The sequence below is a fragment of the Streptomyces sp. HSW2009 genome, assembly GCF_040240285.1.
GTDB lineage: Bacteria > Actinomycetota > Actinomycetes > Streptomycetales > Streptomycetaceae > Streptomyces.
In genome coordinates, this window is sequence record NZ_JBEHZD010000001.1 from 1 (window position 1) to 57,671 (window position 57,671).

The following is a 57,671-nucleotide window of genomic DNA, read 5'->3' on the forward strand; positions in this document are numbered from 1 at the left end:
GCCGGGCCCGCAGTGGTCAGCCGCGTCCCCCGACGGCTCAGGCGCCCCCCAACGGCCCCTTCGCCCCCGACCGCTCCGGCGCCCCCCCCCGCGTCGTGACGCCCCGTACCCGCCACGACGCCGCACCGGCCGTGGCCCCAGGCCCGCCACCCGGCCCGTAGCCCTCTCAGCCCCCGGCCCCCTCCCGGCCGGATGTCCGCACATCCGCCCCGGTCGCGGACTCCGCGGGCCGTGGGGTGGGACGGGTGTGGGTCTGGGCGGCCAGCAGGGTCAGGGCGTGCGCGGACGCGGAGTCGGCCGCCGTGGTGAACAGGATGAGCGCCTGACCGGGGGAGCGCGGCACCTGGAGGGCGTGTTGGGTGGCGGTGAGGGTGCCCACGGTCGGGTGCCGCAGTGTGAACACCTCGCCCTCGCAGGGGCGCACCCGGTGGTCGGCCCAGAGCGTGGCGAACTCCGGGCTGCCGATGGTCAGTTCGCCGATCAGCGCGGTCAGCCTGGCGTCGGCCGGGTACTGGCCGGCGAGCAGCCGCAGGTTGCTGACCGTGGCGCGGGCCTTGCGCCGCCAGTCGACGTACAGGTCACGGCCGTGCGGATCGAGGAAGTGCAGCCTGGCCAGGTTCGGCCGCTCGGCCGGCCGGTCCGGGGCGGTCGGATCGAGGTGGCCGGCGACGAGGGCGTGGCCGAGCGCGTTCCAGGCCAGCACGTCGGCGCGGCGGCCCAGCACCAGGGCCGGTACCTCGCCCACCGCGTGCAGCACCTCCCGCGTCGCCGCCGGCACCTGCTCCACCTCGCTGTCCCGGCCGCCGCCCCGCCGCCGCCCCGGGCCGGTCAGCCGCGTCAGGTGCGCCCGCTCGAACTCGTCGAGCCCCAGCACCCGGGCCAGCGCGTCCAACACCTCGGGCGAGGCGTTGTGCGCCTGGCCCTGTTCGAGGCGCGTGTAGTACGACACGCCGATGCCGGCGAGCAGCGCCAGCTCCTCCCGCCGCAGCCCCGGCACCCGCCGGCGCCCCGCGTCGGGTAACCCGACGTCCTGCGGTCGTACGGCGGCCCGCCGCGCCCGCAGGAACTCCCCCAGCCTCCGGTCATCCATGGCCCAAGCCTGCCGCCGGGCCGGGCGCCGATCCAGACCCTGCCAGGGGTGGGCACGGGCGGGGCTGTTCGTCGCCGCCCACCCGGCCGAGCCTGGCGGGGAACCCGTCCCCACCCCGTTGGAGCAACCGTGCCCGACCACACCGCAGCCGCCGACCATCCCGCCGTCGCCCCCACCGCCGACCACGGCGCCGCCGCGGACACGCCCCGTACGGCGGACACGACGCGTACCGCGGACACCTCAAGGACCACCGACACCTCAAGGACCACCGACACCACCCGTACGGCCCAGGCGCCCCGCACCCCTGACGCATCCGCCGCCGCGGGCACCCCCCGTACCGCCCCGACCGGCGACGAGCTCCTCATCGGCGACGTCACGGTGACCCGGGTGACCGAGTACTACGGGTCGATCCGCATGCAGCCGCACGAGTTCTTCACGGTCGAGCCCGACGCCGACTGGGCGGGGCGGCACCCGTGGCTGGTGCCCGACTTCCTGGACGCCGCCACCGGGGAGTGCCGGTGTGCGGTGCAGACGTTCGTGGTGCGCAGCGAGGGGCGGACCATCCTGGTCGACACCGGTGTCGGCAACCACAAGGAGCGGCCCTACGCCCCGTTGTGGAGCCATCTGGAGACCGATTTCCTGGCCGATCTGGCGGCCGTCGGCGTGCGGCCGGAAGACGTCGATCTGGTGGTCAACACGCACCTGCACGTGGACCACGTCGGCTGGAACACCGAACTCCGCGCCGGCCAGTGGGTCCCCACCTTTCCGAACGCGACCTATCTCATCCCGCGCCGCGACTTCGAGTTCTGGGACCCCGCGCGCGGCCACCACTCGCGGCTCGGCCGCGGCAACCAGAACGTCTTCGAGGACAGCGTCGCCCCGGTGTACGCGGCGGGCCAGGTGCAGCTCTGGGACGAACGCCACACCATCGACGGCCACCTGCGCTTGGAACTGGCCGCGGGCCACACCCCCGGCTCCTCGGTGCTCAAGCTGGACTCCGGCGGGGACCGCGCGGTGTTCGTCGGGGACCTGCTGCACTCGCCGGCCCAGTTCGTGGAACCGCACGTCAATAGCTGCGCCTGCGAGGACCCGGGGCGGGCCAGGGCGGCCCGGAACTTGTCGTTGATGTCGGCGAGGATGCGGCGCACCGCGCTCTCGGACGGCGCGGTGACCGCCGCCTGCAACGCGTCCTCCGCCTCCTTGCGCAGCACCAGGCTGGGCGGCAGGAACGAGAGCTGCTCGCGGGCCATCTTCTCCTTGATCCACCACGACTCGTCGTAGGGCGCGTCGGGCCGCTCCAGCGGCTTGCCGAAGCCGGGCAGCCGGGCGAACTCGCCCCGCTCGGCGGCCTCCCGGATCTGCCGGTCGACGAAGCTTTCGAAACTGACACCGGGGGGCTTGCGCTCGGTCATGTGCGGCTCTCCCTTGACGCGTCGGTACGAGCGGACGGGCCGCGCGGCGCGGCCCCGGCCTACTCCCTGACCCACTTCCGCGGGTAGGAGACGCCGGCCGGCGGGCGGCGAGCGGCTCGGGCCCACCCGCGGACCCGCGGCCCGCTGGTCCTCACCCAGGGTCCCGACCGTCCGAGCCACGCTGCTGGTCACTGTCGGCGACGGCGTCAGCTCTCCCACCGCCGCCCACCTCACTTCCTACGTCCACCTCAATCCGGCCACAAGGTCCTCGGGCACCTCGACTCCACGGCGAACACGCTCCACGAGGCGGTAACCGGCATCAATCGGGCGATGCTTCTGTCTGCGCTCGCCGCCCTGCACGGCCCCGCCTCCCGCACCTACTGTGGCCGCCGAACCCGAGCCCTCGTGTGCGTCTGGAAGCCCTCCGAGGCTGCATGCCAGGACTGCAGGACTCCAGCCCGCCCCACGCAGCATCACTCCTAGGTCGATCTACTGCAAGGACCCCGCAGCCACAGAGGAATCATCAGGGTCTGTGAGGAACTTTGGCCCCCTCAACACCGCAATGGCCGGAACGCGCCTGGAGACCGCCGTTGATGAAAAATACTGGCCCGACACCAAAGAATCCGCCCCAGCAGCACTGCCACTTCCAGAGTCGGACGGGCCGGCGGCTCCTCTGCGAGAGGGTTGTACAGCCATGGCCGAGGCTTCCCGCACGCTCCTCAACCCCGCCGGACCTGCCCGTCCACGCCTTCCTGACGTTCCGATACTTCGCCTCCGCTCTCGGGCATCAGGCCGGCATCCTCCCTGGTCCGCCGGAGCGCTCTCGGCGGGCAGTTTTAGTTCCGCAAACCCCATGCGTGGGACGAGACAGCCCCCAGGCAAGCGCCGAAGTATTAGCAGACTTCTGCTCCGCGCGAAAGGGCCGTGCAGGCCAACGACGCCTAAGCGCCCGAAATGCCCATGACGCGCCCAAGCGTAAAGAAGCATTGACGACTGCGTGCGGTCTGCACCAGGATCCATACCGCACCGACAGTGAGGGGGTCGACGCAGAGAGCTATATTCCACTTTCCGGAACGTCCCCATCCGAAGCCGCGCAGCATCTCCGGAACGTGAGTCGCTAAGTTGCGCCATACAGGCCGCCCTGCCGCAGGTAGCCTCGCCTTCAACACCGACCGGAAGCCTCGGCGACCGCTCCGGCCGACGCGACAGCAGCAACTCCATCCGGATCCAGAGCTGTCACCCGCGACTCCCGACCGAGTGCCATACTCCTCGAACGTCCAAAATCGGCACAACGGTCACACCCGACCAGACCCCTCCAGCAAGATCCATCCATCGAACGCGAGCCCAGAAGGGGAAATCTACCTTTCACGGATCAGCGATTGTGTCGGTTTTCCATCTCGAAGGGCAGACTGAAACGACCAGGTGAATCTCAGATTTTCCTCAGAACCTAGATTCGGCGAATAGTGGCACCGAATAATAAGCGACTGGCGAGCAAGGGCGAAATTCGCCTGCACGATGGACATGAACTAAAGAGTAAGAACTTGCATTAGTTCAGCAGCGCGGACGCCCCTATCGTCAAGTCGGCGGCCCGCCGCACGATAGGAGTTCCACACGCATTTAGGGCCTTGGATTGTATGATTACAAGAAAACGGGGATGAACATGGAAGCACTGCAGCGATTACTCACAGAGCGGCGTGCTCTAATCGCTCCAGAAAAGCATGGACTAACACGCCCTAGAGGGAAAGGACGGCGGGCGCCCGGCCTCGCCCAGTATCAGATCGACCTTCTCCTTAACCGTAGCTTGGGAACTTATCAGCGCCTCGAGTCTGGGAAGTACAAGAATCCGTCGGTAGACTATCTGCGAGACATTTCTCTTATCCTCGAACTCTCCGAAATGGAATGGATAGCGCTGTGTCGCTATGCCGGAATTGGCGACCCACCTGGCCCACTTACACCCAAGTCGGGGGAAGCGGTATCTGAAATCTGGCACGAAGCAATCAATGGAATTACGCATCCGGCCTTTGTTGTTGATGCCTCATGGAAGGTGCTTGCCCGGAATCAACCCTTCTCTGAAATCTTCCCTTCCGACGAAGGGCCCAGCAATGCGCTCAGGTGGATGATTTTCGAAGGGCGTTCCCTCATGGCCGAATGGGATACGACTTGGGCTCCTCACGTCCTTCCCATCCTGCGAACTGATCTCGCCGCCCGCCCTGACGATTGCGTCCTTAAGGGGTTAGAGGAAGATGTGTTAGCGGATCCGAGAACTTCTCGACTCTATGGCGTGGCTGGTATCGCACCACGGATCGACGAGAGCGAGCGCCCCTTACAGCATGCTATGCATGGTCCTGGGTTGGTCAAGGTGTGCATGGCGCAGCCTACCGCTTCTCCCGGGACTCGCCTAATTTTCCTCATATTTAGGCCCGGTAACCAAAAATCTTCGCCGCTGAGATCTCGCATACTACGAGAATCAGAGGCATCACCGTTTGAGGTGGCATAGAAACAATTCCTTACTGGCCCGTGGAACACGAGTCCCGGATTGGCTAATGCGCACCGCCTCCGAGAAGACGGTGGCTCCCGATACGGAAAGTACCGCGCACTCTTCAGAGGCGACGGCAGAAATCGCGATAGATCTAGGTCTAGTCACGAAGGCATCGATGAAGAAAACAGATGAATCCATCATGGGAGCCGGGGGAAACTCTGCTACTTCTGCGGCAGAAGTCGAAACACAACGCCCGGCACGTCGGCGTGCCCTCTCTAGTTACCGGGAACTGAAGAGCGTCCCGGGTTTCACACGTATTGCGGTAACTGGGATGCTATCCAAAGTACCCCCCAGCATGATCACCTTAAGCCTGCTGCTGTTAGTAAGCCAGGATTACACGTACGGTTTCGCTGGGCTATCAGTAAGCAGCTCTACACTCGGACAAGGTGTCACGGCTCCATTCCGTGGCCGTCTCATCGACCGCCACTCTCCTCGACCTGTCCTATATATCTTCCTCGCCGCACACCTAACGGTCACCGGACTACTCCTTATAGCAGTCAGCAATCGAGAACCTGCAGCTGTGGTTCTGGCTTTGTCAGGCATATTGGGAGCCACCGTTCCACCTGTAGCCGTCATGATGCGCACCGTATGGCGCTCAGTGACTGATAGTGAAGCAATCGCTACTGCCATGGCGCTCGACTCTTCCATGATGGGGACGGCACTGATTATCGGTCCAGTGTTGGCCAGTTGGCTTAGCCTCTCTGTTTCACCTACCGCTCCGTTTGTTGTCACAACTATCTTTACCGCGTTGTCAATCTTGGTCTTACCTCGTGTGACGACCGCATCAAATCCATCGCCAGCTAAGCGCAACTGGTTGGGAGTATTATCCTCCCGCTCACTGCGACAGATCCTGCTCGCGGAAGGCCTCTTCGTCGCCTCAGTAACTGCGGTTGACGTGCTGCTTCCGCTATACGCCAAGGAGCACAACGCCACTGCATACACCGGCATATATCTAGGGGCTTTGTCCATCGGAAGTGTCGCGGGAAGCTTAGCGTTAGGGGCATTCCCTCGATGGATTTCCCGAGGCCCCAGAGCCTCAATTCTACTGTGCGTCTTTGCCACTGGCGTCGGCCTATTAGCTCTCACCACGAGATTCTCTGCCTGGGCAGTTTTGCTGGTCTGCCCCTTGGCGGGACTTGCCATCGGCGGCACATTCGGAACGCTCAGAACACTTAGCGGGGACCTTGCGCCTGCTGGCAGGGTCACCGAGACCATGTCCTGGCTCACCACACTCGATCTTGCCGGAGGGGCGACCGGAGCAGCCCTCTTCACCTATTTAGCAGCGGCGCACGGGAGTAGGACAACTCTGCTTTTGGTACCGGCTCTCCTTCTCTTGGCAGCCGGTATCGCTTGGACCGCGCGAAGACAGAAGGCTGAGAAATTAGACGAAGAGAATCGCCACAATACCCGGGTCTTGGGCGAAGCACAATGAGGTCACATAGACCAATGGTCCTCGTTTTTAACGGATCAGACTCACCTGATACTGCCGTCTGTCGACCGGCGGCACGGTTGGAATGGATGATCGGCGAGTCGGGGATCAATCGTCTGATCTCGGCGAGGTTGAGATGGATGGGCTGAGAGAATCCAATTCCCCTTCGTCCGCATCAAGCTCCCGGGCCCGCAAAACGATGAGGCAGGCGTGGGCTACCATGATCAGGGGCATGTGACGGCGCCAGCCCGGATAGCAGCGATCCTGATAGTAATCCAAGCTGCACTCCTGCTTCGCCACGCCAGCGTCTTGAAGGACTACTTCTTCCACGACGTCGCTTCACTTCGTGAGGCGGCGGTAGCCGATGAGGGTTGTAGTTATGCCGACGAAGGCGAGGAAGTACTCGGGGTTTGCGTTCGTAGCGGCGGTGAAGGCGTCGGCAGCCAGCGATCCAGGAAACGGTGCGTTCGACGACCCAGCGGTGACAACCAATTCGGGATGACGACTCGATGCCCTTGCGGGCGATGCGGTGACAGATGCCTCGCCCCCTGCGATCGGCTCAGGTGGTTGTAGTCGTAGCCCTTGTCTGTGTGTAGTTTGGCCGGTCGCCCGCGGCGGGACCGGATGCGCGGATACCGCACACAAGCGGCTCCAGGCCGTGACTGTCATGCACGTTGGCACCGCAGACCCCGAACGACAGCGGCAGTCCGTTCCGGTCGGTGATCAGGTAGATCACCGACCGGGCTTGCCACGGTTGGTCGGATTCGGTCCCGTCAGACTCCCCCTTTGCCGCCCGGATGCTGGCGGGGTCGATCGCGCACCGCGTCCAGTCACAGAACCCCGGGCGCCGAGCGCGTCTCATACGACGCGATGGAGCCGGGCCCAGACACGATCCCGGCTCCACTGGACGAACCGCCGGTAGACCGTCTGCCAGGCCGGGCCGAACACCGGCGGCAGCTGTCGCCATGTACAACCCGGTCGGACCACGAAGATGACCGCAGCCAAAGCCTCACGGTCACCAGCCCGACGGCGACCCCCACCCTGCGGACGCTTCACCACCGTGGGCGGCGCCACCAGCCGTCACAGCACCCACAACTCGTCCGGCACCAACCGCTCAACGAGATCCGTCATACACAGTCCGACGAACGATCGCCCCGTAAGAAACGACGTCTAAAGGTTCAACGGCGGAGGGCCAGACACGCGCATCCGGTACGCGTGCCCGGCCCTTTGGGAACGGCGCCGTAAGCGCGGCGCGTCAGCTGTTCTTTTGGGTAGCAGTCGGTCCTACTTCACTGACTGGGCAGCCTTCGCCCCCGGGTCCTCCCACCAGCGGTCGTTGCCGATGAGAGGCTTGTCGAGGTCCCGCTCTCCCGCCCAGGTCATGTTCAGAATGGTCCGAGCGGCGCCGTCCTCGGTGAGGGGCACGGTCCGGTGCAGCGTGGTATCGGTGCGCTGGAGATAAAGGTCTCCCGTAATGAGTCCGTGCGTGTCGATCTGACGCTCACACAGAGTTTCGTTGATGCGAGGGTCGCTTTTATCCCAGTGCGTGTGCGGCACCGTCTGGAGCATGCCGCCACAGGAGATAGGCGGCATGCGCAGAGCCCATATGAGGGCAAAACTGTAATCGCCCCAATGCCACCCGTGAGTGTCCGCCTTATGCTCTTGGTGGGTGATCAGGAAGCGTTCGTCCGCGGAGACCTGCGGAATGACCGGTTCACGGGCAATACGACTCAGAAAGCCAAGTAGCGATTCCGACGTGGCGATCACGCGGATGAGATCGCTCTTCTCGATTTCTTCGCTCTTGACCACGCTCATCTTGCGCGGAGTGTTACCCGTAGTACCCAGCAACAGGTCTCGACGCTCCTTGTAGTCCTCAATCAGTCGGTCGGCCTCCACCTGAACGGCAGTCATGATCTCTAGGGGGACGAGCCGGGCGTTCGCGCTGAACTTCACCACCCCCTTGCGGAAGAACCGGTCCGCTAACTGCTCGACACGCTCAGGAGTGTAGATCTTCGCGAGGAACTCGCTGATTGACTCGTCGATCTTGTGAACGTCCATGCTGAGCTCTTCTTTCTCTGCTGGTGAGATGGGATCGCATCTAGATGAGAGGGACCAGGAAGGATCCCCGGGAATAGGGCGAACGCCGCTAGTCGGTCGCCTGTTGTGGCATAATCACTAGATCGACCATAGCCCTGACCTCGGATAGCGCGCGCCCGAATCTTGGTCGGGGTTCGGGATTCCAGGCGCCCAATGAAATGGCCAGAGTGTCGCGGATGACTCGGCCCTTGCGGGGCCTGCGGGGCCAATATCCCCACACTGTTTAACATGACAGAATAGCCGGTCTTGACGACAGCTTTACGGACCTCACTGGGATCGCGCACTAGGCGGTAGGCCGGTATACGCAGCCCTTGCGATGCCTGCGTGGCCGCGCATGGAGCATTTGTCCCTGCCAGGCCCGAGCCAGTCCCATGTCCTTGGAAGCCGACCCAATTCGTGAGCAATCACCTGAGAATTGTCCATCGGGCTCCGGCGCAGGGACGACGAACATAATCCCGTTGTCCGTGCCGGTCAGAGCGATCGGGGCCTCGGCAGTGTAGTAGAGGGAGTCGTCGCCTTCGGCATGTTGGGACCAGGTTATTTCGAGGTTCGCTGGCGCGTTGGCTAACATGAGCTTGGCGCTCACCTCCCTGTCCCGCACCGCCTGTTTGTAGGTTGCTCCGACCGATGCGGGATTGACCAAAAGCACGGGCTGGTTTGCGCATGTTAAATTATTTTACTCCTCAGAGAGAGTACCGCCGGAGTAGGTCCGACTGAGCCTCATTGACCAGTGGTATTCAACAGGTCGGGATGGTGGCGGGCGATCAGGTCTGGGAACCCCCTAGTAAGCCCCTTCATCACGTTGTCGCCGTAGCACGCGAACAGCGGGTTGCCTGGGTCGACCACTACGCCATCCGCCTCGCTTACATAGCGACTCGGGAGCGGCCGCATCTCCCCTTCAAGGCGAGGGCTGTAGAAGAACGGCATGGAGTACCGGTCGACGCCTGGTGCGGGCCGCACGACCCGGTGGATGGTGGCCTTGAGATAGCCACGTGTGGCAACCTCAAGTAGTTCGCCGAGGTTCACCACGAACGCGTCCGCTACGACCGGAACGTCGACGAAGTTGTCGTCTTCGAAGGCGACTTGGAGCCCACCCACGCTGTCCTGAACAAGCAGCGTGAGCAGTCCGAGGTCCTTGTGGATACCTGCCCCTTGGCCCGGGGAGATAGTGTCGACGACCTCGGCGGCGGGCCCCGGATAGTGCAGCAGCTTGAAGTGCACCTGCGGATCGGGGGCCACCACCGTGTCCAGGAAGTCCGCTGGCGTCTCCAGTGATTCGAGGATTAGCCGGAGCAGTCGGTGGGAGAGATCAGCCAGTTGGTCCATCCAGGCCAGGACCGCCTGCCGCAGTTCGGGCAAACTCGCTGGCCACTGGTTGGGGCCGATTAACCAGCGGTATGTTGGCTCGCCCGCTGCCGGGCGAGCACCGGGTCGCTCGGGACCGATGTCGAGCTGCTGCCGCTGGTCGGGTTCACCACGTGTATGCTCCCGGCCAAGCCTGGAGTAGCCCCGGAAGTGTGGGGAGTTGAGTATGTCGAGCTCGTGGCGCTCTCGGTCTGGCAAGGCGAAGAATTGCCGGGATAGGTCCAGCAATTCAGCGGCGCCGACCACGCCATGCCCCACTAACTGGAAGAAACCGATTTCGTGGGCAGCCCGTCTCAGACGGTCCAGAAACTCGGCCCGGGCCTCAGGGCCTCGCTCAGCGGCTCGAAGGTCAATCACTGGAGGCATATCTGACATGAAGGTGCTCCACACTCTTGATGCGACGAGCTGACGTGGCACAGGCTGGCTGCCGGATGCCCCAGTCAGCGGACGAGGGAGAGGAGCTCTGACCGGGCGGAGCTGTCCTCGGCGAACACCCCGTGAAACGAGGTAGAGGTCATCAGACCCACAGTCTTGATCCCTCGCATAGTCATGCATAGATGCTCGCCCTGACCGATGACAGCAACGTCCGGAGCTTCGGTGATGCTCATAATGTCCTCTGAGATGCCCGACACTAGACGCTCCTGGACCTGCAGCCGATGGGCGTGCTGGTGGGCGATCCGGGCGAACTTCGACAGACCGAGCAGCTGCTTGGCGGATCGGTAGGCAATGGTCAGCGAGCAGTTGAAGGGCAGCAGGTGGTGCTCACACAGCGACCACACCTTGATGTCCGACACCACCACCAGCTGCCCCGAGGACGTCGTCTCGAAGAGAGTGCCAATGGTGCCAGGGTCGTAACTGGTGAACTCGCGCCACCACCGTGCGTAACGGGCCGGTGTATCCCTCAGGCCCTCGCGGTCCGGGTCTTCGCCGATCTCCGTCAGGAGCTTCCGAGCAATGTCCTCAAGCCGATCCGGTACGGTCGCATCGACGACACCTGCGTCAACGTTCAAGAATTGATCCTCGATCTTCCTGTCGAGCATTCCTCAGACACCTCTTTTCTGTCCCCAGACCAGGGTGTGCAGCCTGGTCGTGATGTTCCAGCCACGGTCAATAACTGCAGAAACCAGCTTTTGCATGTGGCCATCCACTTCTTCCCTGTTCCGCCCTTCTGGCATGACCCAGACCGAAGCGATAGAGAATGCCTCCACAAATTGGGCGACTTCGTCCAGGTCTGAGATCTCCCGGCACACGAACTTGAAGGTGCTGGAGGGCAGCACGGCCAAGGCCTGCAAGGCTTCAGGCACGACGCGCTGTTCGACAGAATCACCCGCGTGCGAAAGCTTCGGGGAGATGTTGAAACGTACCCCGCCCTCGATAAGGCGTGGTTCGGGAATCTTCGTGCCGTTAGTTTCTATCTCGATCTCAACACCGTGTTGTGTCAGTTTATCGACGAGAGGAACAAGTCGCTTCTGCTGATTGAGAGGCTCTCCACCAGAAATTATGACCAGACCCACATCATAGTCGAGAAGTCGTTCCGCGACCTCTCCGACAGACATCCTGTGCAATTCCTTCTTGGGGTCGTATTGGATCCCTGTGCTGCTTATTCCGGTCCAGTCCCAGGTATACGGCGTGTCGCACCACCGGCAAGAAAGATTGCAGCCACCCAGTCGGACAAAAGCACACCGACGTCCTATCGACCGCCCTTCACCTTGAAAAGCGCTAGGTGGGGCCGAAGATCTCGTTGACAATAAGCTCCGGTTCCACAAGGCATCACCTCCTTTAGTTGAATTCCCCCTCGGACGCCTTACCATAAAAGTCAGGGCCGGTACTCAGCCCATGTCTTCGGTGTCTCAGAGACACGCACTGCTGTTAGCTCCGGGTAGACCGTGTACCACTGCTCATAAATCCAGATGGCGAGGTTTTCGGCCGACGGATTCCTCTCCTTCACCACGTCGTTGAGATGCCGGTGATCGAGCCATTCGTCGATCCAACCCTTGAGGCCAGCCAGATCTCCGTAGTCACGCACAAATCCGGGGGCGGTGAGCTGGTCTCGCTGGGCGCTGAGTTCGACCTCCACTAGGTAGTTGTGGCCGTGCAGGCGGCCGCACTGGTGCCCTTCAGACAGTCCATGTAGCTGGTGGCTGGCTGAGAAGGCGAACTGCTTGGTGATACGGAGAGTCATCGTCTGTTTCCTTGATAGGTGGTCGGGTCGTCCACACCGGCCTCGGTGAAGGCCTCTTGGCGTTCCCAGCAGGCAGCGCAGCGACCGCAGTGGTCTTCCTCGCCACGCAGACATGTCCATGTCTGCGTCCACGGGACGCGGAGTTCTTCGCCGAGCAGCACGACGTCGCGCTTGCGCCTGCCTGCAAGCGGGGCGAGTAAGTCGAGGTCGGGATGCGCGTATCCCTTGGTCGCCAAGCGTTCCATGTCAATGAAGGAGTCGAGGAAGGCTGGGGTGCTATCGGGGACTGATGTGGCGTCGTCGGCCATGATGCCGATTGCCACCGCCTCGGCCTTCTCCACTACGGCGATTGCAAAAGCAACAGCGAGCAGTAGGGCGTTGCGGTTGGGGACAATGTTGGGGCTCTCGCCATATCCTTCCCAAGTCTGCTCTGGCACGTCGACTGCGGGGTCGGTGAGCGACGAGCCGCGAAACATGAGGCCGATGGCGCTCAAGTCCGCTATCTGGTGCACCGCGCCGATCCGCTTGGCAGCCGCCGCAGCAAATTCGTGCTCCTTGCGGTGGCGCTGACCGTAGTCGACAGACAGTAAGTGCACTTCATTGCCCTGCTCCTTGAGTTGATGAGCCATGGTTACGGAATCCATGCCACCGGATACGATGGCGATGACTCTCGACACTGTGCAATCCCTAGGTTTCGAAGGTGGACGCCGTCAGGACAGAGGAATGCCCTTGGCCGTCACTGCGGCGGCCGCCGCGTCGAGCGCGGCCGTGCAGCCTTTCTCGCTCTCCGATACGGCGATGAGGAGGGCATATCGTGAGCGGGCGTTGTCCACGGGCGGCAGCCAAAGCTCCGTACCCGGGTTCGCAAGCGGCAGTACCTCATAGATCGAGGCAGGCAGGGCCGCTGCGTCGATCTCGATGGACTCGAGCTTCAAGTCCCGCTCGGGATAGAGGAATCGGACGGCGGCCGTCATCGTGCCCGTAGGCTGCGGGATCTCCGACGCCACGCCAGCGGCTAGGTCCGCCGCCACCAGGCCGATCTGCAGGCCTGTGACGAGTTCGCCCAGGTAGGGGATCCGGCCGCCGCCGATCCGGGCGTTGATCTCCACGACTTTCGGTCCGCCCTCGGTCAGCCGGATCTCAGTGTGGGTCACGGTGTTGGTGAGCCCAACCGCGGTGTGGGCTTCCTGGAGGACCTGGAGTAGGTTCTCATCGTGCAACAGAGGGTCATTCGCCTGGACTACGTGGCCCACCTCCTCGAAGCCGGGGGCAAACCCGAGCTCTTTGTGCGCGATGAACAGGGCGGTGACCTGTCCATCACGGCAGAGCGCTTCCACGCTGATCTCCGGGCCGTCGAGGAACTCCTCCACCAGGATGGGCGCTTGGGAGCGTGGCACCTCGTCGAACCAGATCCGACCTGCCTCCCGATAGGCATCTTCCAAGTGCTGCGCGTCGGCCACGAAGGTCACCCCGCAACTGGCCGAGAGCGCACGAGGCTTGACTACTACGGGGTAGCCGATCTGCTTGGCGGCAGCGTAGGCCTGCGTGAGGTCGGCGACGGCGATGGACTGGGCCTGCGGGACTCCTGCGTCCTGGAGTGCCACGCGGCCGACGTACTTGTCTCGGCAGGCGTTCACCGCCTCGCGCGTACTGGTGCGCAACCCCAACGCGGTGGCCAATTCTGCCGCGGACTCGACCCGAGTCTCCTCATATGTCAGCACTCCCGCGAATGCTTCGTCACTGGTCCGGGCAGTCTCGACCATCGCCGGAGCGTCCAGTGTATCGACGATGGTGTATCCATCGATATACGGCTTCTCCCAGGTGGGTTTCTCGGGACAGAGGAGGTATATCCGATATCTGGTCACGATGGTCCGCAGCACGTATTCACGCAATGCCTGACCTCCACTACCTACCATGAGGAGGAGTGGCTTATCCGGCTGCGAATTAGTGATAGAGGTTTTATTCGTCGTCATGTGCGCTCGTTCCTTGGATGAGTCATGAGGAGAACACGAGGCGGTCCGGACTGGGGAGCTGGGGCGGAACAACACTTCTGATGTCAGCCAGGATTGATCGGCTCCACCTCGACAGCTAGACGGCCGACGGCCTCCCGCGCATGCCGCAATGCGCTGTCTGCGTCGTCACCAATGGCGAGCACTTCACCATGCCGATCGGCGGAGCTACGGACATCAGAAACCACATCGCCCACAGCAACAGAGAGCGAGGCGAATTGCACCCCTTCGGACGACTGGGCTTCCTCCTCGCCCGTGATGGCCGTCACATGCCCCTGCTTCGCCGTGAGAAACCAGATGGCCGCACCTCCGACCAGTGGCTCGTGTGCCACATCCGTGGGCTTGCCAGACAGCCAGGAGAAGGTCAATCCGTGTATGTCGTAACCCGCCGCGATCTTGACCAGTTCCACGATCGCGTCACCGCCGGGACGGGTGTGGGTCTCGACGAGGCGGGGTCCTCGTGATGTGAGGATCAGTTCGGTGTGGGCAGGCCCCTCCTCCACACCGAGGGCCGTCAGTACGATCTTTGTTTCGTTGGCGAGCAGGGCTTGTTCCGCGGCAGTAATCCGTGCTGGTACCACATGACCTATCTCGACACAGTGCTCATTTTTGAACTTCTCGGTGAAGGCGAGGATCTGGTGCTCACCGGCGGTGCTGTGCGTCTCAACGCTGAATTCTCTACCCTCCAAGAACTCCTCGGCCAGCCAAGGTGCCGTGCCCTCAGCCATGGCGTCCCCGGTCGGCTCCAACCCGACAGCACCCCCAGAGAGTTCGACTGTGTTGGAGATGATGCGAATGTCTCTACTCCCACTTCCCCGACTCGGTTTGAGGACGAGCGGGAATCCATTCGCCGTGGCGAATTCCTGGAGTTCTTCCTGGCGCCAGATTTCCGCGGATGCGACACGGCCCACTGGTGAATCACGTAAGACTTTTCGCATGAGGGCTTTATTGTTGGCCGCAGAGACCGCATGCAAGGGGTTTGATTTCAAACCGAGTTCGTCGTTTATGCGTGCGGCGACCTGAAGGTGCGCCTCGCCAGCCGTATACGCGAGGTCGAATGGAAGGATTGCATGCAGCTCGACGGCAAAACGAAGGGCAAGATCGGGCGAGAGCTCAGGGAATAAGAAAGCGGCGTTCACCAGCTCGTAATGTTGCCTGCTCATATCGGACTTTGAGCCCAGGTAGATGACCTGTAGTCCGGCATTTTTGGCCGCCGCCAGCGCCTCGACCCTCCTCCCTCCGACAAAGAGTACGCTCTCAACAATGGAAGTTCGCACCAGTAGGCCCTCCTTAAGGGGAAATGCCATCGGAAAAATCTGGCATCAGGCATCGTCGGTACAGGGGATAAGACTCCTGGGGCCATCCGATGTAGATCTGTTGTGCCACAACGCGTCAGGGACAGTTATCTCGACTGTCGCCCCCAGTCGGCGACTGCACGGCATGCTCATCTCCATCACTATTACTCAGGCCCAACCGCTTTATCCACTGCCCACTTTTCCACCTAAACAGCAGCAGGATTATTTGCCGCTCAATCGATACTGCAATGAGATACGGGGTCGGCCGGCGCTGATACCCGGCTCTGGTCCCGAATCCCGATCCGAGGGCGGAGACAGGTGTAGTCACTTCAGACTTCAGGCAAAATAAGTGGACGTGAAATAAAAGCAGAGAGGTCAATTACCTGTGTTGTTTTTGGGTGTAAAAGCCGCGTGTGGATAAATCGGTGCAGGGGGCCGCATGATGGCTGCCTCTGGGGCCTCAGATATAGCTATGGTCCACGACCGGCGTTCGGTCTCAGCCGTTCTGCAGGGGCACTCCTCAGCCGACCACTCGCCCCCCATCGATGTGCGTGTCACGTACCAGCCGTCGTTCGAGCTCAGCGCCTGGCCACGGTGGCGACGACGCCGCATTCCTTTTTCTGAACGTCGATCGAGGGTGGGAGCGGCCCGTCGAACTCGCACACGACTGCATACGAAAGGTGGAGGGACCAACATGCTCTCAGCTGAGAAGAACCGGATCTTGTCGGAAGTGGGATCCGGCACACCAATGGGTGAACTGCTGCGTCGATACTGGCATCCAATCGCTCCGGTTCTGGAACTGCGCCAGCGGAACGTAAAGCCCCTCAGACTGCTCGGCGAGGACCTCGTGCTGTTCCGCAAGTCCGACGGCAGCCACGGCCTGATCTCTCGGCACTGCCCTCACAGGGGCACCGATCTAAGCGCTGGGTGGGTTGATGGAGATACGATGCGGTGCCCCTATCACGGCTGGGCGTTCAGCTCGGATGGCCGGTGTGCCAGCCAACCGTTTGAAGAGATGGGCTCATCTGGTGGATTTCGGGACAAGGTCAGAGTCGCCGCACACTCCACCGCGACGCTCGGAGGACTGATCTGGGCCTATATGGGCCCAGAGCCGGCACCGCTACTCCCTGACTTCGAGCTCTTCAATTGGGGGCACGGATTCGTCGAGATCATCATGACCGAACTGCCATGTAACTGGTTTCAGTGCCATGAGAACAGTATGGATCCTGTCCACTTCGAATGGTTGCACCTGAACAGGAACGCGGTGCACAGCAGTCCGGGGGACCCGATATACGTACCGTCGCACCTGTCCATTGAGTTCCTGGAGTTTGAGCACGGGTTTATCAATGGAAGGGTTGTGCAGATCCCTGACATCCCGCCAAAGGGAACGTACGCGGGGACGAGCGACGTTAGCGAGGGCGGTATCCTATCTCTCTGGCCATACACGCTTGCTTCCGGAAACACCATCGAGTTCCGTGTCCCGGTGGACGAAAGACGTACCCTCAACATCACCTGGCAGTACTCGGTACTGCCCGATGACGTACCCCCTGGGAAGCAAGACCAGGAAAAGATTCCATTTTGGTACGGCCCACTCACCGACTCATCAACTGGCGAGATCCTTACCTCACATACCGGCAACCAGGACTTCTCCGCATGGATCGGCCAAGGAGTTGTCGCCGACCGAACGACAGAGAACTTGGGGCGGAGCGACAAGGGCATCACTCTGCTGCGGCGCCGATACTTCGAGGCAATGAGACAAGTTGCGAAGGGCGAGGACCCGCCGGGCACAGTGCGAGACCCGGAGGCCAACATGAATATCCAACTTCCGTTGAGAGGGAAGTCCACTTACACCGCAGGAATCCCACGCTGCCTTTTCGAAGAGAAGCTCGCTGCTCGCAAGGAAAGCGGACTGTTCGGGATAGGCGGCTTCTTGACGGTCCAGGCGGGACGTCCGAGCCATCTAGAGAAAGAGTATGACGAAATCGCCGGCATTGCGAAGAATGCCATGGCAACTACTGAGCAGACCAATGTCGAAGCCGGGAAAATCCTGTCGCAACAAGGCGACGCCTCGGGCTCACCGGAGTGAGGTGGGGCCCTTACGGCCTCAGCACTGACCCAGATCCAGGAAGGCAGTATGAACAGTAAGCGCAAGTTAGCTTCGGTCGTAATGGGGATTGCGGTCAATGCGGGGCTCGGGATCGGACCGGGCCTACGCGGAGGTGGGCTTCACTAGCAGCTTCGGCGATGGATACCGAACAAGGAATCGAGCCGCTGGAGTGACAAGAATCGCGACAACGTCGACATCGGTCAAGCTCCCCGGTTGCGAAGCAACCCAACGGAGGCGGGTGCGAACCGCTTCAAGCACGCGGCCCTTCAGATAGAGACGGAGCATCCGGTGCCTCCGGACCCGGCGGTCGCACGGGACAAGAACTACTTTGACACGTTCAGCTTCGGGAACCGCTGGGCAGGCAGGTACTACTTCAACTACTCCGTCCTAAACGGGACCAAACCGGCTACAAGCTGTATGTCAAAAGCGTGATCGTCAAGTACTGGCCTGCGCGGTAACCTGCCCGGTTAAAAATTGGGACGGGGGGCCCTGCCTTTGCTCGCCCCTGTTCCGCGCTGACTACCTGTATATGCTGTGCCGTTTTCACTTCACTGATCAATTCTCTTCCTAAGGGTTCCCCGTAAATGATCTCTGAGTCGCCTCGAGTGTGCCTAGCCGTCGTTCGGGGCGCGCGTCTGTCCGGCAAGGGCGAGGTTGTCCATCAAGGCGTGCCGAGCATGGTGCGGTGGACTCCGTCGCCTTTGAGGCGGCGGTCGCGGAGGATGTTCCGGGTCTTTATGTGTGCGAAGACGTGCTCGACGCGGGCACGGACCTGCTTGTGGGGTTGCTGTGCACTTCCTTCCACGCCGCGTTCGCGGTGGAGTCGATCCGCCACTGGTGGTGCAGCCAGGGACGTGTCGTCTACCCGCAGGCGACGCGCCTGTTCATCACCGCCGATGCGGAGCTCGAACGGCTACCGCTGCCGGGCCTGGAAGCTCGAACTCACCCGGCTCGCAGCCGAAATAGGACTGACGATCACCGTGTGCCACCTGCCGCCGGGTACATCGAAGTGGAACAAGATCGAGCACCGGCTCTTCTCACACATCACCATGAACTCGCGCGGGCGCCCGCGGACCAGCCATGAAGTCATTGTCCAGTCCATCACTGCGACCACCACCCGCACCGGACTGTGTGTCATGGCCGAGTTGGACACCAACGTCTACCCCACCGGAGTCCAGATCGGCGACGCGGAGATGGCATCCCTGCCACTGACCCGACACGCCTTCCACGGCGACTGGAACTATGCCCTGCCCCCCAGACCTGCCTAGCCACCCAGCACCCCGGGCTCCGCAGAATCCGGCCCCGCAGTGGGACCGCGCTCTCCTGTCCGGCCCCGCACTGACTGGCATGTCCCGGCAGCAACTGAGCGCTCTCACCGACACTTTGGCCCTCGACTGCGACGCCAAACGCGGGCCGCCCGCTCCGGCCCGCCTTCCCCGACCAGGTCCTGGCAGCCGTCCTTCACCTGCGGGTCGCCCTGACCGCGGAACCCCTCGCCGTGCTGTTCGACAGCAGTCGGACCCGCCATGCACCGCACCCTGCTGAAGATGCCGAAGATCAGGACACTACTCAAGGCGCACAGCAAGCCATCCCGCCGGCCGCCACTCCGCCCTCACAGCCCTCGAAGCTCGGGTTCGAGCCTTAAGCAGCGACTCCAGCAGCATGATCAAGACAGCGTGTTAATGATCTGCAAGCCCTTACCGTACGGGGGCGCCCACCCTGGAGTTCCCCGACGGATGCACCACCTTGCTCGGGCCCCATCCTGGCTGGAAAGGCGACCTTGTTGTCCCTGGTAACCCCTGTCCTCGCTCCTGCGTCCGGCTATGTGCAACTGGGCAGGCTGACCAGCGCGGAGAGGCGTCACAGCAATCAGTATCGCGTAGGGCCGAGTGGTTGCCGCAGCACGTACAGCGCGTTCGTTCGCTGACCGAGTGTGAATAGACCTCCTCCTAAGACCGTGTCGTACGTGGTGAGACGGACGAGTCACAGCAGCGGTGAGCCCGAGAAGGGCCAGGTAGTTGTGGGGAACGCCCTCATAGCGAGGGCCCAGACGTCGATAGCCGGACAGCCAGGACATCGTCCACTCGATTGGCCCAGCGATGGTAGCCCGATCGTTCGCTGGACTCAGAGCCTTTGCCTGCGATCCGCGCTCCAATGCGCTTGTCGCGTAACCATTTCCGCAGGTCGGCGCGGTCGTAGGCTTTGTCCGCATGTATGCCGCTGGAGCTTGACGAACCGGCCGCGATCAGGGCCGTGTCTCGTTTGGTGGTCCTCCACCATGGGCTTCAGCCCTTCCCTGTCGTGCCTGTGGCCGGCCGAGACACCGACGAGGAGGGACAGTCCGTTCGCGTCCGACAGGACGTGCATCTTGGAACCCGGCTTGCCTCGATCCACGGGGCTCAGACCTATATGTTCGCCCCCTTTCGCCCTGACATGGGCGGTGTCGAGGATGACGCGGGTGATGTCGATGAGGCCGGCATCGTCGAGCCGGTGCAGCAAAGCCGCGTGCAAGCGGCCCCAGCCCCCGGCTCTGGACCAGATCGGGATCCAGCGGTGAGCCGTCGACTTCGATATATAGAGGCTGGGGGTATGGGAGCGCTCGCGAAGGCGCTGGACCGGTTCCACCCCACGGAGTTGGCGAATGCCGGAGCCATGAACCGTCCGGTGACCAGGTGCAGTGACTCGGCATCGCGCAGTCATTGATGCGTGATGCACAGGTCGTTCCGCTGGACGAGGCGACGGCCGGCCTCGGCCCCGCGCAGTCAGGTATCTTCCGCGAATTGGTGGGCGAACCGTCAGAATCCGTCAGCTTTGTGGTGTCCAGCCATCGGGCGGAGGGCCCCGCCGACCTCTGTGAGAGCGTCATCGTTTTCGACCAAGGACAGGTGGCTCTTCCAGGGAAAGTAAAAGTTCCGGGCTTCTTCGCCCAGACTGCCTTTAGCACGTCGGTCGAGCAGCGTGCTGAGATTGCCTGCTGCGGCCCGGTTCGTGGAGAGGCCTGAGGTATGCATCCAAACGGGTCACCAGTTCGTCGGCGGTGAGCTCGGCGAAGGCCGCGTGCAGTACCTCGGTGAGCTGCGCGTCGTGCTGTCGGCGCAGCGGATTGTCCGCGACCCGCGGGGCGCGGACGAGGTCGGGCCGCCCGAGCACCCGCTCGCAGAGCTCCACCCAGTCGCGGTCGCTCTGCACGCACAGGAACACCTCGTGCCCGTCCCCGGCCAGATAGGGGCCGTACGGGGCGATCGATGGGTGCCTGGCGCCGCTGCGGGGCAGGGGCGCCGCGCCGTACAGGGCCTGGAGGAGCGGCTGCCCCATCCACTCGCCGAGCGCGTCGAGCATGGCGACGTCGAAGGCGCTGCCGCAGCCGGTGCGCTCGCGCTCGTACAGCGCCGTGAGCACCCCGGTGTACGCGTACATGCCGGCCGCGATGTCAGCGATGGAGATCCCGGCCCGGGTCGGCTGCTGCTCGGTGCCGGTCGTCGAGACGAGCCCGGTCTCGCACTGCACCAGTAGGTCGAACGCCTTGCGGTCGCGGTAGGGGCCGCTGTCCCCGTAGCCGGATATGCCGCACACGATCAGCCGCGGCCAGCGCTCGCGCAGCGCCGGTGCGCCCAGGCCCAGCCGTGCGGCGGCACCGGGCGCGAGGTTCTGTACGAACACGTCGGCGGCTGCCAGCAGCCGGTCGAGCAGCGCCCGGTCCGTGGCCTCCTTGAGGTCCAGGACCACGCTCTCCTTGCCCCGGTTGCACCAGACGAAGTACGCGGACAGCCCGTTGGCCGCCCGGTCGTAGTGGCGTGCGAAGTCCCCGCCGGGGCGCTCCACCTTGATGACCCGGGCCCCGAGATCGGCCAATTGGCGGGTGGCGTAGGGGGCGGCCACTGCCTGTTCGAGCGAGACTACGGTGACGCCTTCCAACGGCAACATGCGGTCAACTCCCTCATGCCTGGCGCCCGCGCTTCGCCGCCGGCGCCGGTGTGGTCGGTGTCGACATCGTGCAGCGCGGCGGGCGGCGTCGGAACCGTCGCCGCGGCTGCGCACCGCGGCACGGGCACGGCGGGAGGGCCCGGCCAGGCGGGCCGGAGCCCGCAGGGCCAGCGGCTCGAATGGAGGTGGTTGCATGCGCCGGATGCAGCCGATGCGCGGGTGGCTGCCGCGCACCGACCGCGCCCCGGGCCGGGCAGCCGACCCACTACGGAACCCCCTACAGGGCCCGTCGCAAGACCCACCGCAAGGCCCATCGCAGAACGCGCAACAGAGCCCGCAGCAGGACGCGCCGCGGAGCGCACGGCAGGCCCCGGAGCGGGCCGCTCCCGCCCGGTCACCGGGCCCGCTCCCGCATCCCCCGCAGCCGGAACGGCGCTGGCGCCGCGTACCCCGCCTGCTGTCCCGGGCCGGCCGGCGGCCCGCCCGCGCCGCGCGGCTTGGCCGGTGGTGGCTGGGGCGGTCACGGCTGGGCCGGTCGGTCCTCGCGCTGGGGGCGGGGGCGCTGCCCGCGCTGGCGTTCCCCACCCCGTCGCTGTGGTGGCTGGCCTACGGGGCGCTGGTGCCCTGGCTGCTGCTGATCCGTTCGGCGCCCAGCGGTCGCCGGGCGGCCTGCGAGGGGTGGCTCGGCGGCGTCGGGTTCCTGCTGGCGGTGCACCACTGGCTGCTGCCCGTCGTCCACGGGTTCATCGTGCTGGTGGCGCTGGGGCTCGGGATGCTGTGGGCACCGTGGGGGTGGCTGGTGCGCCGGCTCCTCGCGCCGGGCCCTGACGCGGGGCGGCGGGCCGCCGGCGCCCTGGTGCTGCTGCCCTGCGGCTGGCTGATGGTGGAGTCGGTCAGGTCCTGGCAGTACCTGGGCGGGCCGTGGGGGCTGCTCGGGTCGAGCCAGTGGCAGGTGCAGCCGGCGCTGCGGCTGGTGTCCATCGGCGGCGTCTGGCTGGCCAGCGCGCTGATCGTGACCGTGAACGTCGCGCTGGCCGCCGCGCTGGCCCTGCCCCGCGCCCGCGCGACGGCACTGACCGCACTGGTCGGCTGCGTGGCGGGGGTCGCCGGCGCGTGGTGCTGGGCGCCGGTGCCCGAGCGCGCGGGCACCGTACGCATCGCCGTCGTGCAGCCGGGCGTCGTCGAGGGCAGCGGCAACCGCTTCGACCGCGAGGAACAGCTCACCCGGGAGCTCGCCGGGCGGGGCGTGGGGCTGGTGGTGTGGGGTGAGTCGAGCGTCGGCGCCGACCTGACCGAGCGGCCGGATCTCAGGCGGCGGCTGACCGCACTCTCCCGCACGGTCGGCGCCCGGCTGCTGGTCAACGTGGACGCCAAGCGCCCGCGCCAGCCCGGGATCTACAAGAGCGCGGTCCTGGTCGGCCCGCACGGCCCGACCGGCGACCACTACGACAAGATGCGGCTGGTCCCCTTCGGCGAGTACGTGCCGGCCCGCTCGGTACTCGGTTGGGCCGCCTCGCTCGGCACCGCCGCCCACGAGGACCGTCGGCGCGGGGCCAAGTCGGTGGTGATGCGCGTGCCGGACGCGGACCGTGCGGGGCTGCCCACGCGCCGCCCGCGCGGTACGGGAACGGGCTCGCTGTCGGTCCCGACGGGCATCGGCGGGCTGCGGATCGGCCCGCTGGTGTGCTTCGAGTCCGCCTTCCCTGACATGAGCCGCCGGCTGGTCAGGGACGGCGCACAGGTGCTGATCGCACAGTCAGCCACCTCGTCGTTCCAGCACAGTTGGGCACCGGCCCAGCACGCCTCGCTGGCCGCACTGCGCGCCGCCGAGACCTGGCGCCCGACCGCGCACGCCTCGCTCACCGGGGTCAGCGCCGTGTTCGGCCCGCGCGGCACGTCCGTCGGACACCGGCTCGGCACCGACCGCAGCGCGGCTGCCGTGTACGACGTGCCGCTGGCCCGGGGCACCAGCCCGTACGTACGGTTCGGCGACTGGCCCCTGTACGCGGCGGCCCTCACCCTGCTCACCGCGGCGGTACTCGCCACCGGCCGCGCGCTACGCCGCCGCCACCGGCCCGCCCCGCCCACCGCACCGCTCCCCGAGCGCCAGCCCACCGCCGACCGGGCGAGCGACTGACCTGCCCGTTGTGGTCGGGCGCGGGCTCGGGTTCGGGTTCGGGCGCGGGCACGGCCCGGTGGCCGTCAGCTCGTCAGTGCCTCCGTGACGATGTGCTCGCACAGTTCGTGCGTACGCAGCGCGTCCTGCGCGTCGAGTACCTGCCCGGCCCGCACCGCGTCCAGGAAGGCCAGCGTGACCTGCTCGATGCCGCGCTGCTGGGCGACCGGCACCCAGTCGCCGCGGCGGCGCAGGCTCGGCTGCCCCTTGTGGTCGATGACCTCGGCGAGGTTGAGCACCTGGCGCTTGGTGCCCTGGCCGGAGACCTCAAGGACCTCCTCGGTGGAACCGCTCATCCGGTTCATCGTGCCGATCGCCGTGAACCCGTCCCCGGAGAGCTGGAGCACCACGTGGTGCATCAGCCCGTCACTGACCTTCGCCCGGACGTCGACGTGCTCGATCGGCCCCGGGGCCAGGAAGCGCAGGGTGTCGACCACGTGGATGAAGTCGTCCAGGACGAGCGTGCGCGGCTCGTCCGCGAGGCCGACCCGGTTCTTCTGCATGAGGATCAGATCGCGCGGGTGGTCCAGGCACTGGGCGTAACCGGGGGCGTAGCGCCGGTTGAACCCCACCATCAGACTCACGCCGCGCTGCTGGGCGAGGGAGACGATGCGCTGGCTGTCGGCGAGCTCGTAGGCGAGCGGCTTGTCGACGTACGTGGGCACTCCGGCCTCGATGAGGCGGGTGGCGATCTCGGCGTGGACCGCGGTGGGGGCGTGGACGAAGGCGGCGTCGAGCCCGGCCGCGAGCAGCGAGTCCAGATCCTGGTGGCGCTGTGCCGCGGGGATGCGCAGCGCGTCGCCGACGCTGTGCAAGGTGGCCGGGGTACGCGTGGACAGATGCGGCTCCACACCCGGTTGAGCGGCGATGACCGGTAGGTACGCCTTGCGTGCGATGTCTCCCAGGCCAATGCAGCCGACCTTCACAGACGTCCCTCCATCCGCACGCCAGCCGGCGCGCCTCGCAGTGCTCCCGCCGTCCGGAAGGTCCCGCTCCCGGCGCCGGTGCTGCCTCGTTGCCCTACCCTGCGCGGGCAGCATACGTGCCGCGCGTACGGCGCTGACCAGGGCCTGCCCCGCTCCGGCCGGCCCGGGCCCGAATCCCGTACGGTCTCCGCGGCGCCCCCTACACGCTGCACCGGGGCCTGGTCGGCAAACGGCGGATATTGCTTGGCCAGCGGCGGAGCGGCAGACCATCATGACCGCCATGACTACGCCCGAGAACACCCCGACCGCATCCGCTGCGATCCTCGCCGACCGCCAGGAGCCGCCTCTGATAGCGGAGGAGCGCCGCATGCTCGAAGCCTGGCTCGACTACCACCGCGAAACGCTGGCCCAGAAGTGCCAGGGGCTGACCGAGGCCCAGTTGCAGGAGGTTTCGACGCCGCCTTCGCCCCTTTCACTGCTCGGTCTCGTACGCCATATGGCCGATGTGGAGCGCAACTGGTTCCGTCGAGTGCTCAGCGGCGAGGACGCCCCGCCCCGCTACTGGTCCACCGAGCGCCCCGACGGTGACTTCGACCTGGTCGACGCCGACGCCGAGGCCGACTTCGCCGCGTGGCGGGAGGAGATCGCGCTCGCCCGTGAGGCGGCTGCCGGCCGCACGCTCGATGACACCGCTCCCCGCCGCGACGAGGTGTTCAGCCTGCGCTGGATCTACATCCACATGATCGAGGAGTACGCGCGGCACAACGGCCACGCCGACCTCATCCGCGAACGCATCGACGGCGCCACTGGCGAGTAGCGCCGGCCCTTGCCGCACGCCGCCCAGTGGCAGGCCCCCTTCTCACGGGCGGGCCGCCCTGGCGGCGGCGCACCGCGCGACACTCCCGACCGTGCACCATCTGCCGTCCCCCACAGGAGCTTGCCCCCACCTCGCGCCACGCCCGATACGCGCACAGCACACGGCTCCCCGAATGCCCCGCCCTACCCCCGTGGGCCCCACCGCCGGCCTCTCGCGCGCATCGCTCCCCCACCGTGCCCCCAACCAACGGCCGCTCCTGTCCACTGGCTTCTCCTGCCGTCTGGCTCTGTCCCGCCACCTAACCTGGTCTGGTCTGGTCTGGTCTGTGGTCTGACGCTGTTCTGCCGTCCAGGTTCTGCCGCCCGGACTTGGTCTGCGGTCTGATCCGGTCTGCGGTTCTGTTTGCGGTCTGATCCGGCTGATGCCTCGCTCACGACCAAGGGCGCTGGCGTGGCGGCGCGGCGTGCTCGCTCACTGCCCCGGAGAGCCGCAGCGCCATCCGCCCAATCGCCACCCGCACCCCCTCGCCGTACGAGTCGTCGCCCAAGGCGCCGGACGCCGCCGTGGCCAGGTCGAGCTGGGCCCGGGCCGCGTCGAGCCGGCCGAGCTTGAGGTAGTCGGCCGCCAGGTTGAGGTGCAGCGAGGGGTAGAACCCGCGCACTGCGGCAGCCCCCTGCCGCCCGTCCGCGCCGGGTTCACCCGCGTCACCCGGACGGCTCGTCGTGGGGCCCGTCGACCCGGTCGTGGGCGCCTGGCCGGCCCGGGTGTCGGCTGGTCCGTCCGGTCCCCGCGTCAGCTTGTCCGCCGCGGCCAGGGCCCGTAGGTCCCAGGCCAGTTCGTCGGCCGGGTCGTCCTGGGTGTCGGCCAGGTAGTGCGCGAGCGTGCAGTGGTGCAGCGAGTCGCCGTCCGGGCCCACCTCCTGCCACAGCGCGGCCAGCCGATTCCGCGCCTCCTCCCGATCACCGCCCCGGTGCAGCATCACCGCCTGGCCGATCCGGGTCAGCACGGCGTCCGGCGACGCCTCCTCCTGCCGCTTGGCCACCATGGCCGCCTCCCGTCTGTGGCATCCAGCGCCCCCTGGTCAGCCCGACGCTAACCGCCGCCATCCGGAATACGGCCGAGGCGCCAGCGGACGCCCCCGACCTGACCGGAGACGACCCGGCCGGCGTACCGACCGTGCCCCGCCCGACGCCCCACGGTCCTCCTGCTGCACCGCCCACCGCGGGGGGCGACTGTACGGCAGGCACGGCATGCGGGACACAGGGGCACGGCACCGCGCGGCGCGGGAGCGGGGCCGCGCTTCCCTGCCGCAGGCCGGGCCGCTGCATGTCCCTCCCCCGGGCCGGGCCCGCACCCACAGCGCCCGTACTCACAGGACCCGTACTCACAGGACCCGTACCAGGGCGGTCGGGGCGAGCCACCCGACGGCAATCCACTCGATGGCAGGCGCCCCCGCCCGTACCCGGCTGCTCCGGAACCCGTCCGGGGGAGGCGCCCACCCTCAGAGCACCGGCGGGCGCGCTCGGCGGCTACTCGGCGAGGTCGGGTATCCGCCAGTCGATCGGCTGGTGGCCCTGTGCGGCGATGGCCTCGTTGATCTGGGTGAACGGCTGGGAGCCGAAGAACTTCCGGGCCGACAGCGGCGAGGGGTGCGCGCCCTGCACCACGGTGTGCCGCTCGGTGTCGATCAGCGGCAGCTTCTTCTTCGCGTAGTTCCCCCAGAGCACGAAGACCACTGGCTCGGGGCGGGCGTCGACGGCGCGGATCACCGCGTCGGTGAAGGTCTCCCAGCCCTTGCCCTTGTGCGAGTTGGCCTCACCGGAGCGCACCGTCAGCACCGCGTTGAGCAGCAGCACGCCCTGCTCGGCCCACGGCATCAGATAGCCGTTGTCCGGGACGGGGTGCCCCAACTCCGCGTGCATCTCCTTGTAGATGTTGCGCAGCGAGGGCGGGGTCTTGACGCCCGGGCGCACCGAGAAGCACAGACCGTGCCCCTGGCCCTCACCGTGATACGGGTCCTGACCGAGGATCAGCACCTTGACCCGGTCGTACGGGGTGGCCTCCAGCGCCGCGAAGACCTCTTCGCGCGGCGGGAACACCGGGCCCCGAGCCCGCTCCTCTTCGACGAACTCGATGAGCCGCGAGAAGTACGGCTGGTGCAGTTCGTCGCCCAGGGCGCCCTGCCAGGACTCGGGCAGCATGTCGGTCACTTGGGTGTTCCTCCGGTCCGTTCGTGCTTGACGGATACGAACGTACCCCCGGCCACTGACAATGGCCGCCACGCGCCGCGTTTGCGCACGTCAGCGCGGTGGAATGGGCCTCCGGCAGCGCGTGTCCCGGCGCCGCGCGCCCCGCGGCCCGCGCCGCGGCCCACCGCAGGGGGCCGACGCACCACAACCGTGGTCGCCGGCCCCGCGCTCCGCCTCAGACGCCGGCGTTGAGGAACAGCCCGCCGTCCACCACCAGGTTCTGGCCGGTCACCCAGGCGGCGTCGGCCGAGAGCAGGAACGCCGCCGCGCCGCCGATGTCCTGCGGCACACCGAGTCGGCCGAGCGGATAGGCCGCCGCTGCCTCCTCCTCGCGCCCCTCGTACAGGGAGGCGGCGAACTTCGTCTTGACCACCGCGGGCGCGATCGAGTTCACCCGCACCAGGGGCGCCATCTCGTGCGCGAGCTGCACCGTCAGGTTGATCATCGCGGCCTTGCTGATGCCGTACGCACCGATGAACGGCGAGGGCGCCAGGCCGGCGATGGAGGCGATGTTGACGATGGCGCCGCCGTTCTCCTTCTGCCACGCGCGGTACGTGTGCTGGGCGAAGCCGAGGGCCGAGACGACGTTGGTCTCGAAGACCTTCCGGGCCACCCCGAGGTCGAGTTCGGCGATCGGGCCGAACACCGGGTTCGTACCGGCGTTGTTGACCAGGAAGTCCACCCGCCCGAAGACCTCCATCACGCGCTCCACCGCCAGCGCCTGGTGGGCCTCGTCGTGGGCCTTGCCCGCCACGCCGATCACCCGGTCAGCGCCGCCCGGGACCGTCGCGCCGAGCGCTTCGACGGCCGCGCCGAGCGCTTCCTCGCCCCGTCCGGTGACGCACACCCGGTGGCCGCGGGCGAGCAGGGCCTCGGCCACCCCGTACCCGATCCCCCTGCTGCCGCCCGTGATCAGGGCGACCTTGCCGCTGTCCGTTGTGCTCATGGGTTCTTCCTCCCTCACCCGTCGCGGGCGTTGGTGGGCGTTGCGGTCAGTTGAGCGGGCCGCCGGCGACGTACAGCACCTGGCCGGAGACGAAGCCGGCTTGGTCGCCGGTGAAGAAGGCGATGGCGTTGGCGATGTCGTCCGGTTCGCCGACCCGCTGTACCGGGATCTGGCTGGCGGCTGCGGCCTTGAAGTCCTCGAAGCCCATGCCCACCCGCTCGGCCGTGGCCGCGGTCATGTCGGTGGCGATGAAGCCCGGGGCCACGGCGTTGGCGGTGACGCCGAACTTGCCGAGTTCGATGGCGAGCGTCTTGGTGAACCCTTGGAGGCCGGCCTTGACCGCGGCGTAGTTGGCCTGCCCGCGGTTGCCGAGCGCGGAGCTGCTGGAAAGGTTGACGATCCGGCCGAACGCGGCGTCCACCATGTGCTTCTGACACGCGCGCGACATCAGGAACGCACCCCGCAGATGCACGTTCATGACCGTGTCCCAGTCGGATTCGGTCATCTTGAACAGCAGGTTGTCGCGGAGCACGCCCGCGTTGTTCACCAGGACCACCGGCGGGCCGAGCTCCGCCGCAACGCGCGCCACGGCGCTCTCCACCTCGGCCGCGTCGGAGACGTCGCAGCGGACGGCGAGCGCGGTGCCGCCCGCCGCCACGATCGTCTCAACGGTGGCCGCGCAGGCCGCCTCGTCCAGGTCGAGCACGGCGACGGCGCGGCCCTCGGCGGCCAACCGCACGGCCGTGGCCGCGCCGATGCCGCGGGCCGCGCCGGTCACGATGGCAACGCGCTGTTCGGTGGTGGACATCCGGTCTCCTCGCCTCGGGAGCGGCGCCCGCATCCGCATCGGTCCCGCCGACCCGAAGACTGAGCAACCGCTTAGTAGCTTCAGCAGACGAGACGCTAGAAGCCGGGCCACCCCCTGTCAACGGTGCCCGGCTCAGCGCACCAGCAGGTCAAGCAGGCGCTCCACCTCGGCCTCGGCGTCGGTGGTGAGCCCGGTGTGCACCGGCCCCGGCTGGACGACCGTACTGCGCGGCGCCACCAGCCAGCGGAAGCGCCGTCCGGCCGCGTCACCTGCGGCTTGCCCCGCCTCCACACCGCCGTGGCAGACGCCTTCGACGGCGCCGAGCGCGGCCCGTACGCCGGCCACGTCCGCCGTGGGGTCGAGGGCGCGCAGCCGGTCTTCGTCCAGATGCGTACGGGCCGCGACCAGCGACCGCGCGTGGCAGTACAGAACGATGCCCGCATTGATCGATTCGCCGCGCTCCATCCGGGGGACCACGCGCAGCAGGGCGTACTCGAAGACGTCACGTCCGTTGTGCAGACCGCTCACTGCGCCGCCTTCCCTTCGGTCCACACCCGGAGCCAGGCGGGTGCCTGGGAGGGTCGCTTCGTGGTGGGCGGGCCGAGCGTGATCCGCTCGTGGATGGTCGCCACCCGTTCGAGAAGGCACTCGACGTACGCGGCACGCAGCCGGTCGGGCCCATCGGCCCCCTCGAAGCCCGGCTCGTCCACCAGCCACTCGTCGGGCACGTCCGCGGCGACCTCGGTGAGCAATTCCCTGGTGACCTTGGGCGCGAGGGCCTTGGCCGCGGCCGGCACGTCCGGGTCGAACGGGGCGAGGACGTGATCGGACGCGTCGTAGGGCTTGGCTGCCGCCTTGGCCGCGGTCGGCCAGTTGTGGTGCCAGATCATCGTGGCGCCGTGGTCGATGAGCCACAGCTCGCCGTGCCACACCAGGAGATTGGGGTTGCGCCAGGAACGGTCCACGTTGTTGATCAGTGCGTCGAACCAGACCAGCCGCCCCGCGTCCACCGGCTCGACCGCGAAGGCGAGCGGGTCGAAGCCGATCGACCCCGGCAGGTAGTCCATGCCCAGGTTCAGCCCGCCGCTGGCCTTCAGCAGCTCCTGCACCTCCTGGTCGGGCTCGGCCAGCCCGATGACGGGGTCGAGCTGCATCCGCACCAGCTCCGGCACCCGCAGCCCAAGACGCCGCCCGAGCTGCCCGCAGATGACCTCCGCGATCAGCGTCTTGCGCCCCTGCCCGGCCCCGGTGAACTTCATGACGTACGTACCGAGGTCGTCGGCCTCGACGATCCCGGGGAGCGATCCGCCCTCACGCAGCGGCGTGACGTATCGGGTCGCTGTGACCTCTGTCAGCACTTTCCCAGGCCACCCATCTCTACAGCCTTACGGTCTATGACGACCTCTCCAAGACACCGAGGCGAAAACTACCGGTCAACGGCGCTGGAACGCATCCGGGGACCTCGACCGACGAATCGGCCTCCCCGCTCCCCCGGCAGACCGTCGAGGACACCGCGCCCCTCGCTGCCGGCCTCCGACACGAAGTGAGCATAGTAACCGAAAGTGACCGCCGGCGAGGAATGCCCGAGCCGCTGAGCGCCGCCCATGGGCGCACGCTTATCTGACCGCTGCCCCGTTGCCGATGCCAGTGCTGTGCCGCTCTTGGGCGGCAAGGAGCTGATCGGCGTGATCGACCGCCCACTGGCCGAGGGCGGCCAGCCGTCCGTCAGAGAGGCTGCCGCCCAACTCGGACAGCTCGTACGCCACGGAGCGGTCGCCGGGAGGCACCGCAGGAGTCTCCTGCCGCGGCCTTGCGGTGGTCCAGGACGTGGTACGCCGCGCCTCCCAGGGGCACGAGCAGCGCGATCGCGAGCACGGTCACGACCAGCCGACGCCGGTGGCGGACGCAGCGCGGGGCGGGAACAGGTCGGTCGGCGCTGTCGTGAACGTGCGGAGCACCGCCTCGGACCGTGGGAGTGGGCGGGGCGAGCGTCGGCTGGGCGGGGACCTGTTGCGGCGGCTCGCCACAGGCCGCGACCTCGCGGCTGACACCGTGCGGGAGCCAGCCGTCGGTGAACTCCAACGCCCTCCCCAGGGCGGGATGGGCGCGCACGGCGTCGATCAGCTCACTTGGAGCGCCCGTCCACAGGGGGTTCGGCCAGGCAGCATCACAGCGGCTCAGCCGGGTCCGGGGGAACCCGGGACAGGTCGGGCTCCTCGTGGACCACCCGGCAGAGCGCGGCGGATTGCGGTCCGTCGCCGAAGGGGAGCGCTCCTCCGGCCATGTAGGCGGCCGGCACGCCGAGGGCGAAGACATCCGTGGCCGGGGTCACCGTCCGGCCCGTCGCCTGCTCCGGCGCCATGGAGGCGGCGGAGCCGATCCACAGCCTGGCACCGGTCAGGCCGGTGGCGTCGGCCGCGCGGGCGATGCCGAAGTCGTTGCCGCGGAGGCCGTCCTCGGTGATCAGCACGTTCGCCGGCTTCGGGTCGCGGTGCACGACGCCCGCCCCGTGGATAGCCTGCGGCGCTTCCGTGGCACCCGCCACAAGCAGCAGCACCGTGCGCACCGGGAGCGGGCCGAGCCGGTCGACCACCTGCCGCAGGGACGGGCCGGCCACGTGGGCGGTGGCCAGCCACGGCGTGGGGGCGTCCACGCCCGAGTCCACCACCTGAGCGGTGAACAGGCCGTGGATGCTCCGGGCGCGGGCCACTTCGCCGGCGCAGCGCCGCCGGAACTCCGGGTCGGCCGCGAATCCCTCCCGCACCACCTGGAGCGCGCCGGGCCGGCCGCCTGGCGTGTGGGCCAGATACACGACGCCGCTCCCGCCGGCGCCGAGCCGGGCAGGCAGGCGGTAGCCGCCGATCTCGTGGAGATCGTGGGCCGACAGGGGTCTGTGGGCGGCCCACACCCCGAAAGGCTGAAGGGACACGGTGACTCTCTCGGCAAGGGGGGCGAACACGGGCGGTCGGTTGCCACACCGGCACGCGAGGGCGCAGCGACCGCTGAGCTGCCCCCGGAGGGCGATCACGTCGCTAACTAAAATTTCAGTTAGTGCGATCGTTTCACCGCGTCACCCCAGAACCCGCCCCGGAACCACGGATTCACCGTGGCTGAGCCACACCCCGCAGCCGCTTCACAGCGTCGAGTCCCGTCGATACGGTCCGATATTTTTGACTGAATTTTCAGTTTGTGTCAGAGTCGCTGGCAGCGCCCGGTTTCGTCCGCAGAAGCCTCATCGCGCTCGCGCTCGACATCCCCCACGGCTTCACCGCACTGGCGCCCATGGCACGTCACTCCCGCGCTGCGCTCACCGAGCGTCGAGCCGATGCGGACGACTACGTTGATCCCACCACGATGATCGGAGCTCACCGTGTCCCCCCTCCTCCCCTCACGCCGCTCAGCCCTCCGTACCCTCACCGGAATCGGCGCCGTCGTCCTGGGCGCCTCGGCCTGCGGCTCCGGCAACGAGCCAGGAACCACGAGCACCTCCGGGAGCGCGGACACAGAGGCGAAGGGCCTGCGCCTGGGCGCCGAGTGGGAGAGCCATGCACGCACCTTCATGTCGTGGCCCGCACTGGACTCGGTGTGGGGCGAGGACCTCCCCTACGTACGCGAGGACATCGCCCGAATCGCGCGCGCCATCGCCGAGTACGAGTACGTCGTGATGATGGCCCGGCCCGGACAGCGGAAGGCTGCCCAGAAGGCATGCGGGCGCGATGTCGAGGTCATCCCTCTGATGGTCGACGACCTGTGGGCCCGTGACACGGTGCCGGTGTTCGTGGAGGACGACGGCAGGACCACCGGCGTCGACTTCAACTTCAACGGGTGGGGCGACAAGCAGGAGCACACCAACGATGCCGAGGTGGGCGCCACCCTCCTGGCCGAGTACGACATCCCCCGTCGCAAGGCCCCGCTGGTCGCCGAGGGCGGCTCCTTCGAGACCGACGGCGAGGGCACCCTTCTCGTCACCGAGAGCTCGGTCGTCAACGACAACCGCAACCGCGGCAAGAGCCGGAATCAGATCGAGGCCGAGATCAAGCGGACCTTGGGCATCGAGAAGGTGATCTGGCTGGCGGGCGTGCGCGGTGAGGACATCACGGACGCGCACGTGGACAGCCTCGTACGGTTCACGGCGCCCGGCGTGGTGCTCCTGGACACGGCGCACCCGGACACGCCGGCCGACTCCTGGTCCCGCTCCTCCGACCAGGCGCGGGCCGTGCTCGGCAAGGCCACCGATGCCAAGGGCCGACCGTTCGAGGTCATCGATCTGCCGCAGCCCGACCTGTACGAGATCACCGGCGAGGGCGACGACTTCGTGTCGACGTACGCGAACTTCTACGTTGCCAACGACTCGGTGTTCATGCCCCAGTTCGGCGACCGGAAGGCCGACAAGCGGGCCCGTAGCATCCTGCGGGAGCACTTCCCCGAGCGCGACATCGTGCCGGTCAAGATCGACACCATCGCCTCCGGTGGCGGCGGCATCCACTGTGCTACGCACGACGAGCCCGGCAAGCCGGTCGACTGAGCCCCGGCCCACCCCACGAAGCACCAGTGGTCACGATGCGACGACTCCCCCGATCCCGCGACAGACTCCTGATCGCGGGGCTGGTCCTGCTCGCCGTCGCGGCGGCCGCGGCCGTCGGGATCTGGGTGCAGGTCGGTGAGCGTCAGGCTCTGGACACCCGCTACCGTGCGGGCGCCTCGGTCCCCGACCGAGTGGACATCGCGGCGTCCGTTCAACGTGTCGACGCCGCCGGCCGGGAGATGGTCCTGCGCGTCCTGGTCACCCCGCGCGGGGACCTGGCGGAGGCGGGCGGCATCTCCCCCGCGCGGACCCTCACCCTGCAGACCTCGCCCTCGGTCCGCGGCGATCTCACCTTCCCGGCCCACGGTCGGATCTCGACCGTGGACGTGCGCGTGGCCTTGACGGCTGGGTCGGTCACGGACTATCCGTTCGACGCCTACGACGCGGCGCTTGAGTTCGGTGTCGTCCAGGGCGGCGAGGCGGTGCCCGTCCGTATGACGCTGTCCAACAGTGACGCGCTGTTCGCCGCCGACATCGACGCGTACGAGGCGGACGGCGCCGCGGTGTTCGACGTCGGCCTCGCCCGCTCCACCAGCGCCCTGATCTTCGCGGTGTTCATGATGGCCGCCATGTGGGCGCTGGCCCTCGCCGTACTCATCGGCGCTTGGTTCCTGCTCAGCCGACGCAAGGGCCTGACCTGGCCCGCCCTCGGCTGGATGGCCGCCACGCTCTTCGCCCTCGCGGCCTTCCGCAACACCGCACCTGGCGCACCGCCGATCGGCTCGCTCCTGGACTACATGGCCTTCCTCTGGGCAGAGGCGCTCATCGCGTTCTGCATCATCACCGTGGCCGTGATGGGGATGCGGGCAGAGGCTCATCCGCCGGAGCCAAAGGACTGAATCGTGTACGCGTGTCTCACAGCCGATACCCGGGCACACGGCGTTCAGGCGCCTGGTTCCCGCGCCGTGACGCAGTGCGCGCCGCTGTTGCCGTTGCCGTTGCCGTTGCCGTAGAGCTTGTCGAGGTTGAGCTGACCGACGGGTCTGCCGTACGCAGCCGCGATCGCCGACCTGGCCGCCGCGTCCTTGGCGGTGTCGCCGAACGGGGCACTGATCACGGCAAGGCGGGTGCCGTCGTCGAACACCGCCTCGATCTGGATCTCCGTCACCACGTCGGTGACGCCGGAGAGCACATCGTCCGGGCGAGCACCCTGCGGCCATGTTTGAGGGCACCAGCCGGACGCAGGCCGTCACGCGCGGCCTCGCACACCGTGTCGGCGATCAGCGCGGTCGCCTCCGGCACAGAGTCGCAGCCCGCACGGTAGGCGGACCCGCGCGAGCCCGGCGGCCGTGGACGGCGACAGCCGGTCCCGCTCCGTCGGGGTCAGGTGCGTATCGCCCCCCTGACGCACGGGCCTGGTGACGCGCATCGCGCGCCATTCCTTCCCCGGAGTTCACGTTCTGGAGTGCCGGACGCGATGTGTGCCGCTCACTGCGACACTGGAGCGGCTACCGGTACGCGCAGTCAGCGGCCCAGTCGCTCGACCTCGGCATCGATGGCCTCGCTCATCAGGGTCCGCGCGTGGGCGATCTGAAGCATGCCGCTGAGCCAGCGCATGCTCAGGCCCTCCGTCAGGGCGGTGAGCCGCTCGGCTGCCGCCGCGAGGGCCGCCGCCGGGGCCATGGGCCGGACCCGGCCCAGCAGGGCCGCCACATCCTGGGTCCATACCAAGGTGGCCCTCGCGAGGTCTTCACGCAGGGCTTCCTCGAAGACGGCGCTGGCCCGCAACTCACCCCAGGCGCTGCTGTTCTCCCTGACCTCGGTCGTGTCCTGGAGCTCAAGGAGCAGAGTCTGTTCCAGTTCCTCGCGCGGGCTGAGCGGCTCGGCCTGCGGGACCTGAGTCGTGTAGCGCTCGGCGCGGTCGCTGATGAACTCCAGTGTCCTGCGCAGGATCCCGGTGCGGTCCTTGAAGTGGTAGTAGATCAGCGCGGTGGATACGCCCGCCTCCTCGGCCAGTTCCTCCACGCGCAGACCACGAACCCCGCGTCGGGCGATCACCCGGGCTGCGGCTTCAAGGATCTGAGTGCTACGAGACGCCATGATCCGAACCCTATCCGGCACCTTCCATCCGGGACATCACGACCTGCCAGCACCGCGTCATACTGACTGATGATTCAGCCAGTGTGCGAGCCTATGGGCCCTGCCCACTCACGCGGGGATCACGTGGCGACGGACCTCCGAAGGGCCATCGTGGAAGGCGTCGCCCGAGTCATTGCCTGGCGGGGTTCCAGGGGCCTCGCACGGAGGACCTGGCGGCCGAAGTCGAGGTCTCCACCGCACCGGTCTACCACCACTTCCAGGACCGGGCCGGCATCCTGCGCCACACGTGGGAGTTCACCGGCGAGCGAGCTGAACGGTGCACGCCCGCTGGGGAGCGCCTGGGGAGAACCGGCCGCACAGGACCGTACGGCCGTGAAAGGACCGGAACGACTCATCAGCGCAGGTCAACACACCGCCAGGAGACGAACTCGCTGATGAGCGCGGTGCGGTGGACGACTTCATGACGTACGTACCGAGGTCGTCGGCCTCGACGATCCCGGGGAGCGATCCGCCCTCACGCAGCGGCGTGACGTAACGGGTCGCTGTGACTTCTGTCAGCATTTCTCTAGGCTGTCCGCCCCTTCCCACCCTTCCGCCGCACCGCCCCCGGCCGATGGGTGGGGCTGATGTTCCGGTGGGCGGAGCCGATGTCCCGGGTCGTACGCGCCTCCCGGCGCCCAGGGGCCGCAGGGCCGCGGCCAGCACGCCGGGGGCCATCGAGACCCACGGGACCGACACGCGTCCCCAGAGCTTCGTCCGGGCGATGGACGGCGCGGCGTGACACCCGGTGCGGGCCGGCGCACGACGCGCCCGGCCCCACCCGCCGGACTATCCAAGTCCCCCACTGCTGTGAAGAAGCTGCGCGTTGACCCACCCACCCGCCGGCGAACAGAGGAAGGTGACCAGGTTGGCGCAGTCCTGAGGCACGCCGAGGCGTCCCAGGGGGGTGGCGCGGACCATGTCCGCCTTGAGTTCTTCGGTCATCCACCCGGTGTCGATCGGCCCGGGGTTGATCGCGTTGCAGGTGATTCCCAAGTGGGCGAGTTCGCGCGCGGCGGCCAGGGTGATGCGGTCCATGGCCCCCTTGCTCGCCCCGTAGGGCAGGTTGCCGACCGTGTGGTCGCTGGTCAGGCTGATGATCCGGCCGCTTCCGTGTTCCCCGCGGAACCGCAGCCCGTGTTCTCGGATCAGCAACCACGTCGCCCGCGTGTTGACCGCGAAGTGCAGGTCGAAGCTCTCCACCGTGGTGTCGAGCAAGCCGGAGTCGACCGACTCGCAGTGGCAGAGCACCAGGGCGGTGACGTTCCCCAACTCCCGCTCGACGTCGTCGAAGAGCCGTGCCGGGGCCGCCGGGTCGCCGAGGTCCGCATCGACCGCGTACGTCCTTGCCCCGAAGGACGCCGCCTTCTCCTGCAACGCGCGGGGCGCACCCGGCTCCGTGCCCCACTCCATCCGCGCGTCATACGCGGTCCAGTACGTGAAGGCCACGTCCCAGCCGGCACGGGCCAGGTCCAGCACCACGGACGCCGCGATGCCCGTCGTCCGTCCTGCTCCCGTCACCAACGCGAGCGGCCGGGCCGCCCCTGTCGCGTCCTGCTGGCTCTTCCCGCGCGTCTCACTCGTCATGCTTCCATCCTGACGTCCAACCCTCCTCCGCAGCACCCGCATTTCCCGGGCCCGTCACACCCTGCACCCCCGCACGACGGGAGACGGCGATTCGACGCGAGCGAGACACCCAACCCGCGGGCCCAACCACCCACTCCGCACGTGCGTTGGGGAGTGGGCGGGCAGGCGGGTGGGCCCAGCCGTGGGTCGCCGCGTGTCGCCCTATGCTGCCCCCGACGATCATGTGGACCAGGGGAGGACGCGGGATGTTGGGCAGGTTGTTCGGCAGGGGGGCGGAGAGACCGGCGCAGAGGCCGTACGCCCTGCCGGTGGAGCGCAAGCGGTGGAGCAAGATGTACACGCTGCGCGCGCTCGGGGACACGCGGGTGTTGGCGTTGACGGAGGCGGCGCGGGCCGGGGACTGGTCGGCGGTCAAGGTGGCGCTTGAACCCTTCGACCTGGGCCGGGACGGCCACGTCCTGAGGGAACTGGCCGCGGTGGACGGCGTGCAGGAGTGGATCGGCCAGGCCGTCGAGAAGGAGGAGGACACCGAGCACCGCGCCCAGGCCCTGCTGATCTCCGGAGCGCGGCACATCGTCTGGGGCTGGGAGGCACGCACCGCGCAGTTCGCCTCGAAGGTGACGAGGGAGCAGTGGGAGGTCTTCTTCGAGCGACTCGCCATCGCCGAGGAGCACTTGTTGGAGGCCACCGAGGTGCGGGTGGAGTGGGTCGCCCCGTGGACCGAACTACTCACCCTGGGGCGTGGTGCGTCACAGGGTGCCGAGGTCAACGAGGCCCGGTTGGCGGGCGCCCTGCACCGCGACCCGTTCGACGTACACACCCATCTGGAGTGGCTCTATCACTTGCTGCCGCGGTGGGGCGGCGCTCCGGGTGAGGGGCTGGCCTTCGCCCGGCAGGCGGTCGCCCGCGCTCCGCAGGGGCACTCCGTCGGCTGTGTGCTCGCGTTGGCCTACATCCAGGTCTGGGAGGACGAGGACGACGTGGACTGTCTCGAAACACCCGAGATACGGGCCGAGTTGCGCGCCGCGGCGGGCCGCAGCATCCTGCACCCCTCGTACGAGTTCAGGCCCGGCTGGCAGCGCGAGTTCAACCTCTTCGCCATGGCACTGTCCCTGGCCGAGGAGCGCGACACCATACGTCGGGTCTTCCACACGTTGGACGGTGCGTACCTCGCCGGGCCCTGGCGCGGTCTGGCGAAGCCAGAGAAGATGTTCGCCCGCCACCAGCGGCGCGCCCGAGGGTGACGACCGAGGCTGGCTCCGCGGGGCGGGAAGGCACCCCCACGCCCCGCCCCTGGGCATCGACTCACCGCCTCCCCGGCGCCCGCTGGCTGCCCTCCTTCGGCCAGCCCTTGCCGAGCCAGGCGCTGAGTCCGCGGCGTTCACCCCGGTGCGCACCACAGGGGCGATTCAGCGCCCTGACGGGTGCACCGCATAGTCCGTTATCGGCATGAATTGCCAGCCCATGCGAAGCTCCCGACAGAAGCGAACACAACCGTCGAATCGCGGCGCCGGCGCCCGGCTCCTGGGGCACGGGCCGGTCGTGGCGGGCGGTCGAACGTCCCCCTCGCGTCCTGCGGGGCTTCACCTGGCCGCTGCGCTGCGGCCACCCCTGGCGCTGACGATCGCCCCCGGATCCGACAACGCCCAGGAGAGACAAATGAGTTCAAAAACCCCACCGTCCACCGGCCCGGGACGGCGCCTTTTCCTCCAGGCGACCGGTGTCGGCATGGGCGCGCTGCTCGCCGGTGCCGGGCTTGCCGGGCAGGCTGAGGCGGCGGGGTTCGCTCCGCGACTGCGCGAGAACCCGTTCCGCCTCGGGGTCGCCAGCGGCGAGCCCACCGCGGACGGCTGTGTGATGTGGACCAGGCTGGCACCGCAGCCGCTGGCTGCCGACGGGCATGGCGGGATGCCCGGCGCGGGCTACGACGTGCAGTGGCAGGTCGCCGAGGACGAGCGCTTCTGGCGTGTCGTCCGCGCGGGCACCGCGGTCGCCCTGCCCGAGCTGGGGCACTCCGTCCACCCGCAGGTGCGCGGTCTGCGGCCGGGCCGCCAGTACTTCTACCAGTTCCGGGTCAACGGCCACACCAGCCCGATCGGCCGGTTCCGCACCGCGCCCGACACCCGTACCAGCGGCGCCTTCACCTTCGCCACCGCCTCCTGCCAGGCGTGGTACCACGGCCACTTCAGCGCGTACCGCGACCTGGTCGCCCACGACCCCGACGTGGTGTTCTTCCTCGGCGACTACATCTACGAGTACGGCATCTCCAGCTCCAACATGTGGCGCAACGCCCCGCTGCCGGGCGGCCCGCACGAGGTGGAGACCAACACGCTCACCGACTACCGGCTGCGCTACTCGCTGTTCAAGTCCGACCCCGACCTCCAGGCGGCCCACGCGGCGGCGCCCTGGATTCTCACCCCGGACGACCACGAGGTGCAGAACGACTACGCGGACGAGCAGTCGCAGTACGGTCTGAGCCCGGAGGACTTCCTGCTGCGGCGGGCCGTGGCGTACCGCGCGTACTACGAGAACTGCCCGCTGCCTCCGCTGGCGCTGGCCCACGGGCCGGACGCTCAGTTGCACCGGCGGCTGCGCTACGGCCGGCTCGCCACCCTGCACGTGCTCGACACCCGGCAGTACCGCGGCCCGAAGCCGACGAACGCCGGGGAGCAGAACGCCCCCGGCCGCTCCATCCTGGGCGCCGGCCAGGAGCGGTGGCTCTACCAGGGGCTCCGCTCGGCCGACACCCGGTGGAACCTGCTGCTCCAGCAGGTGGGCCTGGTCAAGGTCACGGAGAACCGCGTCGACCAGTGGGACGGCTACCCCGCCGCGCGGCAGCGCCTCCTCGACGTGCTCGGCGAGCGGGGCGTGGCGCCCTCCGTGGTCTTCACCGGAGACTGCCACCGCTCCATCGCCGCCGATCTGCTCGCCGACTTCGACAACCCGGAGTCCGCCGTGGTGAGCAGCGAGTTCCTGGGCACCTCGATCGCCTCCGACGGTGACGGCGCGCCGAGCGACAACTACGCCAAGGACTGGCTGCAACACCCGTGGACGAAGTTCTACGACGGCCGTCGCGGCTACGTCCTGGGCCGTGCCGCCGCGGATGCGGTCACCGCCGAGTACCGCGCCGTCCCCTACGTCCGCGCCGACAACCAAGCGGCTGGCCTCTCCCTCGACCGGTTCCGCGTCGAGCACGGCCGTCCCGGCATGCAGAAGGTGAGCTGACCATGACCGACACGACCCTCTCCGCCTCCTCCTCCGAGGCCGCCGCGCGCGGGGGCCGCGGGCCCGTGGGCCACGCGCCCGGAAGCGTCTCGGGGCTCGCCGCCACCGGTGACCTCGCCGTGGTCGAGCTGACCTGGCACCCGTACGGCCACGGCCAACTCGTCGACCACTACGAGGTGTACGCCACCGAGCGCGCCGGGCGGCCGGGCAGTGTTCCCGGTGCGGCGACGCTGGTGGGGCGCACGCTCTACCCGCACTTCACGCATCTGGTCGGCCCCGAGGGGCGGACCCAGCACTACACGGTGGTCGCGGTCGTCGCCTCCGGGGCGCGGACCCGCCCGGCGCGTTCCGTACCGGGTACGAGCAAGGCGTCCGCGGCGGCCGGCCGGGTGGTGGCGCAGGTCGGTGATTTCGACCACAAGGGTCTGGAGTTCGCGCTGTCGCCGAGCGGCAGCGCACGTTTCTCGGCCACCTTCCCGACGGGTGTGGACTACCGGTACGGCACCTCCGCCCCTGACCAGGACTGGAGCTACCTCCACCCGGGGCCGAGCGATTCCTGGGCCGGCCGCAAGCAGCACACGTTCACGCTCCGCTTCGACCTGGACGCGGCGCCGAAGGAGGACCTGGCCTTCGCGCTGTGGCTGATCGACGCGCACGCGTCCAGCGCCGGCACCGGCGAGTTGACGATCAACGACAAGCCGGCACGGAAGCTGGAGTTCCGCAACGGCGCCACGCGCGGTTCGCTTGAGGGCGACGCCACCCGTTACGGCAGCACGCTCAAGCCCTCGTACTACGAGTTCCCGCTGACCGCGGAGTTGTTCACGGCCGGCGAGAACGTACTGCGGCTACGCAAGACCACTGGTTCGTGGATCGCGTACGACGCGCTGGGGGTCTTCGCCGCGAAGTAGTTCTCCCGGCGGCTCGACCTTCGCATCGGCGTGGGTCAGAAGGGGCTCGGTGGCTGCGCCACCGGGGTCCGTGCTGGCCCGCGCCGGTGTGGGTGGCGGGGCGTGAGCTGTGCAGACTGGCTCGGGGCGCGGCTGGAGGGGTGGGGCTGTCAGTGATCGGCCGCGCCCCGGGACGGCAGTCCGTGTGACGGTCCGCGTGATTGGGGGCCCGACGCTAGCCGCCGCAGCCGCGACAGCTTGGCCGAATTGCTGCCTTCACGGTGCGCCGACCGAGCCACATCCGGCCGACCCGAACCCCTGCGGCCCGCACGAGGGCCCGTGGCGCGACCGCCCGGGCAAGGCGCGGCGGAGCCCAGGTCGGCGGCTGCGTACGGGGCGGTTGTGCGCTTACTGCCGTTCCCGCCCCGTATGGGGTGGGATTCGGGCAGAAAATGCGGCTGCCGCTCCGGATCGCCACGGTGCGCACTCCGCCGTTTGCGGTGCGTCGCCCCCGTAATGACTTTCCCGCGGATGACAAACGCCGCCCTGTACGCCACATCCACCCATCCCGCCGCTTCGATCCCGAAAAGTCCTCGGCCGTCGAACGCCGCGCATCACGCAGTCCTTTTGTCTCGGATGGAGCAACCGGGACCGGCCACCGGCGATCGGGAAGACCTGCCACGCCGAAGCGGGCATTGCCGATGAGCGCTCGCGGAGTCGATCGCGTTACCGCTGATCGGGAAGGGCGAAAAGCGGAAGACCGGAACAGCTAGTTCCGCAGCCGCGAGAAGGGCATTCCCCCACTGCCTGGCCCCGCCATTCCCTTCCCACCCGGCGCCTTCACACATCCCGCACACGCTGGGTAGCGCGGCGGATGACGGTACGTCAACCCGCACGGTTCGGCCACCTCCTCTCACACCGGCCCGACGGCCACCGCACGCATGCCGGCCGGCCGCCGCACTCCCGCCCACCCGAGGCGCGGCGCCGCGACGGCCGGGCGCACCGGCAGAGGAGCCCCGGGGCGCCTCCGCCGCGCCCCGCCCCGCGTACGGTCTGCGCCCGCCGGCGACGGAGCCCCCGCACCGAGTAGGAGGAGTGTGACCGAAGGGGAAAGGAAAGAGGACCGGCCGCCTTTTCAATATTCCGCAGCCGAATGCCGTACGGGCGAAAATCACCCATCCATGCAGTCGACACACAGCAAGAAATCGAATTCTCCGATTTTCACGCTCAAGCTCATCACGGAACCACGGGAAGCATTCTGATCGACCCCGCTCCGCACGTCTCCCTCAAACCTCCAGGCATTATCGTTCCGCCCTTCTGACGCCATCATCAAAAACCAGTCGAGATAGCCGACTCGTTTACGCCCCGTTCACTTCAAGAAAGCATCCCATTCCCTCCCGGCGGACCCGTAGCGGTCGATTTTTCGATCGGCGTGCAGAAATACGAGCGAGCCATATGCCAACCGCGCTTTCCGCGTGTCCCGAAGGTGCGGCGTCACGTGGCATGCTGCGACTCCGGTACCGGGCCCGTTACTCCTGCGGCACCGGGCGCCCGCCCCGCAAAGCCCCGGTCCCACCGCATGGGCGCCGCCGCCCGAACCAGCGTCCAACCTGCCCCGAAGGGCGGCGGTGCTGGGCTCCGCACCCACTTCGGCCCACGGCCCGGCAGATACGGACGGTCCCGGTACCGGCACGGCGGACGCGGCGCACCCGGGCCAGGAGAAGGCGTTTTCACGCCAATCCTGAGGGTCACCGCCATCGCTCTCTGCTTACCCTCGGGTAAGCAGGGAGCGTGTCACCATCTGGACAGTCGACGACATGGTGAATCACTTTGCCTAGCCCGGCCCGATGAGTCGACTGCACTCAACCGTCGCGACGAATAAACAATTCTTTTACACATCGATGTTTCAATCGCCGAAACGCTGTTCACCTTGGCCGACGGCATCGCCTAGACGCCTTCGCCACCCCTCGATCTACCCCAGGAAGCCGCAGGTCAGCGAGGCCAGTTCGGTTCCGGTCCGATGAGTTGGCGCACGCCAGGACGCCACGCCATATCAGTTGATGCGCGGCAACTCCAGCCCTTCACTTTCACGTTTCGGTCAGTACGCTGGCACCCATCGGGTAAGAACACGTGACCAGGCGTTAGGGCGTTACCGTCTGCACGTCGCGTCACCAGGTTCCTATCGACAACATTCGGGGGTCTTTTCGACCGTGGATTATCTAGTGCATTTCCACGTCCTTGGTCCGGTCGGGGTAAGTGTTCACGGCAGTCCGGTAAACCTTGGCTCGGCCCGACAGCGAGCCGTGCTGTCCGCACTGCTTCTCACCCCAGGACATCCGGTGACCGCGGAGCAGCTCACGGAGGCCGTCTGGCCGCGCCGGGCGCCCAGCGCGGCAATGACGAACCTGCACAGTTACGTGTCCAATCTGCGGCGCACTTTGGAGCCGCATCGACCGCCGCGCAGCCGGGACAACGTGTTGCGGCGCGAGGCCGCCGGCTACGTCCTCGCGGTCGATCCGGAGAGCGTCGACGCGGTGCGCTTCGAGCGGCTGATGCAGGAGGGCCGGCGGCTCCTGCTGGCGGGCCGGCCGCAACAGGCGTGCCATTCGCTGGAACGGGCCCTGGCCCTGTGGCGCGGGGGCGCCCATCCGGAGGTCAGTGACTACACACTCGGCGCGCAAGTGGCCGCCCGGTTCGACGAGCTGTGGCTGCTCGCACTGGAGAGCTACTGGGAGGCCCGGCTCGCGGAGCCCGGGGACATCTCGGTGATCGCGGCCGAGCTGTCGGCGCTGAGCGCCCGTTTCCCGACCCGGGAGCGCTTCAACCTGTTGCTGATGCGGGCACTGTGTCACGCGGGTCGGCGCGTAGAGGCGATCGACACCTACCACCGCGCGCGGCGTGCGCTGGCGGACGAGTACGGCATCGATCCGGGCGAGGAGTTGCAGACGCTGTTCCGGCGAATCCTGTCCGGTGACCCGACGTCCGAGCGCCGCCGCCCGAGCCACATGTCCCCCATCCGCTGACTCCCCAGGTCCCCGGGCCCCATGGCTCCGGGCCCCTTCCCACCCGGCGTCGACCACGCGCCGTGGCATCGACGGCCGCAAAGCCACTGATGGCCCGCTTCGAACCTGTCTCAGGACAGGCCGGAGCGGGCCATCTTCGTTCACACCTCAACTACCGCAAGACTGCTCCAAGTTGGTTCCAAGATGACTCCAAGATCCCCGTGGCAGGGTGCTGATCAGCGCACGGGGGAGCACCACGGGGGCCGCCAGCTCAACTGTTCTCGCCCGGGCGTGGGGGAATGATCGCCGTAGGTACCAGGGGGGCGAACGAACAGGGCGCGGCCTGCGGTTGTGGGCCGTTGATGAGGGCTCAGCGTGCTCTCCCGATGGACGCGGTCGATGCCGTACGGCCTGCTCAGCGACGCCGCCTGCGCCGGTCACCCGATCCCTTGCCCACGAGCCATCGCCCTGCCCGGTGCACCGGATGGTGAGACGAGTCGATGAGGAAGCCCGTGCCGCAGCCAAGCCAGCAAGCCGATCCCGTCGTCATCGTCGGACTCACCACCCACCAGGGAGGCGGGGCGCAACCCGCCGCGGACGCCGACCGCGCGTTCTTCTCGCTTCCGGCGAAGGCCGAACTGACCGCCGATCTCTCGCTGGCACTGCGGCTGGCATGGACCGCGCTGGAGGACGGCGGGATCGTGCCCGGCACGCTCACCGTCGGCCGCACCGGGTGCTTCTTCGCCGCGGCCGACGCCGGCGACAGCGACAGCGACAGCGACAGCGATGATGACGGCGGTGGCGGTGGCGCCGACGGCCTGGCTGGACAGGTCGCCGCCGGCCTGCGCCTTACCGGCCCACGGGCCACGGTGGGCCGGGGCGGCGCGGTGTCATCGGGCCAGGACGCGGTACGGGCGGCGGTGGCGCTCGCCGCCGACCAACTGCGCCGCGGCGCGGTCGATCTCGCAGTCGCCGGCGCGGTCGGGCCCCGAACGACCGAGGTCGACGAGACCAGCGGCGTCGTGGTGGTGCTGTGCCGAAGCTCGCGAGCGGTCCGGGCCGGGGACCGGGTGTACGGGGTGCTGCCCGATGACACCGTGGCGGGCAGCGCACCGGACGCCGCCGCATCCGAAACGTCCGACGCGTACCCGGCACGGAACGCCGAGCGCACCGCGGCGGAGGTGGTCGCCCTGGTGGGCGCCGCCCCCGTATCGCCCGCTGCCCGCGCCGGCGCGCCGAAGGACCCGGGCGCCGTACCGCTGGACACCACTCCCCTGGTCCCGCTCGTACTCTCCGCGCACAGCGCGGCCGCCCTGCGGGCCACGGCCGCGGCCCTGCACCAGCGCGTCACGGACCTTGCTGCGCTCGACCTGAAGGACCTCGGGCTGTCGCTGGCCACCACCCGCTCCGCGTTCGCGCACCGGGCCGTCGTCCTGGCGGCCGACCGCGCCGATGCCCTGCTCGGGCTGCGCGCCGTCGCCGACGGCACCTTCACCCCGCTGGTCGTGGGCGCCGCCCAGCAGGACCCCGGGGTCGGGGCTGACGGGGGCAGGGCTGACCGGGCCCGGTACCCTCGCCCCGTCTTCGTCTTCCCCGGGCAGGGTTCGCAGTGGCCGGGGATGGCCCTGGACCTGGTGGAGTCCTCCGAGGTCTTCCGACGCGAGCTCCGCGCCTGCGCGGACGCGCTGGAGCCGTACGTCTCCTGGGACCTGTACGAGGTGCTGCGCGGCGCGCCGGGCGCCCCCGAGTTGCGGGCCGTCGACGTCGTGCAGCCCGCCCTGTTCGCGGTCATGGTCTCGCTCGCCGCGCTGTGGCGCGCCTGCGGCATCGAACCGGCGGCCGTGGTGGGCGCCAGCCTGGGCGAGATAGCCGCCGCGCACCTCGCCGGGGCGCTCACCCGGGAGGAAGCCGCGCAGGTGGTGGCGCTGTGGAGCCGGGCCCAGGCGGGCGCGACCGGCGACGGCGACCTGGCCTCGGCCCTGGCGTCCCGCGCCGATCTGGAGCGCCGGCTCGCCCGCTGGGGCGATCGGCTGCACTTCGCGGGCTCCAACGGCCCGTACTCCGTACTCTTCAGCGGCGACCGGGCGGCGGTGGCCGAGCTGCTCGCCGAGTTGGACGCGGACGGGGTGCGCGCCAAGCTGCTCGGGAACGACCTGCCGGCACACTCGCCCGCGCTGCGCCTGGACGACGACCTCCTGCTCGGCGGGCTGGCCGGGCGGGAGGCGCGCGCGTCGTCGGTGCCCTTCTACTCGTCACTGACCGGTGGCCACCTGGAGACCGCGGGGCTCGACGGCCCGTACTGGCAGCGCAACATCACCCGGGAGATCCGCTTCGAGCAGGCCACCCGGGCCCTGCTGGCCGCGGGTCACCGGACGTTCATCGAGGTCAGCCCGCATCCGGTGCTGCTGGCTGCGGTGCAGGAGACGGTGGAGGACGAGGGCCTCGGCGCGCACACGACCGTGGTGGGCTCCCTACGCCGGCGCATCCCCGGCGTGCCCGCCTTTCTGCACTCCCTGGCGGAGTCGTACGTGCGCGGGGTCGCGGTCGACTGGGGCGCCGTGTTCCAGGGCTCGGGCGCCCGGCGGATCGGGTTGCCCAGCTATCCGTTCGACGCGGAGGCGACCGGCAGCGCGGCCGAGCGGGCCGCTGGTGGCGCCGCAGGCCCCGCCGACCGGCTCCGCCGCGAACTCGCCGCGCGCTCGGCAGACGAGCGGTCCGCCTGGCTGACGGATGTGGTGAGCGCCCAGGTCGGCGCGGTACGCGGAGGGCGCCCGCTCGAAGGGCACGAGGTCCGACGGCCGTTCAAGGAGCTGGGTTTCGACTCGCTCACCGCCGTCGAACTGCGCAACCGGCTGGTGGCCGCGACAGGTCTGCCGCTGCCGATGACCCTGCTCTTCGACCGGCCGACGGTCGAGGCGGTCGTCGCGTACGTGCACGACGTGCTGGTGCACCCCGGCGGCCCGGGCGCCGCCGCGCCCGTCGCCGCCGGTCCCGCGACCGCCGACGAGCCGATCGCCATCATCGCGATGAGCTGCCGCTTCCCCGGCGGCGCCGACACGCCCGATGCCCTGTGGCGGCTGGTCGCCGATGGCGCGGACGCCCTCTCCCCGTTCCCCGTGAACCGGGGCTGGGACGATGTGCACGACCCGGACCCGGACCGCCCCGGCACGACGTACGTCAGCGAGGGCGGTTTCCTGCACGACGCCGACCAGTTCGACGCGGGGTTCTTCGGCATCGGCCCGCGCGAGGCGCTGGCGATGGACCCGCAGCAGAGGCTGCTCCTGGAGACCGCCTGGGAGGCGTTCGAGCGGGCGGGCATCGACCCGACGGCGCTGCGCGGCAGCCCCGGCGGCGTGTTCATCGGCGCGATGACGCAGGACTACGGCGAGCCCATGCACCTGGCGTCCGAGCGGGTCAACGGCCATGTGCTGACCGGCAGCACCGTCAGTGTGCTGTCCGGGCGGTTGTCGTACGTGTTCGGGCTCGAAGGCCCGGCGCTCACCGTCGACACGGCCTGTTCGTCATCGCTGGTCGCGCTGCACCTGGCCGCCCAGTCGCTACGCCGCGGAGAAACCACCCTCGCCCTGGCCGGCGGCGCAGCCATCATGGCAGCCCCCGGCATGTTCATCGAGTTCAGCCGCCAACGCGGTCTCTCCCCCGACGGCCGCTGCAAGGCGTTCGCCGCCACGGCCGACGGCACCGGCTGGGGCGAAGGCGTCGGCGTACTCCTCCTCGAACGCCTCTCCGACGCACAGCGCAACGGCCACCAGATCCTCGCCGTACTCCGCGGGTCAGCCATCAACCAGGACGGTGCGTCCAACGGGTTGAGCGCACCGAGCGGGCCGGCCCAGCAACGGGTGATCCAGCAAGCCCTGGCCGATGCGCGCCTCACCCCGGCCGAGGTGGACGTGGTGGAGGCGCACGGTACGGGCACGCGGTTGGGTGACCCGATCGAGGCGCAGGCGCTGCTCGCTACGTACGGGCAGGGGCGACCGGCTGACCAGCCACTATGGCTGGGATCGCTGAAGTCCAACATCGGACACACCCAAGCCGCAGCCGGAGTCGGCGGCATCATCAAAATGGTGCAGGCCATGCAACACGGCACCCTGCCGAAGACCCTGCACGTGGACGAGCCCACACCACACGTCGACTGGGAATCCGGGGCCGTGCGCCTCCTCACCGAGGCCCGTACCTGGCCCGAGACCGGCCGCCCCCGCCGAGCCGCCGTCTCCTCCTTCGGCATCAGCGGCACCAACGCCCACGTCATCCTGGAGCAAGCCCCGGAAGAGGCACCACGGCAGGAATCCGCCCAGGAAGACGAAGGCCCCAAGATCGCCACGGGTGTGGTGCCGGTGGTCATCTCGGCCCGTGACGCCCAAGCCCTACGTGCCCAGGCCGCGCAACTTGCCGCGTACGTCGAAGAACACCCCGACACCGACCCGTACGCCATCGCCCACACCCTGCTGACCGGCCGAGCCACCCTCGAACACCGCGCCGTACTCCTCACCCACAACCGCGACCACCTACTGGACGCACTCCACGCCCTCGCCGAGGGACGAGAACACCCCAGCGTCGTCACCGGCAGCGGCAACCACGGCCGGCCGGTGTTCGTCTTCCCAGGTCAGGGCAGCCAGTGGACCGGCATGGCCACCGAGCTTCTTGCCACGTCTGACGTCTTCCGGCAGTCGATAGCCGAGTGTGAGAGCGCGCTCGCGCCGTACGTCGAGTGGTCGTTGATGGATGTGCTGACCAACGGTGAACCCATCGAGCGTGTGGACATCGTCCAGCCAGCGCTGTTCGCCGTCATGGTCTCGCTCGCCAAGGTGTGGCAGTCCCTGGGTGTGCACCCCACCGCCGTCATCGGACATTCGCAGGGCGAGATCCCTGCCGCGGTCATCGCCGGAGCACTCACCCTCGAAGACGGCGCCCGGGTCACCGCACTCCGCAGCCAAGCCATCCACACCACCCTCACCGGACACGGCACCATGGCATCGGTCACCCTCACCCCGGAGGCCACCCAGCAACTCCCCGGGGCGTGGGGAGACCAACTCCACATCGCCGCCCACAACGGCCCCCACACCACCGTCATCGCCGGCCAAACCACCGCAGTCGAACAACTCCTAGACCACTGCGAACAACACAACATCCACGCCCGCCGCATCAACGTCGACTACGCATCCCATACGCCGTACGTGGAAGCCATCCGCGATCAACTCAGCGATTCCCTCGGCGTGTTGAAGCCGCACAAGAGCGACGTCCCGTTGTACTCCACCACCACCGGCGAAGCACTCGACACCACCCAGCTCACCGCCGACTACTGGTACACCAACCTCCGCCAACCCGTACTCCTCACCCACGCCGTCACCACCGCACTCAACAACGGACACACCCTCTTCATCGAAATCAGCCCCCACCCCATCCTCACCACCCCACTCCACGACATCACCGAGGCGACCAACCAACCCACCACCATCACCGGCACCCTCCGCCGCGACCACGGCAACTGGACCCAACTCCTCACCGCAGCAGCCACCACACACACCCACGGCACACCCCCCAACTGGACCCACCTCCTCCCACCCACCCGACACCACCCGAGCCTCCCCACCTACCCCTTCCAACGCCAGCGGTATTGGCTCACCGCCTCCGCTCCCGGCCAGCACCTGGGCAGTGGGGCCACTGGACACCCCTTCTCTCTTACGCGTACGGACCTTGCCGGTAGCCAGGAGACCCTCTACACCGGGCAGATCTCCACCCACACCCACCCCTGGCTCAACGACCACGCACTCTGGAACACCCCGCTCCTCCCCGGCACCGCACTCCTCGAACTCACCCTCCACACCGCACACCACACCGGACTCCACCACATCGACGAACTCACCCTCCACACCCCACTCACCCTCACACCCCACCAACCCCAACACCTCCAAATCCACATCGGCACCCCCAACACCAACGGACAACACCCCCTCACCATCCACTCCACACCCCACCCCCCACACCCCACGGAAGGTGACGGATGGGTGCAGCACGCGGTGGGACTGGTGTCGGCGAAGGGGGCGCTGCCGGCGGAAGGGGCGTGGCCCGGGCGCGGGGACGTGCTCGACGGGGCCGACGGGGTCTACGAGCGGTTGGCCGCGGTCGGTTTTGACTACGGGCCCGCCTTCCAGGGGTTGCGGCGGCTTGCACAGGTGGGTGGCGACGTGGTCGCGGAGGTCGAGTTGGCTGAGCCGCAGCGCGCGGACGCCGACCGGTTTGACGTCCACCCGGCCCTGCTGGACGCGGCCCTGCACGGGACGCTGCTGGAGGGCTCGGACCAGGTGCGGCTGCCGTTCACCTTCAGCGGCGTCACCCTGCACGCCACCGGTGCGAGCGCTCTCCGCGTGCGGCTCACACCCACCGGACCCGACACGGTCGCGGTGCTGGCCACGGACACGGCGGGGCAGCCGGTCGTCTCGATCGACGCACTGACGCTGCGGTCGGTGACCGCCGAACAGTTCCGGGCCGTCGCCAGCGGGCTCAACGACCCGCTTTATCACGTGGATTGGGTTCCGACGGCGGTCGCCGACGTTCCGCCGACCAGCACCGGTCGGCCCGTACTGGTGGGGTCCACGGCGCTGCTCCCCGACCTCGCGGACGCGGCTCCGGAGCGGGTGGCTGACGACCTCGGCGCGTTGATCGCCGCGGTCGACGCGGGGGGCCAGGTGCCGGACACGGTGCTCGTACCGTTCCTGACCGAGGCCGACGCCGATACCACGGCCGACGGCGGAACTGCGGCTGGGACCGGGGCCGGGGCCGGGGTGCAGGGTTGGGGCGAGATGGTCGGGGCGGTGCACGCGGCCGTCCGTGAGGGGCTTGCGGTCGTGCAGTCCTGGCTGGCCGACGAGCGGTTCGCCGCCTCCCGGCTGGTGTTGCTCACCCGCGGGGCGGTGGGCGTACGGGCCGGGGACGAGCCGGGGGACCTGGTGCGGGCGCCGCTGTGGGGGCTGTTGCGGTCCGCGCGGTCGGAGCATCCCGGCCGGCTGGCGCTCGCCGATCTGGACGGCGACCCCGACTCGTACCGGGCCCTGCTGCGCGCGCTCGCACCGGGCGCTTCGGACGAGCCGCAACTCGCGGCACGTGCAGGGGAGTTGTTCGCCCCGCGGCTAATCAAGGTGGCGCCTTCGGCCGGTGCGGGGGCGAGCCCCTTCGACGGCACGGGGACGGTGCTGATCTCCGGTGGCACCGGTCTGCTCGGGGGCGTGCTCGCCCGCCATCTGGTCGCCGAGTACGGCGTGCGCAGCCTGCTGCTGGTGAGCCGGCGCGGGCCGGCGGCCGATGGTGTGGAGCAGTTGCGTGCGGAGTTGGTGGCGGCAGGGGCGAGGGTGGCGGTGGTCGCCTGTGATGTCACGGACCGCACGGCGCTGGCCACGGCGCTCCGGGCAGTGCCCGCCGACTTCCCGCTGACCGGCGTGGTGCACACGGCCGGGGTGTTGGACGACGGGGTGGTCGGCTCGTTGACGCCGGAGCGGGTCGCGACAGTGCTGCGGCCGAAGGTGGATGCGGCCTGGCATCTGCACGAGCTGACACGCCCGTACGACCTGCGGGCCTTCGTGCTCTACTCGTCGGCGGCCGGCACGCTCGGCCAGGCGGGGCAGGCGAGTTACGCGGCGGCCAATGCCTTCCTCGACGCGCTGGCACAGCACCGCCGTGCCGCAGGGTTGCCCGGTCTCGCCCTGGCCTGGGGGCTGTGGGCCGAGGCGGGTGGGATGACCGGCCACCTGGCGGAGGCCGATCTGCGCCGACTGGGCCGTACAGGTCTGGCCCCCATGGCAACCGAGCAGGGGCTCGCCCTGTTCGACCTGGCGGTACGGGCCGAGGCCGACGCGCGGGCCACGGTTGGCGGTGCGTCGGAGGCCGACGCACCTGGCGACACAGCCGGCAGGCCGACCGGCGGCAGTGCGGGCGGTGGGCGGGGGGCGCTGGTGCCCGCGGTCCTGGACTTCGGCGCCCTGCGCGACCAGCCCGAAGTGCCGGCGCTGCTACGGCAGTTGGTGCGCGCCGCGGGACCCGCACCGCTGCGGTCGGCCGGGCGGGGCGAGGCGGCGGCTGACGTACAGCGGTTCGCAAACCTTGCGCCCGATGAGCGCCGTCGGGCCCTCGTCGACCTCGTACGGAGCCAGGTGGCGACCGTGCTCGGCCACCCCACCCTGGACTCGGTCGACCCCGGGCGAGGCTTTCTCGACCTCGGCGTCGACTCGCTGACCGCGCTCGACCTCCGCAACCGGCTCGGCGCCGAGGTCGGCCGGACGCTGCCCGCCACCCTGATCTTCAACCACCCCACCCCCACCGCCATGGGCCGCTTCTTGGCGGCCGAACTCTTCCCCGACGACGAGGCCGCAGGACCCGGCGCCGACGGGCCCGGCCCGGACGGGGCCGATGGGCAGCCGGACGAGGCGGAGTTCCGCCGGGCGCTGGCCGCGATCCCGCTGGCCAGGTTCGAAGAGGCCGGGCTCGTACGGACCCTGCTGGGTCTCGCGGAGCTCGCGGGCGGGCAACCCGCCACGCCGGTGGCGGAGCAGCAGGGCAGCGCGCTGGACGCGATGAATCTGGACGACCTGGTCCGGGTGGCCCTCGGTGACAACTGATCGTTCATTCCACGAGGTTCGGAGTTATCGATGACCGCATCGAGCGAAGAAGTCGTCAAGGCACTGCGGGCCTCCCTCAAAGAGGTCGAGTCCCTGCGGCAGCGCAACAGCGCGCTGGTCACAGCGGCCTCCGAGCCGATCGCGATCGTCGGCATGGCCTGCCGCTACCCCGGTGACGTGAGCTCGCCCGAGGAACTGTGGCAGTTGGTGGCGGGCGCGGGCGATGCGATTTCCGGTTTCCCCGAGGACCGCGGCTGGGACCTCACCGAGCTCTACGACCCGGACCCGGACGCCGTCGGCAAGACCTACACCAGGTCGGGTGGTTTCCTGCGCGGCGCGGCCGACTTCGACCCCGAGTTCTTCGGGATCAGTCCGCGCGAGGCGACGGCCATGCACCCGCAGCAGCGCATCCTGCTCGAAGTCGCCTGGGAGGCGCTGGAGCGCGCCGGGATCGACCCCACCTCGGTGCAGGGCAGCCGGACCGGGGTGTTCGCCGGCGTGATGCACCAGGACTACGCCGCTCCGCTCCGGGAGACGCCGGAGGACCTTGAGGGTTACCTGATGACGGGCAGCCTGGGCAGTGTGGTGTCGGGCCGCATCGCCTACACCCTGGGGCTCGAAGGGCCCGCGGTCACGGTGGACACGGCGTGTTCGTCGTCGCTGGTCGCGCTGCACCTGGCGGGCCAGTCGCTACGCGCCGGCGAGTGCTCGATGGCCCTCGTCGGGGGCGTCACGGTGATGACCGCACCGGTCGGGTTCGTCGAGTTCAGCCGCCAGCGCGGCCTGTCCCCCGACGGCCGCTGCAAGGCGTTCGCCGCCACGGCCGACGGCACCGGCTGGGGCGAGGGCGTCGGCGTCCTGGTGCTGGAACGCCTCTCGGACGCACAGCGCAACGGCCACCACGTACTCGCCGTACTCCGTGGGTCAGCCATCAACCAAGACGGCAGCAGCAGCGGCTTCTCCGCACCGAACGGCCCCGCGCAGGAGCGGGCCATCACCCAGGCCCTCAAGAACGCCCGGCTGACCCCGGCGGACGTGGACGTGGTGGAGGCACACGGCACGGGCACCACCCTCGGCGACCCGATCGAGGCGCAGGCGCTGCTCGCCACGTACGGGCAGGGGCGACCCACTGACCAGCCACTATGGCTGGGATCGCTGAAGTCCAACATCGGACACACCCAAGCCGCAGCCGGAGTCGGCGGCATCATCAAAATGGTGCAGGCCATGCAACACGGCACCCTGCCGAAGACGCTGCACGTGGACGAGCCCACACCACACGTCGACTGGGAATCCGGAGCCGTGCGCCTCCTCACCGAGGCCCGTACCTGGCCCGAGACCGGCCGCCCCCGCCGAGCCGCCGTCTCCTCCTTCGGCATCAGCGGCACCAACGCCCACGTCATCCTGGAGCAAGCCCCGGAAGAGGCACCACGGCAGGAATCCGCCCAGGAAGACGAAGGCCCCAAGATCGCCACGGGTGTGGTGCCGGTCGTCCTCTCGGCCCGCGACACCCAAGCCCTGCGCGCCCAGGCCGCGCAACTTGCCGCGTACGTCGAAGAACACCCCGACACCGACCCGTACGCCATCGCCCACACCCTGCTGACCGGCCGAGCCACCCTCGAACACCGCGCCGTACTCCTCACCCACAACCGCGACCACCTACTGGACGCACTCCACGCCCTCGCCGAGGGACGAGAACACCCCAGCGTCGTCACCGGCAGCGGCAACCACGGCCGGCCTGTGTTCGTCTTCCCAGGTCAGGGCTCACAGTGGACCGGCATGGCCACCGAGCTTCTTGCCACGTCTGATGTCTTCCGGCAGTCGATAGCCGAGTGTGAGAACGCGCTCGCGCCGTACGTCGAGTGGTCGTTGACGGACGTGCTGACCAACGGTGAACCCATCGAGCGTGTGGACATCGTCCAACCCGCATTGTTCGCCGTCATGGTCTCGCTCGCCAGGGTGTGGCAATCCCTGGGTGTGCAACCCACCGCCGTCATCGGACACTCACAAGGTGAGATCCCCGCCGCCGTCATCGCCGGAGCACTCACTCTCGAAGACGGCGCCCGCGTCACCGCACTCCGCAGCCAAGCCATCCACACCACCCTCACCGGGCAAGGTGCGATGGCATCGGTCAGTCTCACCCCTGAGGCCACTCAGCAACTCCCCGGGGCGTGGGGAGAGCAACTCCACATCGCCGCCCACAACGGCCCCCACACCACCGTCATCGCCGGCCAAACCACCGCGGTGGAGCAACTACTCGCCCACTGCGAACAACACGGCATCCACGCCCGCCGCATCAACGTCGACTACGCCTCCCATACGCCATACGTGGAAGCCATCCGCGATCAACTCAGCGATTCCCTCGGTGTGTTGAAGCCGCGCAAGAGCGACGTCCCGTTGTACTCCACCACCACCGGCGAAGCACTCGACACCACCCAGCTCACCGCCGACTACTGGTACACCAACCTCCGCCAACCCGTACTCCTCACCCACGCCGTCACCACCGCACTCAACAACGGACACACCCTCTTCATCGAAATCAGCCCCCACCCCATCCTCACCACCCCACTCCACGACATCACCGAGGCGACCAACCAACCCACCACCATCACCGGCACCCTCCGCCGCGACCACGGCACCTGGGCTCAGTTCCTCACCCACGCCGCCCACCTCCACACCCACGGCACATCCCCCAACTGGACCCACCTCCTCCCACCCACCCGACACCACCTCAACCTCCCCACCTACCCCTTCCAACGCCAGCACCTGTGGATCTACGACGAGGCTGCTGAGGGTGTCGAGGCCGGTGCCGCCGTGGTGGACGCGGTGGATGCGGGGTTCTGGGCGGCGGTCGAGGGGGGTGACGTCGGTGCGTTGACGGCGGCGTTGCAGATCGAGGACGAGGCCGGGCGTGCGTCGCTGTCCGCGCTGGTGCCGACGCTGTCGGCGTGGCGCAAGCAGCACCGGGAGCGCGATGCCGTCGACGGGTGGCGCTACCGGATCGGATGGAAGCCGGTCGCCCGGGTGTCGCCCGCGCCGTTGGCCGGAACCTGGCTCGTGGTGCTCACCGCCGGCCAGCAGTCGGACCCGTGGGTGGCCGAGGCCCTGGGCGTACTCGGCGGTCACGGCGTGCGCGTCGTACCGGTCGAGCTGACCGATGCGGACGACGATCGTGCGGTGCTCGGCGGCCGGTTGCGGGACGTCATCGCCGAGGCGCGCGGTGCGGGCGGCGGGGACGGGGCGGCCGGTGTGCTGTCGTTCCTGGGGTTGGACGCGCGTCCGCATCCGCGGCACGGCGCGCTGGCGACCGGCGTGGCGCTGACGTTGACCCTGGTCCAGGCGTTGCATGAGCTCGGGGTGCGGGCGCCGTTGTGGAGCGTCACCCGCGGCGCGGTGTCCACGGGCTCGTCGGACGGCCCGGCCGATCCGGTGCAGGCGCAGGTGTGGGGGCTCGGCCGGGTGGTTGCCCTTGAGCACCCGGGGCTGTGGGGCGGGTTGGTCGATCTGCCGGAGGGCCTGGACGCGCGTGCGGTCGCGCTGCTGCGGCAGGTGCTGTCCGGCGCGACGGGCGAGGACCAGGTGGCGGTGCGTTCTGGGGGATTGTGCGCACGGCGCATGGTGAGCGCGGCGGGCGGCCCGGCGCCGGCCCGGCGGTGGCGGCCCCGGGGCACGACCCTGATCACCGGCGGGACCGGGAGCCTCGCGCCCCGGCTGACGGAGTGGCTGGTGGCCCAGGGCGCGGAACATCTGGTGCTGGTCAGCAGGTCGGGGCCGGACGCGCCCGGCGCACCGGAGTTGGTGGCGGACCTGGAGCGGCAGGGCGTCGCGGTGTCCGTGGCGGCGTGCGACGTGGCCGACCGTGATGCGGTGGCGGCGCTGCTGGCCGGGCTGCGGGCGGAGGGGCACACGGTACGTACCGTGTTGCACGCCGCGGCGTTCATCGAACTCGCTCCGGTGGGTGACACGACGCTCGCCAGCCTGGACGCGGTGCTGGCCGCGAAGGTGGACGGTGCGGTGCACCTGGCGGAGTTGTTGGAGCCTGGCGAGTTGGACGCGTTCGTCCTCTTCTCGTCCATCGCGGGCTTCTGGGGCAGTGGCGACCACGCGGCGTACGCGGCGGCGAACGCGGCCCTCGACGCGCTGGCGGAGCAGTGGCGTGCGCGCGGGGTGCCGATGACGTCGGTCGCCTGGGGTGTGTGGGAGGACGCCGTACACACCTGGCAGAACCTCGACGGGGTGGACGTCGAGGAGACCCGGGAGCGGGTGCGCCGGCAGGGGCTGCCGCTGATGCCGGCCCCGTTGGCCGTCGCC

Annotated in this window: 34 protein-coding genes and 10 pseudogenes (1 of these 44 running past the window's edge); 16 read left to right on the forward strand and 28 right to left on the reverse strand. The window is 68.4% G+C overall.

What is annotated here, in order from left to right; translation table 11 throughout:
- Positions 1-166: 166 nt before the first annotated feature.
- Positions 167-1,090 carry a helix-turn-helix domain-containing protein gene (locus tag AAHZ94_RS00005; RefSeq protein WP_349989704.1) on the reverse strand — a complete coding sequence of 308 codons (924 nt, stop codon included), beginning with the start codon at positions 1,088-1,090 and terminating at the stop codon, positions 167-169.
- A gap of 363 nt (positions 1,091-1,453) precedes the next feature.
- On the opposite strand from AAHZ94_RS00005, the gene AAHZ94_RS00010 reads away from it, so the two are divergent.
- On the forward strand, positions 1,454-2,371 hold the full coding sequence (locus AAHZ94_RS00010) for an MBL fold metallo-hydrolase (protein ID WP_349989735.1): 918 nt from the start codon (positions 1,454-1,456) through the stop codon (positions 2,369-2,371).
- Here AAHZ94_RS00010 and AAHZ94_RS00015 read toward each other — a convergent pair.
- Positions 2,326-2,502: pseudogene (locus AAHZ94_RS00015) on the reverse strand (DnaJ family domain-containing protein); the annotation flags it as partial. The gene AAHZ94_RS00010 and the pseudogene AAHZ94_RS00015 overlap by 46 nt on opposite strands.
- A 175-nt stretch (positions 2,503-2,677) precedes the next feature.
- On the opposite strand from AAHZ94_RS00015, the pseudogene AAHZ94_RS00020 reads away from it, so the two are divergent.
- The 3 genes and pseudogenes from AAHZ94_RS00020 to AAHZ94_RS00030 form a co-directional block, all read left to right on the forward strand.
- Positions 2,678-2,892, forward strand: a pseudogene (locus AAHZ94_RS00020) (transposase); the annotation flags it as partial.
- A gap of 1,504 nt (positions 2,893-4,396) precedes the next feature.
- Entirely contained in the window at positions 4,397-4,999 is a 603-nt protein-coding gene (locus AAHZ94_RS00025) for an MmyB family transcriptional regulator (protein ID WP_349989736.1), read from the forward strand.
- A gap of 337 nt (positions 5,000-5,336) precedes the next feature.
- Positions 5,337-6,473, forward strand: a complete 1,137-nt coding sequence (locus AAHZ94_RS00030; RefSeq protein WP_349989737.1) for an MFS transporter — start codon at positions 5,337-5,339, stop codon at positions 6,471-6,473.
- Between the two features lie 105 nt (positions 6,474-6,578).
- Here the strand turns inward: AAHZ94_RS00030 and AAHZ94_RS00035 are convergent.
- The 10 genes and pseudogenes from AAHZ94_RS00035 to AAHZ94_RS00080 form a co-directional block, all read right to left on the reverse strand.
- Positions 6,579-6,767 (reverse strand): annotated as a pseudogene (locus AAHZ94_RS00035) (IS701 family transposase); the annotation flags it as partial.
- 42 nt (positions 6,768-6,809) lie between these two features.
- Positions 6,810-7,547: pseudogene (locus AAHZ94_RS00040) on the reverse strand (IS5 family transposase).
- Between the two features lie 207 nt (positions 7,548-7,754).
- Positions 7,755-8,528: a HalD/BesD family halogenase gene (locus AAHZ94_RS00045; RefSeq protein WP_349989705.1), complete on the reverse strand. Its 774-nt coding sequence runs from the start codon at positions 8,526-8,528 to the stop codon at positions 7,755-7,757.
- Between the two features lie 759 nt (positions 8,529-9,287).
- Complete coding sequence (locus AAHZ94_RS00050; protein WP_349989706.1) at positions 9,288-10,307, reverse strand: isopenicillin N synthase family dioxygenase; 1,020 nt, start codon at positions 10,305-10,307, stop codon at positions 9,288-9,290.
- A gap of 65 nt (positions 10,308-10,372) precedes the next feature.
- Positions 10,373-10,972 carry a GTP cyclohydrolase I gene (gene folE / locus AAHZ94_RS00055; protein WP_349989707.1) on the reverse strand — a complete coding sequence of 200 codons (600 nt, stop codon included), beginning with the start codon at positions 10,970-10,972 and terminating at the stop codon, positions 10,373-10,375.
- 3 nt (positions 10,973-10,975) lie between these two features.
- On the reverse strand, positions 10,976-11,743 hold the full coding sequence (locus AAHZ94_RS00060) for a 7-carboxy-7-deazaguanine synthase QueE (RefSeq protein ID WP_349989708.1): 768 nt from the start codon (positions 11,741-11,743) through the stop codon (positions 10,976-10,978).
- Between the two features lie 5 nt (positions 11,744-11,748).
- Positions 11,749-12,114, reverse strand: coding sequence for a 6-pyruvoyl trahydropterin synthase family protein (locus tag AAHZ94_RS00065; protein ID WP_349989709.1), 366 nt, complete (start codon positions 12,112-12,114; stop codon positions 11,749-11,751).
- Complete coding sequence (locus AAHZ94_RS00070; RefSeq protein WP_349989710.1) at positions 12,111-12,791, reverse strand: 7-cyano-7-deazaguanine synthase; 681 nt, start codon at positions 12,789-12,791, stop codon at positions 12,111-12,113. Before AAHZ94_RS00070 ends, AAHZ94_RS00065 begins: the two co-directional genes overlap by 4 nt.
- Before the next feature lie 33 nt (positions 12,792-12,824).
- Positions 12,825-14,006 carry an ATP-grasp domain-containing protein gene (locus AAHZ94_RS00075; RefSeq protein WP_349989711.1) on the reverse strand — a complete coding sequence of 394 codons (1,182 nt, stop codon included), beginning with the start codon at positions 14,004-14,006 and terminating at the stop codon, positions 12,825-12,827.
- Between the two features lie 164 nt (positions 14,007-14,170).
- Complete coding sequence (locus AAHZ94_RS00080; protein ID WP_349989712.1) at positions 14,171-15,400, reverse strand: ATP-grasp domain-containing protein; 1,230 nt, start codon at positions 15,398-15,400, stop codon at positions 14,171-14,173.
- A 712-nt stretch (positions 15,401-16,112) separates the two neighbouring features.
- On the opposite strand from AAHZ94_RS00080, the gene AAHZ94_RS00085 reads away from it, so the two are divergent.
- Entirely contained in the window at positions 16,113-17,504 is a 1,392-nt protein-coding gene (locus tag AAHZ94_RS00085) for a Rieske 2Fe-2S domain-containing protein (protein ID WP_349989713.1), read from the forward strand.
- A gap of 632 nt (positions 17,505-18,136) precedes the next feature.
- Here AAHZ94_RS00085 and AAHZ94_RS00090 read toward each other — a convergent pair.
- Positions 18,137-18,329, reverse strand: a pseudogene (locus tag AAHZ94_RS00090) (IS5/IS1182 family transposase); the annotation flags it as partial.
- A gap of 1 nt (position 18,330) precedes the next feature.
- Between AAHZ94_RS00090 and AAHZ94_RS00095 the strand changes: the two are divergent.
- Positions 18,331-19,208, forward strand: a pseudogene (locus AAHZ94_RS00095) (ISAzo13 family transposase); the annotation flags it as partial.
- A 301-nt stretch (positions 19,209-19,509) separates the two neighbouring features.
- Here the strand turns inward: AAHZ94_RS00095 and AAHZ94_RS00100 are convergent.
- Positions 19,510-20,105 (reverse strand): annotated as a pseudogene (locus tag AAHZ94_RS00100) (IS5 family transposase); the annotation flags it as partial.
- Positions 20,106-20,462: 357 nt separating this feature from the next.
- Positions 20,463-21,449 carry a CaiB/BaiF CoA transferase family protein gene (locus AAHZ94_RS00105; RefSeq protein WP_349989714.1) on the reverse strand — a complete coding sequence of 329 codons (987 nt, stop codon included), beginning with the start codon at positions 21,447-21,449 and terminating at the stop codon, positions 20,463-20,465.
- 457 nt (positions 21,450-21,906) lie between these two features.
- Between AAHZ94_RS00105 and lnt the strand changes: the two genes are divergently transcribed.
- Complete coding sequence (lnt, locus tag AAHZ94_RS00110; RefSeq protein WP_502964545.1) at positions 21,907-23,586, forward strand: apolipoprotein N-acyltransferase; 1,680 nt, start codon at positions 21,907-21,909, stop codon at positions 23,584-23,586.
- A 65-nt stretch (positions 23,587-23,651) separates the two neighbouring features.
- Here the strand turns inward: lnt and AAHZ94_RS00115 are convergent, their stop codons facing one another.
- Positions 23,652-24,551 (reverse strand): Gfo/Idh/MocA family protein, encoded by a 900-nt coding sequence (locus tag AAHZ94_RS00115; RefSeq protein WP_349989715.1) that lies wholly within the window; start codon positions 24,549-24,551, stop codon positions 23,652-23,654.
- 271 nt (positions 24,552-24,822) lie between these two features.
- Here AAHZ94_RS00115 and AAHZ94_RS00120 point away from each other — a divergent pair, with 271 nt between their 5' ends.
- Positions 24,823-25,368: a DinB family protein gene (locus AAHZ94_RS00120; RefSeq protein WP_349989716.1), complete on the forward strand. Its 546-nt coding sequence runs from the start codon at positions 24,823-24,825 to the stop codon at positions 25,366-25,368.
- 430 nt (positions 25,369-25,798) lie between these two features.
- On the opposite strand, the gene AAHZ94_RS00125 is transcribed toward AAHZ94_RS00120, so the two are convergent.
- The 8 genes from AAHZ94_RS00125 to AAHZ94_RS00160 all read right to left on the reverse strand — a co-directional run bounded on the left by AAHZ94_RS00125 (position 25,799) and on the right by AAHZ94_RS00160 (position 32,300).
- Entirely contained in the window at positions 25,799-26,413 is a 615-nt protein-coding gene (locus AAHZ94_RS00125; protein WP_349989717.1) for a hypothetical protein, read from the reverse strand.
- A gap of 484 nt (positions 26,414-26,897) precedes the next feature.
- Complete coding sequence (ung, locus tag AAHZ94_RS00130) at positions 26,898-27,578, reverse strand: uracil-DNA glycosylase (protein ID WP_349989718.1); 681 nt, start codon at positions 27,576-27,578, stop codon at positions 26,898-26,900.
- A gap of 214 nt (positions 27,579-27,792) precedes the next feature.
- A complete protein-coding gene (locus tag AAHZ94_RS00135; protein WP_349989719.1) occupies positions 27,793-28,563 on the reverse strand; it encodes an SDR family oxidoreductase in 771 nt (256 codons plus the stop codon).
- Between the two features lie 46 nt (positions 28,564-28,609).
- Positions 28,610-29,371, reverse strand: coding sequence for a 3-oxoacyl-ACP reductase FabG (gene fabG, locus AAHZ94_RS00140; RefSeq protein WP_349989720.1), 762 nt, complete (start codon positions 29,369-29,371; stop codon positions 28,610-28,612).
- Positions 29,372-29,503: 132 nt separating this feature from the next.
- A complete protein-coding gene (locus tag AAHZ94_RS00145; protein WP_349989721.1) occupies positions 29,504-29,899 on the reverse strand; it encodes a DUF3037 domain-containing protein in 396 nt (131 codons plus the stop codon).
- Positions 29,896-30,729, reverse strand: coding sequence for a HipA family kinase (locus tag AAHZ94_RS00150; protein WP_349989722.1), 834 nt, complete (start codon positions 30,727-30,729; stop codon positions 29,896-29,898). Before AAHZ94_RS00150 ends, AAHZ94_RS00145 begins: the two co-directional genes overlap by 4 nt.
- 258 nt (positions 30,730-30,987) lie before the next feature.
- Positions 30,988-31,158 carry a hypothetical protein gene (locus tag AAHZ94_RS00155; protein WP_349989723.1) on the reverse strand — a complete coding sequence of 57 codons (171 nt, stop codon included), beginning with the start codon at positions 31,156-31,158 and terminating at the stop codon, positions 30,988-30,990.
- A gap of 380 nt (positions 31,159-31,538) precedes the next feature.
- A complete protein-coding gene (locus tag AAHZ94_RS00160) occupies positions 31,539-32,300 on the reverse strand; it encodes a serine/threonine-protein kinase (protein ID WP_349989724.1) in 762 nt (253 codons plus the stop codon).
- Positions 32,301-32,741: 441 nt separating this feature from the next.
- Here AAHZ94_RS00160 and AAHZ94_RS00165 point away from each other — a divergent pair, with 441 nt between their 5' ends.
- Together AAHZ94_RS00165 and AAHZ94_RS00170 are read left to right on the forward strand one after the other, a co-directional pair.
- The gene (locus AAHZ94_RS00165; protein ID WP_349989725.1) at positions 32,742-33,896 is read left to right on the forward strand and encodes an agmatine deiminase family protein; all 1,155 of its coding nucleotides are present in this window, start codon (positions 32,742-32,744) and stop codon (positions 33,894-33,896) included.
- Between the two features lie 35 nt (positions 33,897-33,931).
- On the forward strand, positions 33,932-34,795 hold the full coding sequence (locus AAHZ94_RS00170) for a DUF4436 family protein (protein ID WP_349989726.1): 864 nt from the start codon (positions 33,932-33,934) through the stop codon (positions 34,793-34,795).
- Between the two features lie 179 nt (positions 34,796-34,974).
- Here the strand turns inward: AAHZ94_RS00170 and AAHZ94_RS00175 are convergent.
- From AAHZ94_RS00175 to AAHZ94_RS00190, 4 genes and pseudogenes are all read right to left on the reverse strand, one after another.
- Positions 34,975-35,325: pseudogene (locus AAHZ94_RS00175) on the reverse strand (urease subunit gamma); the annotation flags it as partial.
- A gap of 95 nt (positions 35,326-35,420) precedes the next feature.
- Complete coding sequence (locus AAHZ94_RS00180; protein WP_349989727.1) at positions 35,421-35,996, reverse strand: TetR family transcriptional regulator; 576 nt, start codon at positions 35,994-35,996, stop codon at positions 35,421-35,423.
- Positions 35,997-36,440: 444 nt separating this feature from the next.
- Positions 36,441-36,557 (reverse strand): annotated as a pseudogene (locus AAHZ94_RS36290) (HipA family kinase); the annotation flags it as partial.
- A gap of 267 nt (positions 36,558-36,824) precedes the next feature.
- The gene (locus tag AAHZ94_RS00190; RefSeq protein WP_349989728.1) at positions 36,825-37,622 is read right to left on the reverse strand and encodes an SDR family oxidoreductase; all 798 of its coding nucleotides are present in this window, start codon (positions 37,620-37,622) and stop codon (positions 36,825-36,827) included.
- Positions 37,623-37,867: 245 nt separating this feature from the next.
- Here AAHZ94_RS00190 and AAHZ94_RS00195 point away from each other — a divergent pair, with 245 nt between their 5' ends.
- The 6 genes and pseudogenes from AAHZ94_RS00195 to AAHZ94_RS36295 all read left to right on the forward strand — a co-directional run.
- Positions 37,868-38,866 (forward strand): hypothetical protein, encoded by a 999-nt coding sequence (locus AAHZ94_RS00195; protein WP_349989729.1) that lies wholly within the window; start codon positions 37,868-37,870, stop codon positions 38,864-38,866.
- A gap of 415 nt (positions 38,867-39,281) precedes the next feature.
- A complete protein-coding gene (locus tag AAHZ94_RS00200; RefSeq protein WP_349989730.1) occupies positions 39,282-40,847 on the forward strand; it encodes an alkaline phosphatase D family protein in 1,566 nt (521 codons plus the stop codon).
- A 2-nt stretch (positions 40,848-40,849) separates the two neighbouring features.
- Entirely contained in the window at positions 40,850-41,755 is a 906-nt protein-coding gene (locus tag AAHZ94_RS00205; RefSeq protein WP_349989731.1) for a polysaccharide lyase family protein, read from the forward strand.
- 2,039 nt (positions 41,756-43,794) lie between these two features.
- Positions 43,795-44,757, forward strand: a complete 963-nt coding sequence (locus tag AAHZ94_RS00210) for an AfsR/SARP family transcriptional regulator (RefSeq protein WP_349989732.1) — start codon at positions 43,795-43,797, stop codon at positions 44,755-44,757.
- Between the two features lie 479 nt (positions 44,758-45,236).
- The gene (locus AAHZ94_RS00215; protein WP_349989733.1) at positions 45,237-53,363 is read left to right on the forward strand and encodes an SDR family NAD(P)-dependent oxidoreductase; all 8,127 of its coding nucleotides are present in this window, start codon (positions 45,237-45,239) and stop codon (positions 53,361-53,363) included.
- Positions 53,364-53,426: 63 nt separating this feature from the next.
- Positions 53,427-57,671: pseudogene (locus AAHZ94_RS36295) on the forward strand (type I polyketide synthase) (its annotated part continues 1,605 nt past the right edge of the window); the annotation flags it as partial.

Coding starts and splice junctions, on each gene's coding strand:
- AAHZ94_RS00210 (WP_349989732.1), top strand. CDS start 43,795: ATGCGCGGCAACTCCAGCCCTTCACTTTCACGTTTCGGTCAGTACGCT.
- folE (WP_349989707.1), bottom strand. CDS start 10,972: ATGCTCGACAGGAAGATCGAGGATCAATTCTTGAACGTTGACGCAGGT.
- AAHZ94_RS00105 (WP_349989714.1), bottom strand. CDS start 21,449: ATGTTGCCGTTGGAAGGCGTCACCGTAGTCTCGCTCGAACAGGCAGTG.
- AAHZ94_RS00050 (WP_349989706.1), bottom strand. CDS start 10,307: ATGTCAGATATGCCTCCAGTGATTGACCTTCGAGCCGCTGAGCGAGGC.
- AAHZ94_RS00025 (WP_349989736.1), top strand. CDS start 4,397: ATGGAATGGATAGCGCTGTGTCGCTATGCCGGAATTGGCGACCCACCT.
- AAHZ94_RS00120 (WP_349989716.1), top strand. CDS start 24,823: ATGACCGCCATGACTACGCCCGAGAACACCCCGACCGCATCCGCTGCG.
- AAHZ94_RS00135 (WP_349989719.1), bottom strand. CDS start 28,563: ATGAGCACAACGGACAGCGGCAAGGTCGCCCTGATCACGGGCGGCAGC.
- AAHZ94_RS00190 (WP_349989728.1), bottom strand. CDS start 37,622: ATGACGAGTGAGACGCGCGGGAAGAGCCAGCAGGACGCGACAGGGGCG.
- AAHZ94_RS00005 (WP_349989704.1), bottom strand. CDS start 1,090: ATGGATGACCGGAGGCTGGGGGAGTTCCTGCGGGCGCGGCGGGCCGCC.
- AAHZ94_RS00060 (WP_349989708.1), bottom strand. CDS start 11,743: ATGGTAAGGCGTCCGAGGGGGAATTCAACTAAAGGAGGTGATGCCTTG.
- AAHZ94_RS00195 (WP_349989729.1), top strand. CDS start 37,868: ATGTTGGGCAGGTTGTTCGGCAGGGGGGCGGAGAGACCGGCGCAGAGG.
- AAHZ94_RS00085 (WP_349989713.1), top strand. CDS start 16,113: ATGCTCTCAGCTGAGAAGAACCGGATCTTGTCGGAAGTGGGATCCGGC.
- AAHZ94_RS00030 (WP_349989737.1), top strand. CDS start 5,337: ATGATCACCTTAAGCCTGCTGCTGTTAGTAAGCCAGGATTACACGTAC.
- AAHZ94_RS00045 (WP_349989705.1), bottom strand. CDS start 8,528: ATGGACGTTCACAAGATCGACGAGTCAATCAGCGAGTTCCTCGCGAAG.
- AAHZ94_RS00170 (WP_349989726.1), top strand. CDS start 33,932: ATGCGACGACTCCCCCGATCCCGCGACAGACTCCTGATCGCGGGGCTG.
- AAHZ94_RS00065 (WP_349989709.1), bottom strand. CDS start 12,114: ATGACTCTCCGTATCACCAAGCAGTTCGCCTTCTCAGCCAGCCACCAG.
- AAHZ94_RS00180 (WP_349989727.1), bottom strand. CDS start 35,996: ATGGCGTCTCGTAGCACTCAGATCCTTGAAGCCGCAGCCCGGGTGATC.
- AAHZ94_RS00215 (WP_349989733.1), top strand. CDS start 45,237: ATGAGGAAGCCCGTGCCGCAGCCAAGCCAGCAAGCCGATCCCGTCGTC.
- AAHZ94_RS00205 (WP_349989731.1), top strand. CDS start 40,850: ATGACCGACACGACCCTCTCCGCCTCCTCCTCCGAGGCCGCCGCGCGC.
- AAHZ94_RS00125 (WP_349989717.1), bottom strand. CDS start 26,413: ATGGTGGCCAAGCGGCAGGAGGAGGCGTCGCCGGACGCCGTGCTGACC.
- fabG (WP_349989720.1), bottom strand. CDS start 29,371: ATGTCCACCACCGAACAGCGCGTTGCCATCGTGACCGGCGCGGCCCGC.
- AAHZ94_RS00200 (WP_349989730.1), top strand. CDS start 39,282: ATGAGTTCAAAAACCCCACCGTCCACCGGCCCGGGACGGCGCCTTTTC.